This is a genomic window from Arthrobacter sp. P4_F10 (genome assembly GCF_056401435.1).
Genome location: NZ_JBFUJJ010000003.1, coordinates 1 through 56,576, shown reverse-complemented (window position 1 = coordinate 56,576; position 56,576 = coordinate 1). Strand labels below are relative to the sequence as shown.

The following is a 56,576-nucleotide window of genomic DNA, read 5'->3' as shown; positions in this document are numbered from 1 at the left end:
AAGACGCCCACCGGACGCGAGCACTGGACACTTGCGCCGAAGGAAACCACCGGCGACGGTATCACCATGGCCCAGGCCGTGGGCGCCCGCTTCGAGACCGATGTGGAGTCTCCGGCCGCCTGGTGCCCGGTCTCGCTGGTCCCGTACCGCAACGGACGTACCGGAACGTTCCCCCACATCATGGACCGCGCCAAGCCCGGCAGCATCGGCGTCCGCCGGGACGGCAAGCGGTTTGTCAACGAGGCCAACGGCTATTACGACTACGTCGAAGGCCTGATCAACGCCACACCCGAGGGTGAACCGGTGGAGGCCTGGCAGGTCGCTGACGCAGCGTTCGTGCGCAAGTTCCCGTTGGGTATGGCCAAGCCGCTGCCCGTGCCGCTGTTCCCCTACCTGCGATCCGGCTACCTCAAGAAGGGGAACACCCTCGAGGAACTCGCGGCAGCCTGCGGCATCGATCCGCAAGGGCTCGCCGCGACCGTCGCGGAATTCAATGACAACGCCCGCAAGGGCATTGACCCCGACTTCGATCGCGGCGCCAGTGAATTCAACCGCTATGGCGGGGACCCCAAGAACACCCCCAATGCCTCGCTGCGCCCCCTGGACAAGGGGCCGTTCTACGCCGTCAGGATTGTCCCGGGATCGTTCGGTACCTTCGCCGGACTCGCGGCCGATTCGCGTGCACGGGTTCTGGACAACCATGGCCAACCCATCGGCGGCCTTTACGTCGCGGGCAATGACCAGGCCTCAGTCATGGGCGGGCACTACCCGGCCGGGGGCATCAACCTCGGCCCAGCACTGACCTTCGGCTACATCGCCGGGCGCGACCTCGCCAACGCCACACACTACGAGGACGACGGAGTTGCAGCTCCGGAATCCATGAGCGGGGACGCCGTTACCGCGGATTGACTGGCGCAGCTTGCCGCCTCCGTCACCTTCCTGCCCAGCGACGACGGCACCAACATCAACGGCGCCATCCTCGCGTCCGACGGCGGCTGGTCCGCGCTTTGGGGGAGCGGCACCATAACGCCAGCGGACGACGGCGGGAAGTCCCGCCGTCGTCCGCTTAGGGGCCCGGATACACGCGTCAGGAGGGCAGCGCGGCACCGGATCGAGGCCGCCCTCCGGCCCTACCGGGATGACGCTGGACGGCCTATCGTGGTCCCTGCCACAGCCCGAGGGAAGGAACGACGATGTTCACGCTGCAGATTAGCTATCCGGTCCGGGACTACGAGGCTTTCAAGAAAGTGTTCGACACGGATCCCGCAGGCCGCGCCGCCTCCGGCGCCCGGTCTGTCCGCTTGTTCCGGGATACCGAGGACCAGAACAGCGTGGCCGTGCTCCTTGACTTCGACACCAAGGACGCCGCGACCGGCTTTCTGGAACGGCTGCGCAGCCAGGTATGGGACAAACCCGAGGTGATAGGGCAGCTCATGACGGCAGCGCCGACAGCCAGGATTCTGGAGGAGGTGGCCCGCGAGGGCCAGGGCGCGGGCTGACCGCTGAGAATCCGGTGGTCCTCGTCGGATGAGTCAGCCGCCACCACACAGCCGCCCCGGCCCACCATCACTGACAGGTTAGGCGCCCCGGTGAGGCGGACCGGTGGCCGCGCAGTGCCGATGAAGAGGCGCTTCCTATCGTGCCTGCATCCGTATCTTCGCCATCACGGTGCGGGCTGCTCGGCCGATCCCGAATCCGAGAGCACCTCGGGCGGCGACGTCTGCTCGGTCGCGGGGGCAGGCTCCGGGCTCTGGACGGTTTCGGGGGCGGGGTCCGCCGCGGGGGTGTCGCTTGATGTGTCGGCTGCCGGCTCTCCAGTCCCGGCCGAGCCGCTGTCCGCGCCACTGGGGCTACCGTCCGTCGTCAGGCCCGGTTCGTTGTTAGCGCCTTCCTCGACTTTCCCAGGTACTTCCTCGACTGGCCCAGGCACTTCCGCCACGTCCTTCGTCGAGGCGTCCGTCTCGTCCGGGACCGTCGGGTTGCCGCCCAATGCTGTGCCCAGCGTCGTCGTGGGCCCGGTCGCACCGCCGTCGATGCTCGACGTCGACGAGACAAGGCTGGAGATGGGCTTATTGGTTCCGAATTCGACTGCAGTGACACCGACCATCGCGATCACGAATGCGGCCGCACTGACCGCCCCGAGCTTGATCCAGGTCTTCGGTGTCAACTGCCACCTCGCGCGTTTGGCTCGAGGTCCGTCGCTCTCGGCCGGCGCGCTGGGGGCCAGCGCGTCGCCGTCGTCAGCGGGCAGACCGCCCCTGCGTCGCTGAGGGATTTTCGTCAATGCCACGGCGGCGGCCGAACTGAGTGTTCGGGCATAGAGAGCGGCGCCCACCGTGGCAACGATAGAGCCGAGTGCGGCGCCGATAAGGGTCCCGGCAACGCCTAGAAAGGACCCCACCAAGGCAGAGGTCACCGCTGCCAAAGCCGAGCCAATAGTCTGGGTGCCGCTTAGTCCGAGGAACTGTTTCGGCTTGTCTTCAGTAGTGGAGTCTGCAGGCATATTCAAACACATTTCAGTCAGATTATGTTACGAACAGATAACTTTACCTCACCGCGGCCGGCTCCCGGCTGCGCCCGTATTGGTTTGAGGCGGTTCTCACAGGCCAGAGGACGGCCTTCCTGCTCAGCGACGACGGGACCAACATCAACGGCGCGTCCTTGCCTCCGACGGCGGCTGGTCGGCGCTGTAGGGGAGCGGCAGCAGGTCAATACCGACTTATTCTGACTTGCGCGGCCACGGTCTCGCGCCGGGTGCCGTAACGCGAGGGCTTCGGACCCTTAAGCTGAAGCATGGATTTCACCGACGCACTCTGGATCATGGCCGGGGCAGGCCTGATTCTGCTGATGGTCACGGATGTCTTCCACACACTCCTGTATCCGCGCGGGACAGGCCCGGTCTGCAAGGCGATAATCCGGGGACTCTGGCTGTTAACTAATAAAGTCCGGGGACGGGCATCGACAATCGCAGCCCCTCTCGCCATGGCTGCCGTGATCGGTGCCTGGGCCGCCCTGGCTATTCTGGGCTGGGCTCTGGTGTATTTCCCGTTTCTGCCTGCAGGATTCGTGTACGGAGACGGGGTGGCGCAGCACGGCGATTTCACTGAAGCCCTCTACATCTCGATGGTCGCCCTCTCTACAGTCGGCTACGGTGACATCGTGCCGGCACTGCCTCTGCTTAGGCTGGTCGCGGCCGCCGAGGCCGTGGCCGGTTTTGGGCTTCTAACCGCTACGGTGTCCTGGATACTGCAGACCTACCCTGCCCTTAGCCGTCGCCGGGCTTTGGCCCACCGGCTGAGCCAGTTCAGGGAAGCGGCCGGGGCCGAAGGTCTCTCGTCGCTGACTCCGGCACATGCCGCGGTGTTGCTCGAATCCCTGGCCGGAAACGTGGCATCGGTGAGCATAGACCTGCTGTCCTTCCATGAAACCTACTACTTCCACGAAGCAGAGCGCAGGGGGTCGCTGCCGGCCACCGTGACGTATGCACAGCACCTGGCTACTGAAGCCCGGGACCATGACAACGCAGAACTCCGCTTCGCCGGACGGATGCTATACGCAGCGCTGGAGGATCTCGCCGAGGTTCTCCGCGGGAACTTCGGGCATGAGGGGAGTACCTCTTCTGCCGTGTTCCACAGCTATCAACTGCACCACCGGCACCGTAAGGCCGACCCTGAATAAGTTGGATTCCAAACGGCTCAGCGTGGCCGTTCACTGCTGTTTACCGGCCCTCCACCGCGTGGCCCTTCCCTGTTAGTGCGGATCGGGGAGCCTGTTTGAGGCATCGGCGCGCCTGATCGGTCGAGCTGAACCATGCCCCCTGAACCGCACCAAGGAGAACCCCGTGCTTATCAAAAGTGCTGTCGCCGCGCTCGTGGCCCTCACGTCCCTGACCGGAATCGCCGTCCCCTCGTCTGCCGCAACCTCATCCCGGGATGTTGTGCTGGACCAGCCGCTGCTGGAGGCCCATGCGCACAACGACTACGAGCACGGCCGTCCGCTGTTTGACGCCTTGGAGCATGGGTTCACCAGCGTCGAGGCGGACGTTTGGCTAGTTGACGGAGAACTTCTGGTCGCACACGACCGGGAGAACGCGCAGCCTGGAAAGACCCTGGCGAGCCTGTACCTGGATCCGTTGGACAACCTTGTCCAGCAGGAAGGCCACAGCGTCTATCCTGGCTGGGACGGCAGCCTGCAGCTGCTGATAGACATCAAGAGCGACGGCGAGAGCACCTACGCTGCGATCGAGCAGGAACTGAGCAAGCACCCGGCTCTCATGACCCGTTACAGCAAGGGCAAAGTCAGCACGGGCGCGGTGACCGCCGTGATCAGCGGCAACAGGCCGCTGATGACCATGCAGGCGGAAGACAAACGCTACGGGTTCTTCGACGGACGCTCAGCCGACCTTGCTTCCGGGATGCCGTCAACGCTCATGCCGCTGGTCAGTGACAACTGGACAAAGCTGTTCACGTGGCAGGGTGTTGGCCCGATGCCCGAGGCGGAACGCGCCAAACTCCACGCCTATGTCGCGGACGCACACGCCAAGGGACACCGGGTCCGCTTCTGGGCGACTCCGGACCAGCCGGGCGAGGCACGTGAAGCTCTTTGGACCGAGCTTCACCGGGCGGGTGTTGACCACGTCAACACTGACGACCTCGCAGCACTCGAAAGGTTCCTCAAAGCCCAGCAGCCGTAGGACCAAGGTCCACTAGGTCCAGCAGAGTTTCGGAATGTAGCAGCGGCTGCACCCGATTTCGCAAGTGTGTACGCCGCTGCCCCCGGCAGCCGAGAGCGGCCGACGGCGGGAGGTCCCGCCGTCGTCCGCTCACTGGGGCCGGAAACTGTTGGAGGCGGTTGGCCAGGGGCAGGGCGACGTAGACGCCGACGTGGATGCTTGTAAATCATCATTGTGGCGGCTGCCCAACCGCGCCACCATGTTCGTATGAACGCTGAAACGCCGAAGGTGGCGGAGCTGAACCTTCCCCAGGCCTTCCTCCTTCTCGCAACGAACGACCAAGACGGCAAACCTTCGGTGCCGATGTACGCACTCAGGACCACGATGGCAGGGGCGATATTGGCCGAGCTGGACCTGATCGGTGCAATCGGGCTGCAGGGGAAGCACGTCAGGGCTACCGGCACCTCCCCGCAAACGGACCTCCAGCACGAACTGGAACTCATCCGGGGCAAGTCTCGGCCCCACACTCCCAAGCGGTGGGTCTCCATGCTGGAGGGCCGCGCCGAAGTGCAGCGTGTGTACGAAGGGATGGCGGCACTGGGCATCGTGGAACACGTCGGCGAAAAACACCTGGGTCTGTTCCGGACCGTGCGGTACCCGGAGAAGGACCACGCTCCGGAGGCGGCGCTCCTGAAAAAGATCCAGGCCGCACTCGGCGGTGCGCCGGCTGATGCCGAGGCGCCTGATGCCACTGCTGAGGCTGAGGCGCCTGTTATCACGACTGAGGCTGGGGCGTCTGATTCCACCCCGACTGACGCCTCGGCGACCGAGGCCGCGAAGCCAGATGTCAAGGCACCCGATGCCAGGACCACAGCGCTGATCGCCCTGCTTCAGGCTGCCGGGCTGCTCGGCAAGCTCGTACCGGCAGCAGATAAAATCCGGGCAAGTGAGCTGGCGAAGGGCTATTGGCCTTCCCATGCGGTGGAGGACGAACTGCGCATGATCAGACTGGCGGAGGAAGAAGAACCAGGCATATGAGGCTGCCTGAAATCGCTGGGCACGGAGTCGGCGGTCTGCGTGGACTCCAGGAGCCCGCCGCCCGAACCTCACCATCACCAACATCGTGGCCGTGTCTCCGGCGTGTTCAGCCCGTTGCCCGCAACGATAAGCACGCGGACGATGGTTTCATGAGCGCAGATAACTTCGGACCTGGTCTTTTCACTATCGGGGAATGCTAGATGTCCACAGTGAAGTCCGGTGGGCGCAAGCGGGTCTGGGTCATCGCCGCGGCGGCGGTTGCCGTTGTTGTGCTGGCTATCGGACTGGCGGTGTTCAAACCCTGGCTTCTGTTTGTCGACGTCCGGGTGGATGAAGAGATCCCGTTCGTTGCCGCCTCCGCGGAGCAGGCAGAACCATCCGGGTCCAGTACTGCCGAGATGCCCTCCGGCCCGGTCCAGCTCGCTGAAGGTTCGTTCATCAGCCATGAACATACGACGACCGGAGCCGTTCGGATCATTGAACAGCCGGACGGCTCGCGCGTGCTTGCATTGGAGAGTCTGGACACCTCCAACGGGCCGGATGTGCACGTCTGGCTGAGCGCCGCAGACGTGGTGGAGGGACCGGGCGGGTGGTTCACCGCTGGCTCCGCCGACCACGTTGACCTCGGCTTAATCAAGGGAAACCAAGGCAACCAAGTGTACAAAATCTCCGATGACGTTGATCTGTCCAAGTACAAGTCCGTCGATCTATGGTGCGTTCAATTCGCGGTGTCATTCGGAGGGGCTCAACTCACATCCCGAGACAAATGAGGCAACGAATCCGGCCACGCGGACCTTCCCATGAGTCAACGACGGGGCCTTTTTCGATGGCGCCGGCCGCCGTAGGCTATGGGCATTCATCACACCGAGGAGGCACCGATGCGCACGGCAAAACCCACGGCCCAGGCCGATCAGGTCCGCCATCTTTCAGAGAACCTCATTTCTCAGCTCACCAAGGGGAAGGAGTGGGCCACTCCCGAGGTCGAGGCGGCATTGCAAAAAGTGGTCGAGGGGCTTGATGCCGGGATTGAATCCGCGTCCCCGAGGATCCAGGCCGGTCTGCGGCGGCTCGCTGACGAACTCGCCGGCGGAGTGGAAACTCTGGTTCCCCGTGTCCACGAAGGTCTGAAGCGGGTCGCACCTAATGTTGCCCCGGCGCCGGCTAAGTCAAGGCGGACAGCGTCCGGGAAAGCCTGGTTGATCGCCGGGGCGGTGGCCGTCGCGGTGACCGTGGGACTCGCGGCCTGGCACTTTTTTCGGCCGGCCCATGAGGAACCGGTCCCCGCCGTGAATGCGCAGCGTACCAGCGGCGCGAACCCCGAGGCGGACACCACCCCACCACCCGAGGACCGGACCTGAGGCGATCAAGACTCCGGGCCTGTTAGCCCAAGAGCATGAATATCGACCGGGTGTGATCTGTTAAGACGCCACGTACGGCGACGACGTCATCGCTTAGTAGTGATTTCATGTTCTTACTGTGCGTTGCGGAGTTGGCATTTCTAATGCCGCGCCGATAGTTGCGGACCTGGGTTTCCGCCGCCGGTCGGCGCTGTAAAAGTGCGGCACTAAACGCAAGCGGACGACGCCGGCGCGTGCCGCCGTCGTCCGCTCGGTAGGTATCTACTTCTCAAACGCCGGCGTGGCGGGCGAAGGAGATCGGGAGACGCCCGGTGGGGTCGACCAGGCCGAGGACAAGTTCGGCGATGGCCCGGCCGCCCTGCATGCCGGGGCTGAACGCTTCGATGATGGCGGCGGCTGACTGGCCCCGTTCCGCGCCGTAGAAACGCAGACGGACGACGGCGGGACGTCCCGCCGTCGACCGTCTGCAGGACTGGTTGTGTGTGCTGGAGCGCTTAAGCCGTGTGGCCAGCCGCTTAGCGTGAGTTCACCACCGGGACGCCGAGGATGCTGTCCAGCAGCCCGTTGCGGAATTTTCCCTCCGGATCGTGCGCCGATGCCAGCGCGCGGAAGTCCGCAAAGCGGGGGTAGAGGGACTCCCAGTCGTGACCGCCGGGCGTGAAAAGCTTGCCCCAGTGCGGCCTGGCCCCGAACGGCCGAAGCAGGTCCTCGAGCTGCGGCAGAACGGCTTCCACCTGCGGCTGCAGCGGCTTCCAGGTGAAGTGCAGGGCAACGCTCTGCTGCCGGTAGAAGGGGCTGAGCCAGAATTCATCTGCGGCGCCGGTCCGGATTTCCGAGACATAAAGCAGGGGTGCAAGTTTGTCCGCCAGACTCCGCACCACCTGGAGTGCAGCAGGGGCCTGCTCCAGCGGCAGGAGGAATTCGCTCTGCAGTTCCTCACCCTTGCTGGGCGTGAACTCGTGGCGGAAGTGCGGCAGCCGGTCCAGCCATTGCCCGGGCTCATCCATCTGGACTGTGCAGTTCTCGGCCGACATCCCCGGCAAAGGGTGCCGGGGGCAGATGGCGGCCGTGGCGCCGAACAGTTCACCGATGGGAGGCTCCGAGTCCACCGCCTTGAGCCAGACTTGGCTGATGCAATCGCCTGCGTAATCGGTGAATAGACTCACGCTGTAGGCGCTGGACACCAGCTGAGTGAAGTCCGCCAGTGCCCGTTCCCACGGCAGGTTCTCCAAAACACGCTGGCGCATGCTGAAGCTCGGCCGGACGGCAAGCTGGAGGCCGGTGACGATGCCAAGGGCGCCCAGACCCACCACGCTGCCCAAAAACTCCTCTCCGTCCGCGCGGGTCAGCGATACCTGCTCGCCGGAGGGCCGGACCAGCTCAATGCCCTCCACCGCCCCGGCCAAGGCGGGGTTGTTCACACCAGAGCCGTGGGTGCCCGTCTGGACTGCTCCTGCCACGGAAATGTGGGGCAGCGAAGCCAGATTGTGGATGGCGACGCCGGACTGTTGCAACGTGCGGCACAGGGCGCCGTAGCTCACGCCGCCGCTGACGCGGACCGTCTTCCGTTCTGAGTCCAGTTCGATGTGCTGCGGCAGGGCGTCCAGCAGCACGTGCACACCGTCGGTGTCCCCCATGCGGTTGAAGGAGTGCCGCGATCCCAGGGCCTTGACCCGGTCGGCGCGCTCCACCACGCGGGCGAGTTCAGCCACCGACGCCGGGCGCATAACGTCCGCTGATGAGTAGTTGAGGTTGCCTGCCCAGTTCTTCATTCATTCGGCTTTCCGGTGAAGGTACGTTTCGCTCTCACCACTGTGAGCGCTAACAATTTTCCTGTCAAGACGTTTCCGCCGCAACCCRCCGAGACGGGTAACATCGTCAGCAGGTCATCCGCAGCAGCAGCCATTGGCCGCTTGGCTTTGGCCCAGGATGCTTTGAAAGGGRAGCAGTGCGCGCAACGGTCAAGGACGTCGCGCGTCGTGCCGGCGTCTCACCCAAGACTGTCTCGAACGTGATGAACGGGATTGTTCCGGTCAGCGGAGCCACCAGGGTCAAGGTGGAGCAGGCCATTCTGGAACTCGATTATGTGCCCAACCTTTCCGCCCGCGGACTGCGCAACGGCAGGTCGGGTGTTATCGCCCTGGCCCTACCGGACCTGGCGACCCCTTACTCGGCCGAGATTGCGCACAACGTGGTGGAAGTTGCCCACGAGCAAGGCTGGAGCGTCCAGATCGAGGAAACCGGTTCCGATCCCCGGCGCGAATACGAACTGATGTCCCGCGCGCGGTCCAACCTCATTGATGGCCTGATCCTCAACCCGGTGGTGCTGGATGAGAGTGCCGTCAAGGTGGGAGTCTCACTGCCCCCGGTGGTCCTGCTGGGTGAGGTGTCCCAGAAGCTGGCCGACCGTGTGTGGGTGGACAGCGTTGCTGCCGCCCGTGACATGACCCTGGCGCTTGCCAGGACCGGCCGGCGTCGTATTGCCGTGCTCGGAACTGCGGAAGGCCGAGGCTCCGCCGCGGCAATCCTGCGGACCCGTGGCTACCGTGCCGCGCTCGAAGAGCTCGGCATTGACCGGGACGACTCACTGCTCATCCCGTGCGAAAAATGGACACCACACACGGCTGCCGTCGCGCTCGCCTCCTATCTGGACTCCCACCCGCTCCCCGAGGCGCTGTTCTGCTTCACCGACTCCATGGCCATTGGCGCGATGAGCGTGTTGTGGAAGAGGGGAATCAGCGTTCCGTCCGACGTTGCCGTGGCGGGCTTTGACGATATCGCCGACGGGCAGTATGCCGTGCCATCCCTCACCACCGTTTCCTTCGACAAGCGCCGGGTGGCCAGCGAAGCCCTCCGCCTGCTCACCGAGCGGATGGCTGACCGTGTCGGCGAGCAGAGGGTGGTCACCGTCGACTACAAAATCGTGGAGCGGGACAGCAGCGGCTAAACGCGCTCCCAAATGAGATGGCTGCATCAGATTGTTCACGCTAACAATTTTCTCTTGTGGTCCGTTTTACATCGATGTAATGTGAGTCCCGCGTCACATCGCACCTGCCGCTCCCGGGATTTCAGCGCACCGGAACGGCAGTGTTTTGTGCCATCAGGATTATTTTCAGCGGACCCATCCAAAGGAGTGACGGGTGAAGCAGATTGACTTTTTTGCCGGCAAGCAAGTGACCCGGCGGCAGTTACTGGCAGGTTCGGCGGCTCTCGGCAGCGTGTTCGCGGCGGCCGGTCTCACGGGCTGCGGCGGTACCGCCTCGGCGGCGGCCGTGCGGGACATTGCGTTCTGGCATCTGCTGTCCGGCGGTGACGGCATCAAGATGCAGGCAATGATCAGTAAGGCGAACGCCGGCAACCCCGGTTTCACCGTCCATCCGACCGTCCTGGCGTGGGGTCCGCCGTACTACACCAAGCTGGCGATGGCGTCAGCCGGAGGCCGCCCGCCGGAACTGGCCATCATGCATGCCAGCCGGGTCCCCGGCTACGCCCCAGGGGGACTCATTGACCCGTGGGACATGTCCTTGCTGGCAGAACACGGCGTGACTTCCCAGAGCTTCGCACCGAGGATCTGGGACAAGAGCCAGCAGAACGGCCAGGTTTTTTCCATCGCCCTGGACTCGCACCCGTTCGTCATGTTCTACAACACCGACGTCGCCGGCAAGGCCGGGGTGCTGGCCGCCGACGGGCAACTGCAGGCTGCAAGTTCCCCGCAGGAGTTCCTCTCGATGGCCCGCGAGATGCAGAAGGTGACACAGGCGCACGGCCTGTCCTTCGGCTACCTTGGCAGCGGGTCCCAGATGTGGCGTCTCTTCTACACCCTCTACAAGCAGCACGGTGTGGACATGGAACTCACCCCGGGGCAACCGATGAAGGCTGACAGGGATGCGGCGGTCGAGTCCCTGGAATTCATGGCATCACTGTTCGACGACACCATAGCCGCCAAGAGCGGGGACATCAGTACGGGCATCGCCGAATTTGCCCGTGGCGGTTCTGGCATGCTCTTCAGCGGCGTCTGGGAACTCCCCACCTTCAAGAAGGCCGGTCTGCCGGTCGACGCGGCAACTATCCCCACGCTCTACGGGACGCCGGCTGCCTATGCTGACTCTCATTCCTTTGTCCTGCCGCGGCAACTAAACGCCGACGACGGGAAGCGGCGCGACGTGTACAAGTTCGTGAGCGATGTCCTCAAGGGGTCGCTGTCCTGGGCGGAAGCCGGACACATTCCGGCCTATCAGCCGATTGTGCAGTCACATGCGTACCGGGAACTCACTCCCCAGATTCACTACGCCAACGCGGCGGACATTATCAATTACGATCCGGAATCCTGGTTCAGCGGCTCCGGCTCGGACTGGCAAACCTACTTTGCGGAAAACGTGCAGAACGTACTCCTCGGCCGCGACAAGGCCGCCGACGGTTGGGACGCATTCGTGCGCCGCACCAACACCCTTCTCTCCCGGCCCAACCCGGTCTGAGCCACCCGAGTGACAAAGGAGTCCCTGATGAGTTCCTTAGCAACATCCGGCCGGAGCGCAGAGCGTACGGCATCTTCCCGTCCAACCCGGACCCGTCCACAGCCCGGTCCGGCCCCGTCCCGTCAAGCCAGGGACAACCTGACCGGCTGGGGCTTCGCCGCCCCTTTCCTGGCGTTCTTCCTTGTCTTCCTGGTCTGGCCCATTCTTTACGGCCTTTTCATGAGCCTGACAGGCAAGTCCCTTACTGGCGCCAACGACAACCTGATTGGCCTGGCCAACTACGCCGAGGCCTTGGCCGATGCGGACATGTGGCGTTCCCTGGGCAACACGCTCTACTTCACGGTGATAAGCACGGTTCCCTTGGTGATCGTCGCCTTGATCATGGCCGCCCTGCTTAACGTCGGATTGCCCGCGCAATGGCTGTGGCGGCTCTCCTACTTTGCGCCGTACCTGCTCGCCTCGACCGTGGTCTCACTGTTCTTTACCTGGATGTACAACCCGCAGCTGGGGCTGATCAACGACTCCCTGGCGAAAATCGGGCTTCCGAAGGTGGCCTGGCTGAACGACCCGAACGTGGCGATGTGGGCGATCGTCATCGCCACGCTGTGGTGGACCGTCGGCTTCAACTTTCTCTTGTACCTGGCGGCCATGCAGAACATCCCCCACCAGCACTACGAGGCGGCATCCCTGGACGGGGCCGGAGCCTGGCGGCAGTTCTTCTCCATCACCCTGCCGCAGCTGGCTCCGACCACCGTGATGATCGTCCTCCTCCAGATTCTGGCATCACTGAAAATCTTTGATCAGGTGTACCAGATGACGGCTGGCGGCCCCAGCGGTTCCACCAGGCCAGTGGTGCAGTACATCTTCGAAACCGGGTTTACCGGCTACCGGCTGGGCTACTCCGCAGCCGTCTCCTACATTTTCTTCGGGCTGATCGTGATCGTCTCGGTCATGCAGTTCGTCATCACGCGCCGCAGGAGTGCATAACCATGGCAACCCAGACACTCACCCGCCCCGCCCCGCACACCGCCGGCGCAGCAGCGGCCCGAAAACCCCGCAGGAAGATCACGGCCGGCAAGGCCGCCGTCACCGCGGTCGCGGCGCTCCTGGCAGTCTTGTGGCTCGTTCCCTTCGCCTGGGCCACGGTTACCGCCTTCAAGTCCGAGACCGACGCCGCAGCGCCGAAGGTCAGCTGGATCCCGCCGTCGGGCTTTACCGCGGATGCTTTCGTCAAAGTGTTCCAAGACGGCAATATCCCGCTGTGGACGTGGAATTCCCTCTACACCTCGGCCGCCATCACCGCGATCACGCTGGTCATCTCCGCGCTGGTCGCCTACGCCTTGTCCCGCATCGATTTCCGGGGCAAAAAAGTCCTGATGACGGTGATCATCGCCTCGATCATCATCCCGCCGCCAGTGCTGATGATTCCGCTGTTCTATCAGATGGTGGCGCTCCACATGATCGACACGGCCTGGGCCGTCATCCTGCCGCAGGTCATCCACCCCGCCATGGTGTTCGTGCTCAAAAAGTTCTTTGATCAGATCCCGCGTGAACTCGAGGAAGCTGCGGTGATGGATGGTGCCAGCCGGATGCGGATCTTCATTCAGGTCATCCTGCCGCTCTCACGCCCCATTCTCGCCGCCGTCGCGATCTTCGTTTTCATCAGCGCGTGGAACAACTTCCTCTGGCCCTTCATCTCCACGAACGATGGGTCCATCCTGACCCTTCCGGTTGGACTGCAGACCATTAAGAGTGCCTATGGCATCCAGTACGCGCAAAACATGGCATCCGCACTGCTCGCGGCCTTGCCGCTCATCCTGGTCTTCCTGTTCTTCCAGCGCCAGATCATCAAGGGCGTTGCGACCACCGGGCTCGCCGGCACCTGAACCTGACCTCCGATTACTTCCAACGAACCTGTTCAACCAAAAGGAGATACGCCACATGTCCCGCGCACGAATCACCCTGGACCGAGACTTCACCATCGGGGAAGTGCCCCGCCGCCTTTTTGGCTCCTTCGTTGAGCACATGGGCCGCTGCGTTTACACCGGAATCTACGAACCGGGCCACCCGGAGGCCGACGAAAACGGTTTCCGCCAGGACGTGCTCAAGCTCGTCAAGGAACTCGGGGCCACTGTCATCCGCTACCCCGGCGGCAACTTCGTGTCCGGATATAACTGGGAAGACGGGGTAGGTCCCCGGGAAGGCCGCCCACGACGGCTCGACGGCGCCTGGCACACCCTGGAGACGAACGCCTTCGGACTGCACGAGTTCGTGGACTGGTCACGCCAGGCAGGGACCGAAATCATGGAAGCCATCAACCTGGGCACCCGGGGTGTGGATGCGGCGCGCGAGATCGTGGAGTACGCGAACCATCCCGGAGGGACCTATCTGTCGGACCTGCGCGCCAAGAACGGGCATAAGGACCCGTTCAACATCAAGCTGTGGTGCCTCGGCAATGAAATGGACGGGCCCTGGCAGATCGGCCACAAGACCGCGAATGAGTACGGCCGGCTGGCCCAGGAGGCGGCCAAAGCGATGCGGTTCGTGGATCCGGACATCGAACTGGTGGTCTGCGGAAGCTCCAGCTCCGGTATGCCCACGTTCGGAGCCTGGGAACAGACAGTACTGACCCACACCTACGAGGAAGTGGATTACATCTCGTTGCATGCCTACTACCAGGAGCATGAGGGCGACGTTGGCAGCTTCCTCGCCAGCGCAGTGGACACTGACTATTTCATCGAATCAGTCATCGCAACTGCCGATGCCGTCCGCGCGAAGGGAAAGCACAAGAAGACCATCAACCTGTCCTTCGACGAGTGGAACGTCTGGTACCAGCGCGGCCTCGACACCGAGGACCAGCCGCACCAGGTGGCCAAGGCCGGCTGGCGTGAGCACCCCAGGGTCATTGAGGACAAGTACAACGTGACAGATGCCGTGGTCGTCGGAACCCTGCTCAACTCGCTGCTCCGCCACGGCGACCGGGTCAAGATCGCCAACCAGGCACAGCTGGTCAACGTCATCGCCCCGATCCTCAGCGAGGAAAACGGCCCGGCCTGGCGGCAGACCATCTTCCACCCCTTCGCGCGCATGGCCGAACTGGCCAAGGGCCAGATCCTGCGCCTGTCCGTTGACTCGGACAAGTACGAAAATGCGCGGTTCGGCGGCACCGACCTCGTGGATGTCAGTGCGACGTGGAACGAGGAAACGGGCCGGGTGGCGCTGTTCTTCGCCAACCGCGGACTGGAGGAAGCGGCAGATATTGAAGTCGCCCTGCGCGGCTTTGACGCCCGCCAAGTTCTCCGCGCGGAGGTCCTGGAAATACCCGAAGGCGGGGACCGTTTCACGGTCAATACTCAGGGCAGCCCGGACCAGGTGGGGCTCCGGCCGCTGGCAGGGGCGAAGGCGAGCGGCTCCGAACTTCGGGCAACGCTGCCGGCGCTGTCCTGGGCTGTGATTGAGCTGGAGGTCATCAAGAACTGACCACATGCCCGCAGCAGCTTTGGGTGTACTGCCCAGGGAGGTTGGTCAAGCGGCTGATGGGCGGGTGGCCTCCGATTGCGGTGTGGGGCCTGTGGTGATTGTAGTGGTGCAACCATGCCGGGAGGGCGTTTCTGCGGGCTGATTCGCTGACGTAGAAGCGTTTGAATGCCCACCCGTCAGCGAGGGTGCGATGGAAGCGTTCGATTTTTCCGTTGGTCTGGGGCGGTAGGGCCTGGTCTTCTTCGGCTTGATGTTCAGCTCCCGGCAGGTGTCGCGCCAGAGGTGGGATTTGTAGGCTGAGCCGTTGTCGGAGAGAACCCGCTCGACGGTGACGCCGCGGGCGGCGAACCAGGACACGGGCCGCCTGAGCACTCCGACTGCGGTGGCTGCTGTTTCGTCGCTGTGGATTTCGGCGTAGGCGACCCGTGAGTGGTCATCGATGACGGTGTGCACGTAGGCGATGCCGATCAGCGGGCCGCGATGTCTGCTGCGCGGTTTGTCCGGGGTTCCTGCCCGGTTCGCGCCGCCATGTTGCCGGCCGACGTAGCGCCATCCACCGCCGTCGGGGATGTTGCCGAGCTTCTTCACATCCACATGGATCATCGCCCCCGGCGTCTCATGTTAAGCAACTCCACTGTGCAACCGGAGGTCCTCACCTCTGTGTCAACGACTCCAGCGAGTCATCACATTCACCGAACCAACGGCGGCTGGTCAGCGCCCTAGGGGAGCGGCCAAACGCAAGCGGACGACGGCGGGAGGTCCCGCCGTCGTCCGCACTACCTGCACGGCGGCTCAGTGTATTACCAGCGTGCCCTTTCGCACAGTAGCGCTGGCGTGGCTCCAGGTGGAGTGGTCGACGTTTTGTTCCTTTACGCCGAGCTGATTGGCATCGGCATGGCCGCGATTGCAATGAGAAGCAGGTCGAGGTCAGAAGCGGACGCAGTCACAGGTAGCTCTTTACGCTCGCGCGGAGTGCTGCCGTGTGCTCGTAGATCTCTTCCAGCGAGCCGATGGGCACCCGCGTCTCTTCCTTGTTGTCGTCGAAGATGCCGATGTACTTCTGGGTGCGGTTGAAGTGCAGGCGGGCGATCGGCTTGCGGTTGTTGTCGTCCAGCAACACCGCGAAATAGGACTTGGCATCCCTCTGCACTACCCGAGCGGGCTTGACTTCGCTGCAGACGATGGCCCGCACAATCTGGTAACCCTCGATTTCCTCCAGCGTTGTCTCCAGCCCGTCAGCCTCGGCCAGGTCCGCCTCGGCCACGGGTGCGCTAGTCACGCTGGCAGCCACTGCTGCGTCGTCATTCTGCGGGAAGGCCGGGGCGCCGAGAGCCTTCTTCAGCCGCTCGTTCACCTGGTCGTTCAGGAACTGCTTGGACGCTTTCGTCACCAAAGCGGTGAACTGCTCACGCACCTTCTGGGTGTAGGGACCCGAATACACACGACCGGTAAGGAACTTAACCCACTCGTCCTCCGGCTCCTTAAATTGTGCAGCCAAGGTCCTCTTGAGTTCACCGATGTATTTCAGCTCGCCTGCCGCGCTGATGATCGAGTCGAGATCAAAGACTTCCTTGGATAGTTTTTGCAACTCCGGAATGAGGGATTCGTCAATGTCGTTCAAATCGAGCACAAGGAACGGCTTGGCATCCATGCGGTTCGGTGCATCGAGGTCCGTGAAGAATTGGTACACCTCACCGTTGGTAAGGATGGCGATTCTGGCGTTGGTCACAGCAAAGTACCGGAAAAGCTGGGATGCGTGCTCGATTTTCACTGGTTCCGTGGACTTCTTGCACTCGATCAGGATCTGGACCTCGCCGTCCTTGACGATCGCATAGTCGATCTTCTCGCCCTTGTTGAGCCCTACATCCGCGATGAACTCCGGAACCACTTCCATGGGGTTGAAGACGTCATAGCCAAGAATTGTGGAAATGAAGGGCATGATAAAGGCATTCTTCGTTGCCTCTTCCGTTTGGATCACACCTCGCTGTTGGCGCACCTTTGCTGCCAAAGCTGAAAGTTTTTCTGCAAACTCCATTTGTCCCCCTAAAAATTGATAGTGCTGCCAACCGTAGCGCAGCCCTGTGCCAATTTGATGAAAATTGCCCTAGAGGGTGGGATTAGGTTGAGGATCGCAGCCCGCGGCCGAACGCCTCGGCCCGCTGATGCAGGCCACCGTCCCGACGCCTGCCGTCGCGGCGCAGCTCGCCGCCTCCATCACCTTCCTGCCCAGCGACGACGGCACCAACGTCAACGGCGCCATCCTCCCTCCGACGGCGGCTGGTCCGCGCTGTAAAGCCCCTCACCTAAACGCAAGCGGACGACGGCGGGAAGTCCCGCCGTCGTCCGCTGTGAAGATGAGCCCGGGCTCAGTCAGCCCGTCCCCGGTCTGCAGGCGACGAAGAGTCCGCCGTCTCCGGCGCGTCGGCAGCTGCCTGCGCATACGACGCCGAGACCCGGCGGTAGACCGGGGTCAGGAAGGCCAGCAACGCGGCTGCGATCATGATGATGCCGGCCACCAGGAAGATCAGGGCAATACCGCGGGAGGTGCCCTCGCCCAGCAGCGGGGCCAGCTGGGCGGCGCCCTCAGCGGACCGCGCATAGGGGATGAGCCAGAACTGGGCGATCGGGGCAATGAGGAAGGCGGTGATCGGCGCCGCCGCCGACTCGAAGGCCATGGCGAACCCGAACACCCGGCCCTGCCGGGGCAGCGGCACCACCTGTTGGATGACCGTCTGCTCGGCGGCCTCCACAAAAGGAATCAGCACCAGGTACAGCCAGATACCCGCGATGTACAGCCATGCCCACTCCCGCAGCGTGAACACAGCACCGAGGACCCCCATGGCCATAACCGCAATGAGCATGGTGCGCAGCGGATTGGACCCGAGCCCGAACTTGCCGATCAGGGCGCCGCCCACAATGAACCCGGTGGACCCCAGGGCGAACACGGCTCCCCACAGCTCCACGGGGAACATCTCCAGTCCATAGGGATCCATGAGCGCCATATAGACGCCGCCGATGAAGTTGTTGAACGTGGTGAAAAGGATCAGCGCGAACAGGCCTGCAACGGCCAGGACGGCGGCAAGGGACCCGCGCAAGTCGAACGCGCCGTGGGCGTCCGTGGTGGCCACCCGCACTTCCTCCGGCAGGCGCAGCGTGAGCAGGTGCGCGAAGGCAAGGGCAGTGAGCACCACTGCGACGACGACCGTCCAGCCCATGCCCAGCAGCCCGACCGACAGCCCGGAGAGCACCGAGGTGACGATAAACGCCAGCCCCTGCACCATGCCCACCAGCCCGTTGGCGTTAGCCCGCCGGTCCGGCTCGATGAGGATGGTGACTGTGGTGGAGAGGGCGACGTTGCGCATGTTCTCCACCACCGCGCCCACCAGGATGATCACGGCGAAGATCCAAAACCACGGCTGTGTCAGGTCCAGCAGGCTGGCAGCGGGTGTCAGCAGGAACATCACCCCGGCCAGCAGGAACATCACCAGGGTGAAACCAGCGGCGAATCGCATCACGGCCAGCTTGCGGTAGCGGTCCACAAACGTGCCGAAGCTGATGCTGGAAAGGGCAATCAACAGCATGTATGCACCGCCGATCACCCCGGTGGCGATCACGTTGCGCGTCTCCAGATAGACCCAGAACGTCAGGGCAAACCACAGATAACTGGTGGTGATGTTGGCCAGGGCAGTGTTTACCAGGATCCCGGCGAACGTGCGGGACCGCTGCGCCGGACTGCGCAAGGACGTGTCGATGGCGTCGGGATCGGCCGGGCCTGCAGACTCAGCGACCCCGGCAGGTGCCGGTTCGTGCTCGGTCATGCGTCCCAGTTTACTGACAAGCCATGGGCGCGGACCCGGCCACCGCGGGTATTTCGGCTACCTGCTTAGGTGGTGACAGCCGCGGCTGTCCGTTTTGTCTGCTCGGGATGTCGGGTCGGCCGCTCAGGGAAGCGCGTACACGCGGCGGGCGTTGTCGCGTGCGACGAGTTGCACGATCTTGCGGGCATCCGCCTCTGAACAGTCGTCGTCGTCGATCCATCCGCCGACTACCTTGGTGATCGCGTTGCGCCACAGTCTCGCTCCGAGGTAGTGAAGTTCCGCTGGGCCGAAGGCGTCGGAGGAGTAAAGGACTTTTGTGAAGGGGGCCAGCTCGAACGAGCGGGCCACCAGGTCAGGGCTCCGTGCCCCGGTGAAGTTCACGGCAAGGCCCACATCGAGGTAGACGTTTTCAAAGGCGTGGGCCAAATAGCCGGCTTCGCGCTCGAATGGATAGCAGTGGAGCAGCATGATGGGTGTGTCCCGGACGTCGGGGGACCGGAGAAAGTCCAAGAGGTACAGGGGATTGGTTTTGTGGAGGTCCAGGTCGCGGTCCCCGAATCCGACATGGAATTGCAGAGGAAGCTTCATCGACACCGCCGTATGAATCCCGTGGGCAATGAGTGTCACGTCGGTGAGCTTCGCATTGGTGCCGGTGCGGAGGTTCTCTTGCCAACGGCGGGCCGCTTCAGTGACCGCAGCCGGTGTTGGCCGGCTGAGATTCTGGTCGAATCCTGCGCGGTAGGCGAGAACCGTCTTGACGCCCACGGCGCTGCGGGTGAGCTCGTGAAGCCGGTGACCGAACTCTTCAACGTAATCTGCCGGGTTGGCAATCTCCTGGATCAGCGCCTCGGCGACCAGTTCCAGCCGAACGATCTCGTGGGTTCGCCCGCCGGAGACGTCGGCCATGCCGGCCGTGCCGAGGTAGTCAGCGGCATCCAATCCTGTATCGATCAGCCAGTCACTCACCCCGGCAGCGCGGGTCATGCGCCGGCTGACCTCGAGTTCCCCAAGCGCGGAGCGCCGGCTCCAGTAGTCCGCTGGGGAAGCGTGGCGTGGCAAATCAAGAATGCCGCTGCACCAGCGACGGAAGGCGAGCCCGATTTGTGTGTTGTAGGCGTCCTCCGGGTTGGCCAGCGGTTCGGTGTTCCCTTCATTGAGCGAGTTCTGAAAGCGTGCCTCATCGCCGGCGGCGTGAAACGCGCCATGCACGTGGTGATCAATAAGGCTGACTTGTTCGACAAAGTCCGCAAAAGAGCCGCCTGCCATTAGATCGACCAGGCAAGTCGAAAGCGTTCGGCAAGCTCGTCCGGCGAGAGTTCCGCGGAGATTCGCTGTTCGTAGCGCCGGACGGCCACCGTGGCATCGACGATGGCGTCTCCCAGAAGCCCGCGTGCAAGGCGCGACGTGTCCAGCGTGTCGATGATGGCGGCGGGGGAGTCTGCGAGCAGCCGGATATTGGCCCGGTGCCGCTCGTCTTCCGATAGCCGTCCGGGGTCACCCGGGATCTCTGCCGGAAGCCTGCGCCCGCCGCGGATGCCGTCAAGGGAGAGTGCCAGGATGGACGCGGAGGCCAGATACACGTTTGCCGACGGGTCGACGATTTTCACTTCGACGTTGGCTCCGTGCGGATTACTGTTTCCCTCGTTCAGAAAGCGCACCGAGGCTTCCCGGTTTTCCAGGCCCCAGCATAAGTAGGCGCCCGACCACGTGCCAGGTGCCAAGCGGCTTCCGGACAAGACTGATCCCGTGAGAAAACCCTGGACGTCGGGGAGTCCCGCAATGATGCCCCCAATGGCAGCGCCTCCCTCAGCGCAGATGCCGTGCGGTCCGCTGCCGCCGGAGAACAGCGGCATGCCGTCCTTGTGGAGCGAAAAGTGCTGGTGGGCACCGTTTCCGACGGTGCCGGAAAAGGGCAACGGGGAGAACGAGGCCTGCATGCTGTGGGCCCGGGCGACGATGCCAACGATGATCTTGGAAAGGACCACGGTGTCCGCGGCCTGAACCGGCGAAGCAGGGGGAAGGGAAAACTCGAACTGGTTTCTGCCGTACTCGGCGTGGATCTGCTCCATGGGAATGCCGGCATGGTTCAGAACTGACAGCAGATCATCGAGGAATTCCGATTGGTCCAGGAGCCCGGTTGCCCCGTACGGAACCCAGGGCGCGGTTTCCAGCGCTGAACCGTCCGGGGCGACGAGGAAGAATTCAAGTTCGTGGCCCACAAGTGCCTTGTATCCGGCCTCATCGAGGCTGCCGTCGACATCGGCCAGAAGGCCGCGGGCGCAGGCCGGAGACGCGGCTCCGTCCTGTTCGAAAAGGCTGCCTGGTGCCCATGCCCGGCCACCCCGCAGGACACGGAGTCCCGTGATATCGATCTTGAGGCGCATATCGCCAACGGTGGTGATGCTGTCCGTGAACGCTATCCCGCCGTCGATGGTGAAGACATGCCAGACGGGGGCAGCGCCCATCCCGGATTGGTGGAAGGCTTTGAGCCGGGCTAACGGAACGCTCTTGGCCAGCGTGATGCCCGCAGCATTCACCACCGTGCCGATCACGGTGCGGACGCCGGCCGCTTCGAGCTCGCGCTGAGCTTTCGCAACGGCGGATTCGTCGGCTGATGGGTTTAGGGTCATGCGCCTATCATGCGGCGACTCCCCGTCCAATGAAAGGTTCGAAAGATGTGCCCACTTTTGGCTTGCGCCGCTGCCTTCGACGGCGGCTGGCCGGCGCTGTAGGGGAGCGGCACCCCACGCCAGCGGACGACGTCGGGAAGTCCCGCCGTCGTCCGCGACGTCTCCCCTTACTCCGTGTCCGTGGCGGCCCTTTCTAAATGAGCACGCGTCGGGTTTACTGGGGCGCAAGGCTGACACGCAAGACATGGAGGGGGAACCATGAAGCCCAAGGGGACATGGCAAATTGCAGTGGGCTCAATAGCCCTGGCGGCCACGGTGTTCGTCCTGCCGATGCCGTTGTTTGACGTGTTCTCGGGCATCGCAGGACAGGGTGCGGTGGCGCTGTTCGTCCTCGGACTGGGTCTTCTGGTCGGTGGGCTCGGTTTTGTCGCGGTGGGTCTGCACAAACGATCCCGGAACCTGCGAACGGCGCGCAGCTACGACACCAGGGAGCCCTCCTCAGCCGACGAGGACCGGCCGGTCAATCCCCATGCGGTGCCAAATACCTATGGTGCCCTCCCTCCGCCGGGCTAGAAGCGACCCGTTGGATCAGGATCACGACAGGTGAGGATCCCGTGCCAGAGAGCCTGAGCTGTGTATGGCGCGGGATCCTCCCTGTGTAGGCGGTGAAGCCTAGCGGCTGCTCACCTGACCGAACAGCTTCGCGATTGGTGCGAGCACGAGCGGGCGGGCGGCGTACCACCCGGCCGCCGTGACGGCGATTGCGGCCGCGAAGAGCCAGAAGCCGACCCAGTTCACCACGTCGGTGCCGCCGAACATGTGGTTCAGGTTGCGCAGCGCACCGGTCGCGAACACCAGGAACACGTGGATGAGAATGAACAGCACGAAAAACAGCATCGTCGGGAAGTGAATCGCGCGCGCAACCTCCACCGGGTAGATCTTGTTCAGCGCCTTCGCGTCCTTCGGCCAGAACTCGCTCATGCGCACACCAGTGATCGCCGCGAGCGGGGCCGCGATGAACACCACGAGGAAGTACATGAGCTGCTGCAGGCTGTTGTAGTTCACCCAGCCGGTCTCAACGGGCCAGTCGAGTGTCATGTACTGCAGGAGCGCGGAGAGTGTGTTCGGGAACGCCTCCCAGCTGGTCGGTACGATTCGCATCCAGCGGCCCGAGGCAAACAGCAGCACCACAAAGATGAGTCCGTTGGCCAGCCACAGAATATCCAGCGACTGGTGCAGCCAAAGGTTGATGCTGATCTTCTTGCCACCGCGCTTCGGCGTCCAGAACGCGGGTGGCTTCTGCTCAGTGCGCACCTGGTAGCCGGAGCGAATGATGAGCACCATCAGGAAGATGTTGAAGAAGTGCGCCCACTGCGCCCACCACGGGAACCCGGGCTCGGCCGTATCGGGCAGGTCGTACGCGCCGGGGTACTTTTCGAGGAACTCCGACACGCCCGGCAGCGTCGTCACACCGCGCGCGGCGAGCACAAGAATTGCTGCGGCGGCCACGGCGCCGACGGCGAGGAGCACGACGAGCTTGATCCACTGACCCAGGGTGCGCGACCCGTAAAGCCTCGGCTCGGCTTTTGGCCTCACGGGCTTTTCAGTAACGGCAGCCGGTGCCGGTGCCGGCGCGGCGGGAGGGGCGGCGGGGACCGCGGGTGCACTCGCGACCGCCGGCGGCTCCGCCTCGGCAACGGTCTCCACCACACTGGCAGCCGGGGCCGAGGGATGGGCCGGAGCGATGAGTTCGGGCTCCGCCTGCACCGCAGGGGCGGCAGCGGGCGACGGCGCAAGTCCAGCCGGCGGCCACGGCTCGCCGCCCGGCACGCGGGGAAGCCCGCGGCGAAGCGACGTGGTTCCCATTGCCAGTGGGACGGGTGCGGTGGCCGGGGCAACTGCAGTCGACGCTGCTGCCGGCACTGCTTTCTCAGCAGCACCTGCGGCAGCAGCCGTAACAGCAGCTGCGGCCGGCGCGCCTGCGGCGGGAGCCCCGGACAGAGCCGCCACTGATACCGGAACCTCGCCTGCTGGCGGCCAAGGTTCGCCGCCCGGCAGGCGGGGCAGGCCGCGGCGAAGCTGCCGCGGCACCGCGGCGCCGGAGCTCACGGCCGGGACCGGAGCGGACACCGCCGTCGCACCCGGTGCCGTTTCCAAGGCAGCGGCGGCAGCCGCGGGCGCGGGGGGCGCGGCGGCCGCTGGCCCGGCGGTGACCGGTCCCGCCCCTGAATCAGACGCCGGCGCGGCGGCCGTTCCTGCCGTGACAATGCGGGCGGGCGCCTCGCCTGCTGGAGGCCAGGGGTCACCGCCTTCGACGCGCGGCAGGCCACGCCGGATGGACCGAGACTGAGTTGCCATCTTTACTTCTTCCGAGCCTCAAGGGCGCTAATCAGCTGGGGCACAACCTTGAAGAGGTCGCCGACCACACCATAGTCGGCGATCTCGAAGATCGGCGCGTCTGAATCCTTGTTGATGGCGACGATCGTCTTCGCGGTCTGCATGCCGGCCCGGTGCTGAATCGCGCCGGAAATGCCCAGCGCGATATACAGCTGTGACGACACGGAAACCCCGGTCTGGCCGACCTGATGCGACTGCGGGATGTAGCCCGCATCCACCGCGGCGCGCGAGGCACCAACGGCTGCACCGAGGGTATCGGCGAGCTGTCCGACGAGGGCGAACTGTTCCTCCGACCCGAGGCCGCGGCCACCCGCGACAACCTTGGCGGCACCACGCAGCTCCGGCCGCGAGGTGGCGGCAACTGCCTCCTCGAACGAGTCGATCCGGGCGGCCGGCTTCCCGGAGGGCGTCACGGCCAAGGTCTCCGACGCCTGCGGCTGAGCCGTGGCACGTGCATCGACGGAGCCTTGGCGGACCGTAATGACGGGCGCCCCGAACGTGGACGTTGACGTCACGTTGTAGGCACCGCCGTAGACGGAGTGGTGTGCCACGACGCCCTCGTCATCACGTGATACGCCGATCGCATCGGCAGAGATCGCCGCACGCGAACGTGCAGCGTAACGGCCGGCAAGGTCGCGCCCATTCAGGGAATGCGAAATCAGGATCGCGTCCGGCTGCACCTGCTCCACGGCGGCGGCAAGCGCGTCAACGCTCGGCACTCCGAGCGCTGACGGATCCGGCGTCTCGGCGATCAGTACGTGCGCGGCACCGAGGACCGCGGCCTCGGCGGCGCTCCCGGCACCGGGTGCGGCAAGTACCAAGGCAACTGGCGTGCCAACGGCAGCGGCAGCGCCGAAGAGTCCGGGGGCTGCCTTCTCGAGTTCACCCGAAGCCTGGGCTTCTACGACGACGAGGATTGCGTCACGAGGAAAATCAGTCATGTCGTTAGTCCTTAGGCCAGTCGGTTTTCGATGAGGAAGTCGGCGAGCTTCTCGCCGGCATCACCCTCGTCAATGATCTTGACGCCCGCCGCGTGCGGGGGCTTTTCTGCAACGGTCAGCATGATCGAACGCGCCGCGTCCGGGTTGTCGGCCGTGACCCCGAGGTCTGCGAGGGTCAGCACCTCAACGGGCTTCTTCTTCGCGGCCATAATTCCTTTGAAGTTCGGGAAGCGCGGCCCGGGAAGCGCCTCGGTAATGGAAATCACCGCCGGCAGGGTCGCCGATACCTGCTGCACGCCGGATTCAACGGGCCTGGAGCCGGACACCGCGCCGTCGCTGATCTGTACGGAGCTGAGGCCGGTAGCAAGCGGCACGTCAAGCAATTCTGCGAGCATCGCGGGAATCATGCCGCCGGATCCATCGGTGGAGACGTTGCCGGTGATCACAAGGTCAAACTCAACGCGACGGATCGCTGCCGCGAGGGTTTCGGCGGTAAGTCCAAGATCCGCACCCCGGAGCGCCTCGTCGGAGATGTGGGTGGCGCTGCCCGCTCCCATCGCCAGCCCCTTGCGTATCGTTGCCGTCGCACCCTCGGGGGCGAGGGAGAGGACTGCGACCTCAGTGCCCTCGTTCGCGTCGGCGTACGTCAATGCCAGCTCCAAGGCCCGCTCACCGATCTCATCAATGACTGTCTCGCTGGCTTCTCGATCGGCGAGGCCTGTTTCAAGGTTCAGTTTTCGGTCCCCGTACGTGTCGGGGACCTCCTTTACTAGGACGATAATCTTCATCGATGGTTCTTCCTGTGGCGGGCTTGTCTCTACAGAGGAGACGTGTCGGATCTCCATTGAGTCTACGAAAGTGGCGCCCTTCCTGTCGGACAGAGCCCGTGTCGCGAGTTGCGGTGTCTGCTCTTCGTCCTAGGCGGTGCTCATGCCGGAGGTGATCAGAGCCATGACGTTCGAGTCGGCGACGGCCATGGCATCAGGGACTTCGCGGTTCTCCGCCGCCGACGACATCCTCGCGTTTTTCCCGCACACGCAGGGAGAGGCGCCGAAGGAAGAAAAAAGAAACTCCGATTGGTGCGTAACCTTTCGGGGTTCCCCAGCGATTACGGCTTTGTAAGCGCCGCCGGAGCTTGGACCCCCACCAGGCATCCGGCCGGCCTTCCGCTGTAAGTGCTGGTCGGCGCCTGCCCCCAAGATGCGCCGGCCAGCCTTTACGCAACCAAAGGATGGAGGTTTCTTGTGAAGAGTGTTAGCAAGACCGCCGCGTGCTGACCATGCAGGGAAACCAGCTCCGTGCCACGCTCCGCATGGACGCCCCGTTCGGCACCGACCCGCTGGCCTACGCCCGGACGCCGGTCGGCTACGCCGACGAAAACAGCTCAAATATCCCGCGCTCCTACTCCGATCACGTCGCCGCACTGCGCACCGAACGGGCCACCGCAGGGATTCCGTTGCGGGACGCGTGGATGGTGACCGCCGAAGTCTGGATGAACTACCTCTGCACCAACCCGCTGTGCTGTTCTGAGCAGCCCCTGGACGCGATCACCGCCAGCACCGGAAACGCCGCCGTGATCTACGCCGGAAGCAACGTCAGCGGATTCACGGAACCGGCACCGTTCACCGGGGACGCGGGAACCCGCGAAGCCATCGCGGCCTACCGCCCCGATGGATGGCCTGAAGGGCTGGAGAACAGTCGCGACGCGTGGGCCCAGGTGCTGGGGAACCCCGCCACCCTGACCGCCCGGATCGCGCAGGAACTGGCAGGAGCATTCCAGCACCCCACCGCTCGAGACTGCCTGATGACTGACGTCATCACCAGTGCACCGGATCAGTTCACGGCCGTCATGCTTGGAGTGTTCCCTGCCCGCCCGGACTGGGCACGCGTGGATACCGCCCAGGAAGTCGCGTTCGAACTGATGAAGGCAACCCCCGAAGGACAGCGTGCCCCGATGCTGTGCCTGATCGGCTGGCTGGAATGGCTCAAAGGCAAGTCCAGCTTCGCCGCCCGGTACTTCAAGCTGGCACTGGACGACGCCACCGACTACCGCCTCGCCTTGCTGCTGGCCGAACTCGTGAACCGCGGACTCGTCGCTGACTGCGCGCGGAACCCGGAAAAGTCCTACGCCCGCCCAAGAACCGCTAACCGGAGGAACTGAGGCCGGGCCCACACATCAGGGTCCGGCCTTACTCGTCGGAATCCTCCCCAGGTGCGCGCCGGCCTCCGCCACGCCGCCACGCCGCTGCGCCGGCCGCCGGTAACGCTGGCGCAGCCCCAACACCGGCGAATGCGCAGGAACTCCCGCTAGGGTTAAGGACCCCGCCGTCCGACACCCCAGGCAAGGAATCCCAGCTGTGGCCGATGAGATCCGCATGACCGAGGAAGACACCGTCGCCCCTGGCGCCAGCCAGCTCGAGGACGTGCTGGAGCTGAGCCTGCTGACAGCAGGCCCGTCCGCCGGCCCGGCGGACTTTCGCGTAGAAGACCACCGGCTCGAGGAGCCGTAACCCCTGCAGCATCGACGCGGCACCCCAGATTTCCTTTTCCCAGGGTGAAGCGTGGCCGGCGTCCCCGCCCTGCTACCCGTCGCGCACGCCGGGTCAGTCGGCCGGGGCGCCGGACTTCGCAGGAACCAGGTTGATGGGGAGCATGAACGCTGCCACGAGCCCAACGAGTCCCAACACGGCGAGGGTGATCATCGCGAGACCGTACGACCACGTGATGAGGATCGTCCCCGCCACGGCAGTGCCGAGCGATGAGCCCAGGTTCGACACGCTGCGCGACAGGCCGGAGATCTCGCCCTGCAGCTCATCGGGGAAGCTCGACTGGACCAGGTTGACGGACGGGGTTAGCATCGCGCCCACTCCCAGCCCGATCAGCAGAAGCCCGGGGGCGAAGGCCCACGCGGTCGGATTCCCGTTCACCATGGCGACGAGCAAGGCGATCCCGCACAGCGTGACGATGAAGCCGACGATGACCAGGGTGCGTTGCTTGTGCCTCCTCGCGAGCCGCTCGGCAGCGATTGACGAGACCAGGATGCCGGCGGTGGCCGCCGTGAAGATCACCCCGGTCTCGATCGCGTTGTACCCTCGCACGACTTGGAGGTACGCCGACACGACGAATGAGGTCCCCAGCAGGAGGAGCCATTGCACGTTCTGCGTGATGAGACCGAGATTCGATGTTCGATTCCGGAAGAGCCCGGTGGACAGCAGCGGCTCCTCACCCTTGCGCTCCTTGGCGCGCACGTGGATGAAGAACCAGAGCAGCAGCAGCGCGCCGGCAGCCATGAAGACCGCCATCAGCAGCAGGTCGTTGTCCGCCAGCATGATGCCGGTGACGAGGACCACCAGCCCCGCGGCGGAGAGCACAGCCCCCATGGAGTCGAACGGCTTGCTCGGATCCGCGGGCACCGGGTCCTGAACCGCGCGGCGGCTGAGCAAGATGATGATCACGATGATCAGCGCCTGGAAGATGAAAGCCGCCCGCCAGCTGATCGCGGTGCTGATGAGCCCGCCGATCAGCGGCCCCGCGGCCGCCCCGATTCCGCCCATGCCGCTGATCACTCCGAATGCCTTAGCCCGGGAGGTCACGTCCGTGAACAGCATGGTCGTCAGAATGTAGACGGGTGGGATCAGCAGTGCCGTCCCGACACCTTCCAGGATCGAGTTGCCGATGATCAGCACGAACAAGTTCGGCGCCACCGCACTTGTCACCGCCCCGACCCCGTACAGCGAGAGTCCGATGATAAATAGTCTCTTGCGACCCCAGAGATCGGTCAGCTTGCCGCCCGGAATCATCAGCGCGGCCATGACCAGCAAGAAGATCGTGATGGCCGTCTGGATTCCCTCGACGGTTGTGTTCAGATCCTCGCTCATGTCATTGATCATCACGTTCATGTTCGAGCCCGCGAAGCTGCAGATGAACTGCGCCAGGGCGAGCGGCACCAGCACCCTGCCCAGCTCCTGTTTCGTCCGGCCTATGACGACGTTTCCGGCCATTTCGAGCTCCTTTCGAGGTGGCGCGATGCCCTCCGACGGCGGATCGCTGGAGTGCGGGGGTGACCGTCGTTCGTCTCGCCGGGACGGCACACGGCGGTCGCCCGGGGCCCCGTCAGTCGTGGTCAGCGTGTTCTGGCGATGGGTCGAGGCGGAGCAAATGCCATTGCCATGCGTCAAGTCCGACGAACAGCCCGTCGACGAGATCGTCGCCGGCGCGGTCGAAACTCATGTCTTGGGTCGGGTCGGTGAGCTGCCACCGGTTACCACGCAGGTCCGGCCACGGTACTCTCACGTGACCTGTTGCTGGCGCATCGCTCAGATTCACGACGATCAGCCACCGGGTGGCACCGTCCCAGCTCCAGGCGACCAGGTGTTCGAAGCTGTTCTCGCCTGGCCACCCCGACCGTTCACACGGTTGCCAGTGCCCGTGCCGAAAGGTCGGGTCGGCGGCAGCCGCTAAGAGCCGGCGGTAGAAGGCTGCGAGCTGGTCATCGGCCGGTTCGGTGGGGAAACGGCCGAGGAACACCGGAAGGCGTACCCTCCACCCCGACAGCTGGCCGTGGTGGATGAGCCGGGCCCCAGTCTGGGTCAGTGCCGTCACCGCCGCCGCCCGTGCGCGGCCGGCCCCGAACGCCGTCGCGGCCCGTGGCTCGTCGTGATTCTCCACGAACCGGACAAGGGCGTCCTGATACGTGCGCTCGGCCTGCAGGTGGAGCCGCACCTCGTCGGGATTATCGCCGAGAAGGCGGTCATACAAACGCTTGTCGTAGCAGTAATCGAAGCCCTGCTGCATCAGGGACCACTCAAGATTCCAATAGGCCTCGGCGAGGAACACGAAACCGGGATTGGTTTCACGGACGGCGGCGATCAGCGTTGGCCAGTACTCTGTGCTCGGCGCAGGACCGACCCGGGCACCCCAGGTGCGGGCGAAAACGTCGTTCATGACCAGCATTGCCATGTCGCACCGCACCCCGTCGCACTGATCGGCGATCGATTTCACCGTCTCCACCGCCGCCGACCGCAGGGCCGGGTCGAAGGCGTTGAGCTGAACGACATCCGGCCACGCCGGGAAGTAGGGGTCCCGCCCGTTGGCGAGCACCCGGCCGCCGACCTCGACGAAGGATGACGGATCCAGGTCCCGGTCCGCGGCAGTTCCCGGTACGAAGAGCTCGGGCGCCCCCGTGGTCCACGGATGATCCGGTGCGACATGGTTGGGCACGAAGTCCAGGATCAGCCGGAGGCCCCGCGCCGCCAGCGCCTCCCGGGCGGTGGAAAGCCCGGCAGGGCCACCCAGGCGGTCATCGACCACATAGTCCCTGACGCAGTACGGCGACCCGACGACGTCCTCGGCACGCCAATCGGGCAGAGCGGCCTGGAAATCGGACCGCAGGGCTGGATTTGCCAGTGCGATCCCGATGCCGGCGGGGCTGCGACGCCAGACCCCCATCAACCAGACCGCATCGAAGCCCAGTCCGGCAATCGCGTCCCAGTGCAGGTTCGGGACGGAGCCCAGATCGATTGGTTTGTCTTCTTCCACGCTGATGGATTCGAGCCATGCCCATGTGTTGATCTCGTAGATAAAGGGGTGGGCTACCGGTGGCGAGAGCCCCGGTGGTCGGGCCGCCGCCGTCTCGTCCATTACAGCGCCCTCGCCGAACATGGCTCTCCGGACACGGGCCGGGTCCTTAGTCTCGCTGGACATGGGTTCCCGGTTCCGTTTCCGGCGGTCCTGCCGCGGTGGTTGGGTCCGCGTTGTCCTGGAACACCATCCGGTCGCTATGGCGGGGTGGGTCGAGAAGAAGATCCGCGACCAGAGCCGTCCACCCGGTCTGGTGCATGGCGCCGAGTCCGGCCCCGTTGTCGCCGTGGAAGTACTCGTAGAACAGCAGGTTGTCCTTCCACGCGGGATCGCTCTGCAACAGATCGACGCCACCATAGACCGGCCTGCGTCCGTCCGGCCCGGGGAGCCAGATGCCCACCAGCCGATCGGCGAGGTCACCGGCAATCTCTCGTAGGGTCAGGTGGTGACCGGAGCGGGTGGGATATTCGACGGTGAAGTCGGGACCGAAGAACTGGTCGTACTGCAGCAAGGCACGGATGATGAGGTAGTTGACCGGCAACCACACCGGTCCTCGCCAGTTGGAATTGCCGCCGTACATCGCGGTCCGCGATTCGGCCGGTTCGTACTGGATTGCAGCGGTGGGCAGCCCTGGAACCGTGTATGGAGTGTTGTGCCGCTTGGAGATCGATCGCAGGCCGTGGGGAGAGAGGAAGGCCTCCTCGTCGAACAAGGTGCCGAACAGCCGGGCGAGTTTGTCCCTCGGGACGACCGACAGCAGCGTTCGCCGGGAGTTTCCGGTGCCACGGACCTGCCAGTCGAGGATCTCGTGCCGATCGGTCTGTTCCAACCGGAGGGCGAACCGCTTCCGGAGCCGGCGGTTCCGGTCCGTGTCCTGGGTGGGGAGCGCGACCGCGGGCAGCGCCGGGATCAACCCGACGAGGGTCTGTACCTTGATCGGGATGCTGACCCCGGAGGGGTCGGTGAGCCGGTCGTAGAAGAAACCGTCCTCGGTGTCATAGCAGCCTGAATCCTCCAGTGCGTCCATGATCAGCACGGTCTGTTCAAGGAATTTCACGACCATGTCCTCATAGGCGGCGTCGTGTTCGGCGAGTTTGGTGGCAAGGGTGAGCATAGCCACGGAGTAGTACGCCATCCACGCGGTGCCGTCGGCCTGGTCCAGCTTGAAGCCGGGCGGGAGGTGCGAGCGGTCGATCGGGCTGATGTTGTCCAAACCCAAAAAGCCGCCACCAAACAGGTTGTTTCCGTCCGGGTCCTGCCGGTTGAGCCACCAAGTGAAATTCAGCAGCAGCTTGTGGAACACCCGTTTCAGGAAGTCCAAGTCAGTGCCGCCGTCGATGACGAACACCCGGAGGGCGGCCAGCGCATGGACGGGTGGATTGACGTCGTCGAAGCTCCACTCATATGCCGGGAGCGCCCCGTTCGGATGCTGGAACCACTCCCGAAGGAGCACCAGCAGCTGGTATTTGGCGAACGCGGGATCCAGGTGGGCCCAGGTGACGGCGTGAAACGCCAGGTCCCAGGCCGCGAACCACGGGTACTCCCATGGGTCGGGCATGGCAAGCACGTCGAACGAGTCCAGGTGCCGCCACCCCGTGTTCCGGCCGTTACGATGCCCGGCCGGCGGGACCGGTTGGGCGGCGTCGCCGTCCAACCACCGGTTGACCCGATACGGGTACATTTGCTTGCTCCAGACGAGCCCCGCGCAGGACTGGCGCATCACCCGCATCGGCTCGGCGCCGATCTCAGCGGGGGCGATCGCCGCATAGAACTCGTCCGCTTCCCGCTCCCGGTCTGTCATGACGTCATCGAAGTAAGAGTCGAACCACCGGGTAGGGGGCGCGGTTTGGTCCGGGACCGGCCGGTGCAGCCGCAGTCGCAGCTCGACCCGCCCCCCGCCCGGCACAGTCACCTGATACCACCAGGCTGCCTTCGTACCCTGATGGTGCGGATTCACGGTGTCCGCGCCGGAGACCACGTGGTCGTTGATGCCGTCCTTCGGATAGGCGGTGACCGGAGGCGCCCCGAACAGTCGGGCCGTATTCGTCTCGTTGTCGCAGAACAACGCCGTCGGCCGCACTCCCTCCTTGGTGGGAGCGGCATCGAGCCGGTAGCCGGACAGCCGTGGGTGCTCGACCGCGACCCCGTCCCCGTCCAGGAACAACGACGGCGCCTCACCGCCCGAGACCCGCCACGTGTTGCGGAACCACATGGTAGGCAACACCGAAAGCGCTGCTTCCTCGGGAGAGTGGTTCTCGATGGTGATCCGGGCAAGTACCTCGGTCGGTGAGGCCTTCGCATACGCGACATCCACGGACCAGTACCGGCCGCCTTCGAAGACACCGGTATCCAGCAACTCGAACTCGGGTTCGTCCCGGGAACGACGGGCGTTCTCCTCGATAAGCTGCTGATAGGGAAACGCTGCCTGCGGGTAGTGATACCGCCACCGCAGCCATGCATGGCTGGGCAAAGCATCCGGGTACCACCAGTATTCCTTGACGTCCTCCCCGTGGTTGCCCTGCGGACCAGTCAGCCCGAACATCCGCTCCTTCAGGATCGGATCCGCCCCGTTCCACAGCGCCAACCCCAAGCACAGGTCATGGTGAACATCGGACAGCCCTGCCATGCCGTCCTCGTTCCAACGGAACGCACGGGACCGGGCATGATCATGCGGAAAATACTCCCACGCGTCACCACTGTCGCTGTAGTCCTCCCGAACCGTGCCCCAGGCCCGCTCCGACAGGTACGGCCCCCACTCGTACCAGGGATTTGCCGTGATCAGGTCATCCTCCGCCGCACCCGTGGCCTCGGCCAGCCGGGCATGTTCCGCGGTCACACCCCGAGGTTCCGCGGTCGGCGTCGTCGTGTCGTCGGTCATGGGGTCCTCCCAAGGAAGCGGTGCCGGCCGAACCTCTCAAGACATGCCCGGATGGCGGCCCACGACGTGGTCCACCGACCCTCTGCGACGTCATGCGCCGCGCCGGGTGTGCCCTCTGGCATGACGATAGCAGGCGGCGCACCGCCCTCGTTGCCCCGGAGCAAGAATTCACCTGCCGTTCACGTCGTCCCGTCTGGTCCGCCGGGAGGGGACTGTTTCGATGGCGCCGGCCGCCGTAGGCTATGGGCATCCATCACACCGAGGAGGCACTCATGCGCACGGCACATCCCACAGTGCAGGCCGATCAGGTACGGCATCTTTCAGAGAACCTCATTTCTCAGCTCACGAAGGGGAGAGAATGGGCCACTCCCGGGGTCGAGGCGGCATTGCAAAAGGCGATCGCGGGGCTCGATACCGGGATTGAATCCGCGTCCCCGAGGATCCAGGCCGGTCTGCGGCGGCTCGCTGACGAGCTCGCCGGCGGAGTGGAAACTCTGGCTCCCCGTGTCCACGAGGGTCTGAAGCGGGTCGCACCTAATGTTGCCCCGGCACCCGCCCAGGCTAAATCGCGGCGGACAGCGTCCGGGAAAGCCTGGTTGATCGCCGGGGCGGTGGCTGTCGCGGTGACCGCGGGACTCGCGGCCTGGCACTTTTTTGGGCCGGCCGATGAGGAGCCGGTGCCATCCGTGAATGCGCAGCGTACCAGCGGCGCGAACCCCGACGCGGATGCCGGTCCCGCAGAGACCCGGACCTGAAGCAATCAGGACTCCGGGCGGGCCACGGCTGGCAAGGGGGCCGACGCTCAGTCCAGGGGCAGCGTTATCGTCACACAGGTTCCTGCGGCGGCGGATGAATCGATGATCACCTCTCCGCCAGCAAGGCCCACGGCCACGCGCATGAGGCGCAGTCCCATGCCCGTGTGCCGGCCAATCATGGCTGCCGGCACGTCGAAACCACCGCCGTCGTCGGTCACTTTCAGCTGAACGCCGTGGCTCATGCCGTGGGTGACGCAACCGAGCCGGACCGTCACCGTTGATGCTTGCGCGAATTTATAGACATTGCTGAGGAGCTCCTGCGCCGCCCGGTACAGAAGAGTTGCGGACTGTCGGTCTACTTCCATCCGGTGGCGCGGAGTCTCCAGATGCACCACGATGCCGCGTTTGCGGAGGGGAAGGGTCAGGCGGTCAATTGCGCCGGTTAGCCCAAGAGCATGGAAATCGACCGGGTGTGTATCAGTAAGGACGCCACGTACAGCGACGACGTCATCGCTTAGTAGTGATTTCATGTTCTTACTGTGCGCCCGCGTCGTTGGCATTTTCCGGAGCCGCGCCGAGGGCAGCGTGAAGTCCCGCAGTCGTCAGCTTTGTGTGCGGTGATTCATCCGGGTGACTGACGATTTGATGGAAGCTGAAATCCGATCCTCCATTGCGCGAACGCCGCCTACCGCCGCCGGACCCATCTGTTGCCTGGCCCGGTTCACCGCGTCGCGGACTTCGCGACGCACTACCCGTTCATTCTGGCTCGACGACTTTTCTCTCGTTTCCCTTGCTAGATCGAGCAGAGCGTGCGGAGCGTAGTGATTGACGCTCATGTCCGTGAGGAGGGGTAACTGCACTCGCAGATCCTGCTCGATGGCAGTGCGAAGGGGACCCAGTCGAAGCAATTGAGTGAGGAAATCCGGACTCAATACCGGCGACGGCGGCGCCTGGGGGCCAAGGCGTTCCCGTAGGTGGTCCTTCATTTTCATTGCTGTTCCATCGAACGTCAGCCACCATGCAAGGTAGCCCATGGGTGATGGTCCAATCGTCCGTCGATACTCGATGACGCCGACTGAGTTTTCAACGTCGTGGGCAACCAGGCGGGACCGCGTCCCTCGGTCGGCTCCGTAGTCACCTCGTTGACGCCTTCTCTCGTGAGTCTCATTCCATAGTTCCTGGACTACGCCCCTAAGTTCCATCGATGCGGCATCAGAGTACTCCAGGAGATTTTTGGTCTCGATAGAGAATTCGTCGGCAAGGTAGTCGCTGACGTCCTGCAACGGCTGTTCGCGTCCACAGATGTCCCTTTGCCAGTCCAAGAATTCATTCTCTGGCCGGCCCGAGAGCACGAAGGCCGAGTAGAGGAAGGGGACTCTTCCGGTCCAAGTCGTCGTTCTGTTGTGGCCATACGCAACGGCCAGGTTGAGGTGTCTTTCAACTTCTTCCACGACTCCTTCCGTTACGAATAGGAGCAACCCGGCGTCTACCGCTGCTCGCATCAGAACCGTAAAGTGGCGCTCCTCCGGATCGTCTACCAGGCTCTCTCCGATAAGCGGCAGGATCGCGGTGGTGTCCATCCATATGTCGCCTTCACTGAAGACGTTAAGCATGACTTTCTGGACGTCCGGGGTCTGTTTCAGGAACGCGAAAAGAGTGTATGCATCAGCCAGCCGCCGAAGATGGGACTGCGTTTGAGGCGAAGGTTGCTCCAATACATGCATAATGGCCGCGGCCGCGGCATCAGAACTGAGCCCGCTGATGCCGCCATTTGCTGTAATTCTGTCTGCTATGGCGACAGGGCTGAGTTGGAACGGTTCTCCTGTTTCCACGGCTTCGGCAAAAGACTCACCTCGTTCCAAAAGTGTTTCTTCCAACACCGTTCGTAGTTGCCGGGAAATCTCCGTCAACTGTGTTTCGTTCAGTGCCTTCGGTGCTTCGAGGGCTCGAACCGCCACAGTGAGTTTCGCATCCAGAACAGCTTCATCAAGAAGGAACGTGGCTGTCTGATCATTTATCCTCTTGGCCTCCTCAAAACTGAGATGGTAAGTGTCCTCAGATCCGGAAGCTGATTTGTGCTGTTTGACGGGCCCCTTCCGGGACAGGCGGTTCAATGCGCTCAGGGTCAGGGCATCGACCTGCCCTCGCTTCCCCACGGGCATGCGCAGGGCGACGCCGTCCTGGATTTCGCTCAGGCTGAGCCTGCTATCTGTGCTCGAATCGTGAAGCGCCGCCAAGACCAATGAATCGAAGCAGCTCTTGGTAAGACTCTGATCGGTTGCCTGATCCACGCCGTCGAGTGCCAAGTGCAGCACCGCGACCTTGCTCTCATCCGCGGTCAAGGTCGATATTCTGTCGATGACCCCTCGTTTGGACAGAAGCGGATCGACAAATCTCTTGGCCAGCTCTTCACTTGCCACTCGTCGTTGAGGATAGGACTCCTCACGCTCCACAAACCACGACCGGTCCCGGATATCTACGGTTATGTTCCGGTCACGGCGAGACTCTTCCCTGAGTTCATCAGCAGCCGGACCAATCACCTGGTTGGTCACGTAGATCATGGTACTGACCGAAGGGAGATTCCTCTTGAGCGTGTCCAACGTGCTCGCAATTTTCGTCTTCCAACTCGCAGTGACAGAGTACTGAAATGCGACTTTTGGCACACCGTCAACCGTGAATATTTCGGCGTCTCTGCCCTTGTCTCCGTTCGGTGCTGCCATCGTCCGCAGGGCGGGATATTCGACGGCTAAGAACTCCGACGCGAACTGTTCAAATACCTCCCAATCTCCAGGGCCAATACGTTCCAGGGCGAGGGACAATCGCGGGTTCGGCATGATCGAATCATAACCACCACAATCATTCCTTGAGCAGAGCGGCTGGGTTCGAAGACGACAACTCTTCCGCTCCGCGCTCCGCAATGAGCCGAGTCAGAATCCCCGTGGCGGTTTTGCGCTGCTTCCGCGGCGCCGTCGTGTCCTCGATGACTATTGCCTCTAACGCCGCCAGGCGCGTGGTGCTACCCGCTGGTTCGGCTACAGGAAGCCGCCGAAATAGATAATCCCTGCTTACGTAAACGCGCACCCCCGGTTGGCTGTTTTGGTCAAAACTTCCCCTCGGAATCACCTGTCACAGGCGTCGTTGACTTTCATGTCTCCTGCGAGGACGATGTCGAGTGTAAGTCGATGATGGGGGGAATAACTCCGAGTCTGACCTGCCGAGAATACGCATGTTTGTCGATTATTCCCGCGCTAGATTTTGACTCTGCAGTGGAATATCGCTATTCGCGAAGCTCATGCTTCTGCATCTGTTTAATCAACTCCGAATCTGGGGATCAACGGAGAGAAAAATGTCTAAAATTACTTTTAAGCCGGTTGCAGACGCACCCGGGGTTTTTATATCTGAACCTACAGAATCCTGCCAGGGATATCGATTTCGTGCAATGGTGCACGGTCAAACAGCACTATTAACAGCAGACGGAAAGACGCCGGATCTCGTGGTCTCAAGGACGAAGAACCCTGGGTTTGACGTACTTGCGTTCAGTCTGTCAGGCATATGGGACGCGGCCGAGGACCTGGCCAGCCGCGCTTGGGACAAAATTAGCGATGTTCTGACTGATGACGGCGGCGGCGGTGCTCGCATACCAGTGAGCTCGGACGAAGCCGAAATCGTCACGACGACCCGGGCACCGGCACCGTTTAGTCCGCAAATCTAGACGCTCCGATTCAGTCACGTTTGGACCTGAGAAAAAGGACCGGGTGCAGGCCGCTAGCCGTGGCCTGCACTTGGCCAAACTGGGACCTGGAAAATCACCCAGGCGCGGGCATCGCTGGCAAAGTACACGCAGAACCGCACGGTCCATCGCTTCGAAACCCAGCCGCCTCACCGAACCAATGACACCACGATGCCTTGACGTGACACCACTATGGTGTCACTATGGTGGCATGGAACTTGGACAGTACGTCAGCGACCTGCAGCGCCAGCTAGTGGATACCGCGGAGAACGGCACGGAGGACACTCGCGCCGTCGCGGAGCGGCTCGCCGCCGGACTGGATGCCGCGGTGCGGCTCGTGCTACTCGACGTCCTGTCGGCCGCGGCCGGCGAGATCACCCGCGACCTCGCACCCGGATCGGTTGACATGCGGCTGCGCGGACGCGACATCGAGTTCGTAGTTACCCCGCCGAACGCCGAGCCCGACAGTGACGAGCGGCCCGCCGCAACCGTCGACCTCGAGGACGCGAGCACCTCGCGCACCACGCTCCGCCTGCCGGATGCCCTCAAGGCGCGGGTGGACGAGGCGGCGGCGGCTGACGGCATGTCCGTCAACACCTGGCTGGTCCGTGCGATTGCGGCCGCTATCCAACCGAAGCAACGACGATCCACGCAGCGCACGCTGCGCACCGGCGACAACTTTGCGGGCTGGGCGCGCTAACCCGCTCAACCACCCACCTTCACCATTTCCCGGCCACGCGGACCCGCGGGGCCATATCAACACGCGTAGAGAAAGGGAGGCGTCAGTATGCCCACCTACAACACCCCCGGCCCAATCGACCTCGCCATCAACCTGCAGGTCGGCGCAATCGATGTCTTCGCCAGCGACCGCGCCGACACGGTGGTGACCGTGTTGCCGACGAACCCCGAGAAGGCGGTCGACCGCCGAGGCGCGGAGGAGACCAGGGTCGACGTCGATGGCCAGCGGCTCACCATCACGGGCCCGCGGCCCCGCCTCAGCTGGATCGGCCCATCCGAGTCGGTCGATGTGAAAGTCGAGCTGCCGACGGGGTCGCGGCTCGCCGCCGAGATCGCGGTCGGCGGCCTGCGTACCGTCGGCCGCCTCGGCGCCACCCGGATCAAGAGCTCGCTTGGCCCCGTGGATGTCGACACCACCGGCGACCTGTGGCTGCGCGCCTCGCACGGCAACGCGACCGTGGGCACCGCAGAAGGCGGGGTCGAGATCACGGCCGACCACGGTCAGATCCGGATCGGCACGGTCACCGGCGACGCGATCCTCAAGGCCTCGCATGGCACCATCCAGGTCGGGGATTCCGGCGGCGACCTCGACGCGAAGCTCTCCTACGGCGACCTCGAGATCCCAAGGGCACGCGGCTCCGTTACGGCGAAGACCGCTTACGGCAGCATCCAGCTGGGAGAGGTCTCAAGCGGTTCCATCCAAGTCGAAAGCGGCTTCGGCCAGGTCACCATCGGCGTGCGGCCCGGCGTTCCCGCCTGGCTCGACCTGTCCTCGAAGGCAGGGCACGTGCGCAACGAGCTCGACGGCGACGGCGCCCCCGACGCGTCGGAACAGACGGTCGAAATACGTGCACGCACGCAGCACGGCAACATCAGCATCCATCGCGCGCGGTGAATCCGGGCACCCAACAGAAGGGAACGACACTCATGAACACGCCAGCGATCGCAGTCCACGGGCTGCGGAAGTCCTACGGCGGAAAGGTGGTGCTCGACAACGTCGACCTCACCGTCAACGCCGGCACCGTCACCGCGCTGCTCGGCCCGAACGGCGCCGGGAAGACGACCACTGTGCACATCCTGTCCACGCTCGTGCGGCCCGACGGCGGCACAGCGTTCGTCAACGGATGCGACGTCGTGCGCGACCACGACGGCGTGCGCGCCGCGATCGGCCTCACCGGCCAGTTCTCCGCGGTGGACAAACTGCTCACCGGCGAGGAGAACCTCCTGCTGATGGCGCGGCTGCGCCACCTTGGGGCGAAGCGCTCGAAGACCCGGGTGGTCGAGCTGCTCGAGCAGTTCGACCTCGTCGACGCCGCCCGCAAGCCGCTCGCCACCTACTCCGGCGGGATGCAGCGCCGCCTCGACCTCGCGATGACCCTCGTCGCGACACCGAGCGTGATCTTCCTCGACGAGCCCACCACCGGCCTGGACCCGCGCAGCCGCCACACCATGTGGGACATCGTGCGCAGCCTCGTCGCGGACGGCACCACCGTCCTACTCACCACCCAGTACCTCGACGAAGCGGACGAACTCGCGGACCGCATTGCGGTGCTCGACGGCGGCCGCATCGTCGCCGAGGGGACGCCGGACGAGCTCAAGCGCCTGGTGCCCGGCGGGCACATCCGGCTCCGGTTCGCGGATGCCGCGGCGCTCGACACCGCCTCCCGCCTGCTTGACGAGTCCGATCGCGACGACGCCGGGCTCGCGCTCACCGTGCCGAGCGACGGCGGGGTCGGCGCGCTGCGCACCGTGCTGGACCGCCTCGATGCGGCCGACGTCGAGGTCGACGACCTCAGCATCCACACCCCGGACCTCGATGACGTGTTCTTCGCGCTCACCGGCCGGGCCGACCTGAAGGGAACAGCATCATGACCACCATCACCGCCCAGCGCAAGACGGCCCCGGGCACCAGCCGACAATCGCACGTCGTCGCCGACTCGATCACGATGCTGCACCGCAACCTGCTGCACATGGTGCGCTACCCGGGCCTGTCGGTGTTCACCATCGTGGGGCCGGTCGTGATCCTGCTGTTCTTCGTGTTCGTGTTCGGCGGCACACTCGGTGCCGGCCTGCCCGGGGCGGATCCGGCCGGCGGGCGGGAAGCGTACGTCGCGTACATCATGCCGGGCATCCTGCTGCTGACCATCGCGGGCAGCGCCGGCGGCACCGCGACGACGGTCGCGATGGACATGACCGAGGGCATCACGGCGCGGTTCCGCACGATGGCGATCTCGCGGGCTGCGGTGCTCGCCGGGCACGTGCTCGGCAACACCATCCAGGCGATCATCGCCGTCGCGCTCGTGCTCGGCGTCGGACTGCTGATCGGCTTCCGCCCGACGGCCGGAGCGGTCGAGTGGTTCGCCGCCGCCGGTCTGCTGGTGCTGATCGCGTACGCGATCAGCTGGCTCGGCGTCGCCATGGGCATGCAGGCGAAGTCGGTCGAGACAGCCAGCAATTGGCCCCTCGTGCTGACCTTCCTGCCGTTCCTCAGCAGCGGTTTCGTGCCGACCGAGTCGATGCCGGAGTGGCTGCAGTGGTTCGCGCAGTACCAGCCGTTCACGCCGTTCATCGAGGCCATCCGCGGGCTGCTGCTCGGCACCCCGCTCGGTTGGAGCCCGGCGCTCGCGGTCGGATGGTGCGTGGTGATCGTGGTCGCCGGGTACGCCTGGTCGATGGCGATCTACGAGCGGAAGTCGGTGCGCTGAGCCCAGGTCCCACCGGATTACAGCCGGCGGCCGCGAGTCCATCGCGGCCGCCGGTTCTGTTCACACGTGGAGGCCGGCAGCTTGTTGCGGCGTCAAGGGAGCTGATGGAAGCTATGCCTTTGTGGTCTGATGCTTTGCCCGTTCGTCGAGAACGGCAGTGGCCATGACTAGGCGCCCGGGTAGCGGAACCAATGCCTCACGGAGCCAGAGCGCGTCCATGTAGGCATGGAACCGGTCTGGATTGACATGTAGTTCCTCGGCTACGGCCAACACCTGATTGTGAGCCGTAAGGTAACGTGCCGACGACATGCGGTTCCGTCGCCGGTGCAGCTCCAAGCGCACGTCCATATTGGCCAGATCGAGGGCCGCCTCGGCTTGGGCTCCTTTGTCAAGATCCAGCAATCCGAGCGGGGACCGGCCGTCGACTGCGATGATCTGCTTGCCGTGCAGGTCTCCATGGGACCACACCAGCGGATCCGGGGCCGACCGAAGCAAATTCGTCGTCACATCCTCTGCCGCGGCCCGCAGGGCACTTCCTTGAGGCGACATTTCCGGCACGCTTTCGAAGTGGCGCAGCCAGCGGTTCACGGATCGCCACAGATCCGCTGCTTTCACCTCTGCTGAGCGGAGCGGCAGGCTGTTCAGAACGCTGCGTGCGGCGCTGCCGTGCGGGGCGCTCAGCTGAGCGACCCACGAGCGCGACCATTTCTCCCATGCCCACGCGAACGATTCGTCGCTGGCCGTGGAGTCGTTCTCGCCCAGCTCGTTCAGGGTCGGTCCCGGGACGGTGCTGAAAACGATGACATCCTCGGAGCTGCGAAGGATCCTGGGGGTCGTGAAGGTACCGGCGGCGTCCAGGAGAATGTCCACGTGTGCGCAGCGTTCGGCGGATGCGATGGCCTGCCCTGGCCGGAAGATCTTGATGTAACGGCCCTCCGCCCGGACTACCGCCCGTCTGTGGGGCCGATACGCAATGAGTTCGCCTTGCTGCGCTTCTGCCCGCAATGCGGGCAGTTCAGGATCGTCCAGCGGCACGAGTTCAAAGCGCCCGTGGCGCAGATAGGCTCCACGGAGGGCGGGGGTCCGGCCCTGGCTGAGGACCTCCAGCACGTAGTCGCCTGGTCTCTTATCGAACCAGGCCCGGCAGACGCACCAGGTTGTGCCTGTAGCTTCGTCGGCGTATTGCGGGGCGGGCAGGTACCAACTCATGGGATCAGCTCCAGCGGTGGAAGTGCCACTTGAGATTGTCAGCTTGAACTAAGACCATGAAGTCCAGATGAAGGGCGCATTAAGGAACCCTCATGTAGGGCCGCCGTCGGGTCGCCCTGGCCGCGCCGCAGCCCTGCCCGACCTCGCGGCCCTCGCCGCTGCGACGTTTGCGCTGGTCCGGCCTTGTGGAATCTCCTCAGAGTCGATCGCGGACCTCGCTGCGGTGCACCTCAGCAATGTCTTACGTGCGGCCGGCTGATACCGGCGGGTCACTGGGGACGAAGGCGGGAATCGTCAGCCTCCCATTCATCTCGGGTGATCGCGTACTCGACGTAGCCGTGCTCTTCTCCCGGAACGGACCCCGGCCAGTCGCCGACGAAAGCCCGCACGAGGCGCATCCCGGATTTCTCCATCACCCTTCGGGAGGCCGTGTTGGCTGCCATGGCCGAGGCTACAACCCGTTGCACCCTGAACTCGGTGAAGCCTTTAGCGATCAGCGCCCGCGATCCCTCTGTCGCGTGGCCCTTTCCCCAGGCCGCGCGGCGCAGCCGGTAGCCCAGTTCCGGCTGATCTTGTGGATCGTCGGGGCTTGGCCGGAAGTGGAACCAGCCAAGGAATTCCCCGGTCGTCTTCTCGAGCGCGGCCCAGAACCCGTAGCCGGGAAAGCGCCGGTAGTAGTCGAGGAAGGCCGGGAGGAAGTCGCCTTCTATTTCGCCCCGGGAGGTGGGGATACCGCCGGTGATGTACCGCATCACGCCCGGATCGCTGTCCAGTTCCACGAGTAGCTCCGCATCGTCGGCGGTGAACTGCCGGAGCAGAAGGCGTTCAGTCTCCAGGAAGGTGAGCATGCAGACATTCTCGCACCGTGGGGAAGACCCGCCACACCGGTCGGGGCGGTCGGGGCAGTTCTTCTCTGGGACATCACCACCGATACCGGGAACTACACCGTCTGGGATTCCTGGCAGTGCGGTCAAGAGCCTTCTAGCGCCACCGGTAGGATTCCAACGTGCGCAGCAGAGGGGCGCGGCTGTTCTTCAGCAGGTCGACCGGGCGGGAGCCGGCAAGGTCCCGGGACGGAGTGACCATCCAGACCGTGAAGTAGTTGTGCGGGATCTGCAGCTCCAGCGCACGCTGAAAGAGCTCAACGACCGGCGGGCGGAGTTGTCCACCGGGGAGGAACTGGAATCCGGGGCAGAAGGTGCCGTCGTCGATGAAGACCCGGACCAGCTGCTGCATCACCGGCTCCGGGTCTTCCATGAGCTCGGAGAGGCGGCGGCGGACCTGGTCCAGGGCCGGCAGCGTGAATTCTTTTCTGATCCCCTCCCATGTTTGATCGCTGATTCGTTGACAGTTAGTTGGCACTGTTGCCTAGCTGCCGTCACTGACGTGTTCCAGGAACCACCCGGGGGAGGGCTGTTCACGGCGCAGAGTGACGGTCCGCAGCGGGGAGTTGGAGCCGAGGCGGACCTGCACGCGCCAGTATTCGACGCTGACCAGGCCGCCGCTGCCCACGGCGGCAGTGCGCCCGGTGTCCTGCCGGGAGTCGCTTTCGAACCAGTGCTGGGACTCCGTGCCGGGATCGACAACCCAGATCCGTCCGTCGTGCCGGATGGCAAGGGGTTTGCCCGCCGGGTCGGTGCGGACCTGCAGGTCGTGGGTCTGGGTGGGGGCAACGGGCGCGAGGGTCATGGGTGTTCTTTCGTGGTGCGGCGGTGCGGGCGTGTGTTGGGTTTAGGCGGCTTTGACGAGGGGGAGTTCGTCCCAGTGGGTGGTGTAGCGGGGGGAGAGCATGTCCCGCTTCATGGTCCAGTCCGGCCCGCCCCGGATGCCGGCGTGGCCCAGGCCGATGGAGCCGCGCCCATACCGGCGGGTCACATCTTCCATGAGGGCTCCGACGCGGCGTTCCTCGTGCGGGTTTTCGAACAGGGCCAGGGGTGCCTGGTTGCCGGTGGGCCGCAGATCGGTGACCATGATGCCGGCCCTGGCGTACCTGATGCCCTCGTTGATGTGGGGGAGGAGTGCGTGGGCAGCCCCTGTGAGCAGGACCGGGTCCGCGGTGGGCATCGGCAGCGGCACGCAGACCGAGGGGTAGGAGGTGTCTTTCGGGTTGAAGTGTGAGGTGCCGGCGAACGCGGTGAGGACCTTGGCCTGCAGTCCGTGTTTGGCCAGCCGCGCTGAGGCCTGTTGGCCGTAAACGCTCAGGACCTGCCGCATCCCTGCCGCGGTGGTGATGGGGGTGGCGAAGGAGCGGGAGAAGATGAGCTGGTCCCGCCCGATCCGTTCTTCCTCCATTGGGATGCACGGGGTTCCCTGCAGTTCAAGGACGGTGCGCATCATGACCACGGAGAATCGGTCCCGGATCATGACCGGATCGGCCCGGGACAGATCCAGGATGGACTGGATGCCGAGGCCGTTGAGGCGTTTGGTCAGCCGCGTGGCGACACCCCAGATCTCAATCACGGACAGGCGGCGCATCAGTGATTCCCTGTCTGCGGCGGCCACGGAGTCCCAGTGGCAGACGCCGGCGAAGGCCGGGTTGTTCTTGGCCCATTTGTTGGCCAGTTTCGCCAGGGTCTTGGTCCCGGCGATCCCGACGCAGACCGGTACCCCGACGTTGCGGCGCACGGCGGTCTTCATGGTCCGGCCGAGAGCCAGGAGTTCCTCCGGGGTGCCTTTGACGCCGAGGAAGGCCTCGTCGATGCTGTAGACCTCCAGCCAGGCCGAGTAGCGGCCGAGCAGTTCCATCACGCGGGCGCTGATGTCGCCGTAGAGCTCGTAGTTGCTGGAGAGGGCAACGAGTCCCCACTCCTTGGCCCGCGGGGCGAGTTTGAACCATGGCTCGCCCAGGGGGATGCCGAGGGCCTTGGCTTCCGGGGACCGGGTGACGGCGCAGCCGTCGTTGTTGGAGAGGACGACGACGGGCCGGCCCTCCAGGGACGGGTCGAACGCCCGCTCGGCCGACGCATAGAAGCAGTTCACATCCACGTGCGCGATCTGCGGCATCCGCCGCATCGTGGCCGGTTTAGACATGGCTGGCCTCAGACATGGTGCAGGCACCGGGTCGCGACGCCCCAGATGACCAGATCCGAGACCGACGGGACCCGGATATCCGGGTACGCCGGGTTCTCCGCCTGCAGCACGACGCCGGTGGCCGTGATCCGCAGCCGCTTGATGGTCAGCTCCCCGTCCAGGACAGCGATGACCACGGACCCGTCTTTGGGTTCCAGGGCCCGGTTCACGATCAGTTCATCGCCGTCGCTGATGCCGGCGCCCTCCATCGAGTCCCCGGACACCCGCACGACGTACGTGCTGGTGATGTCCTTGATCAGGTGCTCGTTCAGGTCAATCCGGCCATCAAAGTAGTCCTGCGCCGGCGACGGATACCCGGCCGCAACAGGGACCGGAGAGATCAGCACCGACAACAACGACATGCCCGCATCTATCACACGGGGACCGACAACAACGCCCACAACACACCTTTATTCGAATATATGTTCGATACATTCAGTGTAGCCGGACGGGCCGACAAAAGACCGATCGACTGTTCTGGCCGGCTTATTGAGGTGCCGAATCGAAGAGGCATTTCTACTATCGTTGGTCCCAGCACATCTGACCTGGAGGGCGCATGCCGTACATCGCTGACTTCGAGAGCGTTTCTACTGTCGGCTTGGAATGCTCTCCGGTCGCCGAGGCGCTGGCCGGGTTGCGCGCCAACGGGCGCTATCCGCGGCTCCTACTTCGTGATTAAGGGTGAGTACTGACCAGTTGACGTTCCGTGCCGGCGTCGGGCTCAGGCCGGCATCGCCGTGCTTGTCGGCTTGGAGAGGTGGGGATTGTGATCGTTGATGTGATCGTTGCCGGAGGCGGTCCGACTGGGATGATGCTGGCCGGTGAGCTGACGCTGGCGGGGGTGGATGCGGCCATTGTGGAGCGCCGCTCGACGCCGGAGCTGGTGGGCTCGCGTGCGGGCGGGTTCCACTCGCGGACGATCGAAATCCTCGATCAGCGCGGGATTGCCGACCGGTTCCTCGCCGAGGGCAAGCCCGTCCAGGCGGCGTTCTTCGGGAAAACAACCCTGGACGTGAGCGACTTTCCTACACGGCACCCTTACACGCTCGGCCTGTGGCAGAACCATATTGAGCGGATCCTGGCTGGCTGGATCGAGGAGCTGGGTGTGCCGGTCCAACGGGGGCTCGAGGTCGCCGGCTTTACCCAGGACGACAGCGGGGTCGACGTGCATCTCGCCGACGGCGGGCCGATGCGCGCGCTGTACCTGGTGGGTGCCGACGGCGGGCGAAGTGCTGTCCGCAAGGCAGCCGGCATCGAGTTCCCCGGCTGGGATGCGACGAGGAGCAGCCTGATCGCCGAAGTGGAGGTGACAGAGGAGACGCCGGCAGGCATCCGCATCGACGAGGTGGGGATCCACGGGCTGCACCTGATGGAGGACGGACGAACCACGCGGGTGGTGGTGACCGAGAAGCAGCTTGGACCGGCTGCCGAGCCCACCCTGGCTGACCTCCGCAAGGCGCTGACCGAGGTCTATGACACGGATTTCGGGGTGCACACTCCGACGTGGATCTCGCGGTTCACCGACGCCACGCGGCAGGCCGCGGCCTACCGCAGCGGCCGCGTGCTGCTGGCCGGGGATGCCGCGCACATCCATGCTCCTTCGGGCGGGCAGGGGATCGGGCTCGGCATCCAGGACGCCGTGAACCTCGGCTGGAAACTCGCCCAGGTGGTCAAGGGTATTGCGCCGGACCGTCTGCTGGACACCTATCACGCCGAGCGGCACCCCGCCGGGGCCCGTGCGCTGAAGCACACGATGGCGCAGTCAATCATGCAGAGGGCCGACCCGCGCATCGGTGCGTTGGCCGACACGGTGGCCGGCCTGCTGACGATCGATGAGGCCCGGAAGCGGCTGGGCGGCCTCATCTCCGGCCTGGACGTCCGCTACGACCTCGGTGAGGGGCACCCGCTGCTCGGGCGCCGCATGCCCGATCTCGACGTCGTCACCGCCAACGGCCCGCGGCGCGTGTTCACCTTCCTGCACGATGCCCGTGCGGTGCTGCTCAACCTCGGCGCGCCGGGCAGCATCGACCCGGGGCCGTGGATGGATCGGGTGCAGTTGGTGGACGCCACGTACGACGGCGGGTGGGAGCTTCCGGTGATCGGTTCAGTCAATGCTCCTGCGGCCGTGTTGATCCGGCCGGACGGGCATGTGGCGTGGACGGGAGACGGGACTCGGCGGGGGCTGGAGGATGCGCTGGCCAGCTGGTTCGGGCCTGCGCGGCATTAACGTCCCAACGGTGGCCGTGACCGACGCGTATTTCCGTGCCGGTCCCCTTAGCAGGAGAGGTAGCCCGGCCTCTGCGGGTCTACAGTGCGTTTTCTCGTAGCGCCCTGCTGTAGTGCTCAGGGGTATTCCTGGTTGCGGCCGACACAACGAGGTGCCGCCGGCTCAGCCGGTGTGCGAAGTACCCCTCGTACGGCAGCACGATGACAGTGTCGATTCCGCTTTCCCATGCCGGGATGAGTTCTTGGAGACTTCGGGGTTCGGCATCGTGGGGAAATTTCGGGATCAGGCTTCGGTCCCAGGCTTGATAAGCCTCGCGGTCCAGACCTTCCCATTCATACCGTTGAGTCCAAAAGGGTGGGATCAAAGGATTCAACCCCTGACTGGCGTCCCCGGACTCGCGCAATTCCGCGGGCGTGGGATGGTGCGTTGGATCTTCGATCTGGTACCAGCTCCAGGCCTGGTCCCATGACGTTTTCCAGCGCTTCTCCCACGTGGAGGCATCAGCCGATTCCGGCATCCGGGAATGACCACAGTCTGGTACGGGGCTTAGGGGCGGGATGTTGAGGTCGCCGGCCAGGGACCATGCCTGCCGGACAAACAGAAGGAGAGTCAGGTGGTGTGGATCGTCATTGACGCTGATCACCATGTCATGCGGCCACGGACTTTCCGGTTGCGGCGTGCCCCATTGCATTTTCGTTACCCCCAGTCCGAAGACAGCCCGCGCGGGCCGAATTGCGTTCAGCGTCGCACCGACTTCACGCTCTGTAAACGGAGATCAGTTCGTTCGGGGCGTGCCCGGTCAGACGGTGTCGACCCAGTAGCGGCGTTTGCCGTTGCGGGTGTCCTCGTAGGCGCCGCCGTTCTTTTCGATGGTCGCTCGTGAGCCTGCATTATCCTCATCGCATGTGAGAAGAACCCGGGGGATTCCCAGTTCACGGGCAATCGGCAAGGCATCAGCCAGCGCCCTCGCTGCGTGGCCGCGACGCCTGGCGGAGGGCCTCACGCTGTAGCCGATGTGCCCGCCTTCGTTGAAAAGGAAGTCGTTCAGTTCGTGCCTGATGGCCAGTGAGCCAAGGAACGTGTCACCCTCCATGATCCACAAGTACGTGCAGGGCACATATCCTGGCTTCCGCGGGCTCTCCGGCCGAGCGTCATTGATGAGGGCGTCGACAAAGCGGCGGAACGACTGGGCATCTTTGAGTTCTTCCAGGGACCAGTCCTCCGCGCCCCCGCCGTCCCGGTGGGCGCCGTCAAATTCTGCGGATCCTTCCAGCCAGGAGGAGTGGTAGCTTGCGTCCGGAGCGATAAGGAGAGGCATCACGCGATCATATTCGAAGGGTTCGCGTTTCCCGTGGTCTCGGTCCGGGTGTGTAGGGTGCTGCCAGCGTCAGCGGACGGCAGGTCGTAGTAGCCCAACGGCCCCGGGGGATGGACTTGTTCCTTGGCTGGCATTCGACGGCGGGGAGGCACCCCCGTGGTGCAGGAAACAGCGACTCAATTGAAATTAATTTTGCATCCTGCCCGGGAACCAGATAAATTGTGAGCTGTGTCACCGACCAGTGGCACGGCTTATGATCTGCGGCGGGAGAGTCCTGCCGGTACGTTCAGCAGGCGCCGTAGGAGCAAATCCTCCCCAGGAATCTCTCAGGCCCACGTACCGCCGCGGCAAGGCAACTCTGGAAAGCAGTCCGGGCAACCGGGCTCACCGACGGTGCAAGTGGCGCGCTGCAATCAGCAGGGCAAAACGGAAACTCTCAGGTCCAATACAGAGCGGGGAGGAACCCGAATCATCGTGGCGTTTTGATGCCACCTGAATTATGGAGTTCCTCTCATGACGGTTCAATCGTCCCCGTCCACCTTCGCAGATCGCCACATCGGCGCCCGCCGCCAGGCCGACATCGACACCATGCTCAAGGCCGTCGGCTACGACAGCGTTGATGGCCTCGTTGACAACGCGGTCCCCGATTCCATTCGCCAGGAAAAGCCCCTCACGCTGGACAGCGCCCTCAGCGAAGTCCAGGTGCTGGCCGAGCTGCGCAAGCTCGCCTCCAAGAACAAGACGGCCGTGCAGATGATCGGCCAGGGCTACTACGACACCGTCACCCCGCCGGTGATCCGCCGCAACATCCTCGAAGCCCCGGCCTGGTACACCGCGTACACGCCCTACCAGCCGGAGATCTCCCAGGGCCGCCTCGAGGCGCTGCTGAACTTCCAGACCATGGTCCAGGACCTCACCGCGCTCCCGGTCGCCAACGCGTCGCTCCTCGACGAGGCCACCGCCGTCGCCGAGGCCGTGCTCCTCATGCGCCGCGCCAACAAGAACAAGTCCGCGGCCGGGGCCAAGACCGTCCTCGACGCCGACTGCCTCCCGCAGACCATCGCCATTGTGCTGGGCCGCGCCGAAGCCCTGGGCTTCGAGGTGGAGGTCGCCGACCTCTCCAAGGGCCTGCCCGAGGGCGTCATCAACGGCGTCGTCCTGCAGCAGCCCGGCGTCTCCGGCCGGGTGTGGGACCAGTCCGCCGTGATCGCCGAGGCCAAGGAACGCGGCGCGCTGGTCACCGTGGCAGCGGACCTCCTGGCCCTGACCCTGATCACCCCTCCGGGCGAGCAGGGTGCGGATATCGCCGTCGGCTCCACCCAGCGCCTGGGCGTGCCGCTGTTCTTCGGCGGCCCGCACGCCGCCTACATGGCGGTGCGCGAGGGCATGGAACGCACGCTCCCCGGCCGCATCGTCGGCGTCTCCAAAGACAACGCCGGCGTCCCGGCGTACCGCCTGGCCCTGCAGACCCGCGAGCAGCACATCCGCCGCGAAAAGGCCACGTCCAACATCTGCACCGCGCAGGCACTGCTGGCCATCGTGTCCTCGTTCTACGCCGTCTACCACGGCCCCGACGGGCTGAAAGCCATCGCCGAGACCGTCCACAACAACACCCGCGCCCTCGCCGCCACGCTGAAGATCGCCGGCCGCGAACTGGCGAGCGACTCCTTCTTCGACACCCTCACGGTCCGCGTGCCCGGCAAGGCCGCCAAGGTCATCGCCGCCGCCGGGGCCCGGGGCATCAACCTGCGGCTCATCGACGCGGACACAGTTGGCGTGTCCGTCGATGAAACCACGACGCCGGAGGTCCTCGCCGCGGTCGTCGTCGCCTTTGGCGCCGGTCCGGTCCTGGAGGCCAAGGGCTTCGAGCTGCCCGAGACGGTGCTGCGCACCTCCGACTTCCTACAGCACCCGGTCTTCAACACGCACCGTTCCGAGACCCAGCTGCTGCGCTACATCCGCCGCCTCTCGGACCGCGACCTCGCCCTGGACCGCACCATGATCCCGCTGGGCTCGTGCACCATGAAGCTGAACGCCACGGCCGAGATGGAAGCCATCTCCTGGCCGGAGTTCGCCTCCATCCACCCCTTCGCCCCGGACTCCCAGACCGAGGGCTGGCGCGAGCTCATCAGCGGCCTCGAAGCTGACCTCGCCGAGATCACGGGCTACGACCAGGTCTCCATCCAGCCCAACGCCGGATCCCAGGGTGAGCTCGCCGGCCTGCTGGCCATCCGCGGCTACCACCACTCCCGCGGTGACGAGCAGCGCAACGTCTGCCTCATTCCGGCCTCGGCCCACGGCACCAACGCCGCCTCCGCCGTGCTCGCCGGCATGAAGGTGGTCGTCGTGGCCACGGCTTCCGACGGCACGATCGACCACACGGACCTCGCCGCCAAGATCGAGGCCAACAAGGACGTCCTCTCGGCGATCATGATCACCTACCCGTCCACCCACGGGGTCTACGACGCCGACGTCCGCGAGGTCTGCGACGCGATCCACGCCGCCGGCGGGCAGGTCTACGTCGACGGCGCCAACCTCAACGCCCTCGTGGGCCTCGCCCAGCCGGGCAAGTTCGGCGGCGACGTCTCGCACCTGAACCTGCACAAGACCTTCTGCATCCCGCACGGCGGCGGCGGACCCGGCGTCGGCCCGGTTGCTGCCAAGGCACACCTTGCACCGTTCATGCCAGGGGACGCGAACAAGGCGGCGCACGAGGCCGGCGGTACCGAACCAGGAACTGGTGTTGCGATCTCCGCTTCACGCTACGGATCCGCCGGTGTGCTGCCGATCTCCTGGGCGTACGTGAAGCTGATGGGCGGCCAGGGCCTCACCGAAGCGACCAAGTCGGCCCTGCTCGCGGCGAATTACATTGCCGCACGGTTGGATGAGCACTTCCCGGTTCTCTACACGGGGGAGAGCGGGCTGGTGGCGCACGAGTGCATCCTGGATTTGCGTGAACTCACGGCCAGGACCGGCGTGACCGCCGAGGACGTGGCCAAGCGCCTGATCGACTACGGCTTCCACGCCCCCACGCTGTCCTTCCCCGTGGCGGGCACCCTGATGGTGGAGCCCACCGAGTCCGAGGACCTTGCGGAGATCGACCGCTTCATCGAGGCGATGATCACCATCCGCCAGGAGATCGACCAGGTCTCCAACGGAGATTTCACGGTGGAGAACTCCCCGCTGCGCAACGCACCCCACACGGCAGCCGCCGTCGTATCTTCCGACTGGGAGCGGGCGTACCCGCGTGAGCAGGCCGCATTCCCCGTCCACACACTCAGGCAGGACAAGTACTTCCCGCCGGTCGGGCGCATCGACGGCGCCGCCGGAGACCGCAACCTGGTCTGCTCCTGCCCGCCGCTTTCCGACTTCGAGAACTAAGGATCCCTGATGAGTGAGAACTACACCGCTCTCTACGAGCAGCACAAAAAAGCCGGCGCCTCCTTCACGGACTTCGGCGGCTGGCAGATGCCCCTCAAGTACGAATCGGAACTGGCAGAGCACCACGCCGTCCGCAACGCCGCGGGCCTGTTCGACCTCTCCCACATGGGTGAAGTCTGGGTCACCGGTCCGGACGCCGCAGCGTTCCTCGACTACGCCCTGGCCGGGAAGCTCTCGGCGGTCGCCGTCGGCAAAGCGAAGTACTCGCTGATCTGCCAGGAAGACGGCGGCATCATCGATGACCTCATCTCTTACCGCCGTGGCGAGGACAAGTACCTCGTGGTCCCCAACGCCGGCAACGCTGCGGTGGTTGCCGCGGCACTGGCCGAAAGGGCTGTTTCCGGCAAGGAAGGCGGGTTCGACGTGACGGTGGAGGACGTTTCCGCCGAAACCTCGCTGATCGCCGTCCAGGGACCGAACGCAGAGGCCATCCTGCTGACGCTGGTCCCGGCCGAGCAGCATGTCCTGGTCACCGAGCTGAAGTACTACGCAGCGGTTGAGGTACGTATCACCGTCAACGGTACTGACCACGATCTGCTCCTCGCCCGCACCGGCTACACCGGCGAGGACGGCTTCGAAATCTACGTTCCCAACGAGGACGCCGCCGGCCTCTGGGAAGCGCTGCTGGAAACCGGCGCCGGCCACGGGCTCATCCCCGCCGGCCTGGCCTGCCGTGACTCGCTGCGTCTGGAAGCCGGCATGCCGCTCTATGGCAACGAACTCTCCCGCGAAGGCAACCCGTACGCCGCAGGCCTGGGACCGGTCGTCTCGCTCGCCAAGGAGTCGGACTTCATCGGCAAGGTTGCCCTGAGCGAACTCAAGGCAGCCGGCGCAGGCTCCACAACCGGCCGCAAGCTCGTGGGGCTCAAGGGCCCGGGCCGCCGGGCCGGCCGCGGCCACTACCCGGTCCTCAAGGACGGCAACGTGGTGGGCGAAGTGACCTCCGGACAGCCGAGCCCCACCCTGGGGTACCCCGTCGCCATGGCCTATGTCGATATCGAATTCACCGAGCCCGGCACAGCCCTGGACATTGACCTGCGTGGCAAGGCGGAGCCGTTCGAAGTTGTCGCACTGCCGTTCTACAAGCGCCAAAAGTAGCCAGCCGCCGCTGGCTGAGCCTGTCGAAACCACATACGAACTTAAGGATTGAGATAAATGAGCAAAGTTGTAGCCGAACTGAAGTACTCCGCTGAACACGAGTGGGTTGCTGCCGACGGATCGGGCCCTGCGGGGATTGGGATTTCGGCTGTGGCCGCCGACGCCCTGGGCGACATCGTCTACGTGGACCTGCCGGAAGTTGGGTCGACGGTGACCGCGGGGGAGACCTGCGGCGAGGTCGAGTCAACCAAGTCCGTCTCGGACCTCTACGCCCCGGTGACGGGCGAGGTGGTGGAGATCAATGACGACGTCGTTTCGGATCCCGCGCTGATCAACAGCGATCCGTACGGTGCCGGCTGGCTCTTCAAGGTGGCCGTGACCGAAGAAGGCCCGCTGATGTCGGCTGAAGAGTACGCGTCCAAGAACGGCGGCGAACTGTGAGCGSCGCCGCKGCCGCCGGCACCGTGACCGTCGCGTTTGAGCAGGTCGTCTCCGCGTCGCTGGACGCGGACCTGTCCGYGCTGGATCCGGAGATCGCYGTAAGGATCGACGCCGAACTGACCCGCCAGCGGGACGGGCTGGAGATGATCGCCTCGGAGAACCACACCGCSRKGGCYGTGATGCAGGCGCAGGGTTCGGTGCTGACCAACAAGTACGCCGAGGGCTACCCGGGCAAGCGCTACTACGGCGGCTGCGAGCACGTCGACGTTGTGGAGCAGCTCGCGATCGACCGGGTCAAGGCCCTGTTCGGTGCGGAATTCGCGAACGTGCAGCCGCACTCCGGSGCGCAGGCCAACGCCTCGGTGATGCATGCGCTGATCCGTCCGGGGGACACCATCATGGGCCTGAACCTGGCGCACGGCGGGCACCTGACKCACGGCATGCGGATCAACTTCTCCGGCCGGCTCTACAACGTCATCCCGTACCAGGTCCGCGAACAGGACCACCGGATCGACATGGCCGAGGTCGAGCGCCTTGCCCTCGAGCACAAGCCGGCGCTGATCGTGGCGGGCTGGTCCGCGTACGCCCGCCAGCTCGACTTCGCCGAGTTCCGCCGGATCGCCGACTCGGTGGGTGCCTACCTGATGGTGGACATGGCGCACTTCGCCGGGCTGGTCGCGGCCGGGCTGCACCCGTCCCCGGTCCCGCACGCCCACGTCACCACCTCCACGACGCACAAGACCCTGGCCGGTCCGCGCGGCGGGATCATCCTGTCCAACGACGCGGAGATCGCCAAGAAGATCAACTCGGCGGTGTTCCCGGGCCAGCAGGGCGGGCCGCTGGAGCACGTGATCGCGGGCAAGGCCGTGGCGTTCAAGATCGCCGCGTCCGAGGAGTTCCGGGAGCGCCAGGAGCGGGTGCTGGCCGGTGCCAGGATCCTCGCGGACCGGCTGGTCCAGCCGGATGTGACCGCGAAGGGGATCAGCGTGATCTCCGGCGGCACCGATGTGCACCTGGTCCTGGTGGACCTGCGCGACTGCGAGCTGAACGGGCAGGAAGCCGAGGACCGCCTCGCGGCCATCGACATCACGGTCAACCGCAACGCCGTCCCGTTCGACCCGCGTCCGCCGATGGTGACCTCCGGGCTGCGGATCGGCACCCCGGCGCTGGCGACCCGCGGCTTCGGCGAGGCGGCCTTCGCCGAGGTCGCGGACATCATCGCCGAGGCCCTGACCGCCGACGCCGGCGCGGACCTCTCCGGCCTGCGCACCCGGGTGGAGGCCCTCGCCGCCGCCCACCCGCTCTACCCCTCGGTTGATAACCTCGCCTAAGCGACGTATGACTGAAGTAGTAGCAATACAGAACTAACCGCAGTACAGATCACGACGCCGGGTTGCCGCCACAAGCCGCCGCCCGGCGTCGTGCATCCGGCAAGCTGCCGCCAACCGGCCGGCCGCAGTGCCTTCCGGCAGGACCATCTGCCGGACCACAGTAAGACCTAGTTAGGAACCGACAATGGCTGTTGGAGTCTTTGACCTGTTTTCCATCGGAATAGGACCATCCAGTTCCCACACGGTGGGTCCGATGCGGGCCGCCGCCGTGTTTGCCGAAGAACTCAAGTCCCTCGGCAAGCTGGCAGAGGTGGCGTCGCTGCGGGTGGACCTCTACGGCTCGCTCGCCGCCACGGGCCACGGCCACGGCACCATGACCGCCATCCTGCTCGGGCTCGAGGGCTTCCATCCCGAGCAGATCCTCCCCGAGGAAGTGGAGGACCGGCTGGCCGCCATCGCCGGGACCGGCACCCTGCAGCTGGCCGGATCCGTGCCCCTGCCCTACGGGGTGAAGGACATGGTCCTGCGGCCGCTGACCATCCTGCCCCGGCACACCAACGGGATGACGTTCACCGTCTCCGACGCCGGGGGCGAAACCCTGCACCAGGCCACGTTCTTCTCCGTCGGCGGCGGCTTCATTGTCCGCGAGGGCGAGGAGGACGCGGCCCTGAAGGAACTCGACGAATCCAAGAAGGAACTCCCGCTGCCGTTCCGCACGGCGGCCGAACTGCTGGAACACTGCCGGTCGAAGGGCCTCTCGATCGGCGAGATCATGCTGGTCAACGAGCGCGCCTCCCGCACCGAGGCGGAGATCCGGGAGGGCCTGCTGCACATCTACTCGGTGATGGAAGGCTGCGTCGAGGTCAGCCTCAAACGCACCGGGCTGCTGCCCGGCGGGCTCAAGGTCCGCCGCCGCGCGCCCGACTGGCACGAGCGGCTTCTGAAGGAGGACAAGGACCGGGACCCGAAGTACTGGCAGGAATGGGTCAACCTGATCGCGCTGGCCGTGAATGAGGAAAACGCCTCGGGCGGCCGGGTGGTCACCGCCCCCACCAACGGCGCCGCCGGCATCATCCCGGCCGTGCTCTACTACGCGCTGCACTTCGCCCCCGGCATGGACCAGGCCACCCAGGGCGACCTGGACGATGTGGTTGTTAAGTTACTGGTGACCGCGGCCGCGATCGGGGTGCTCTACATGGAGCAGGCCTCTATCTCCGGCGCGGTGGTCGGCTGCCAGGGCGAGGAGG

The 56,576-nt window shown here is 64.8% G+C and carries 48 protein-coding genes, 4 pseudogenes and 2 riboswitches (1 of these 54 running past the window's edge); of the genes and pseudogenes, 28 read left to right on the top strand and 24 right to left on the bottom strand.

Going from position 1 to position 56,576, the window contains the following annotated elements:
• From AC1DR1_RS05145 to AC1DR1_RS05135, 3 genes and pseudogenes are all read left to right on the top strand, one after another.
• A protein-coding gene (locus AC1DR1_RS05145) for an FAD-dependent oxidoreductase (RefSeq protein ID WP_476967032.1) crosses the window boundary here: on the top strand, nt 1-909 show its 3' portion. 885 nt of this gene lie to the left of the window's left edge; only the last 909 of its 1,794 coding nucleotides appear in the window; its start codon lies beyond the left edge, outside the window; it ends in the stop codon at nt 907-909.
• Between the two features lie 6 nt (nt 910-915).
• Nucleotides 916-1,002, top strand: a pseudogene (locus tag AC1DR1_RS05140) (short-chain dehydrogenase); the annotation flags it as partial.
• 191 nt (nt 1,003-1,193) lie between these two features.
• Complete coding sequence (locus tag AC1DR1_RS05135; protein WP_364744404.1) at nt 1,194-1,499, top strand: hypothetical protein; 306 nt, start codon at nt 1,194-1,196, stop codon at nt 1,497-1,499.
• Nucleotides 1,500-1,663: 164 nt separating this feature from the next.
• Here AC1DR1_RS05135 and AC1DR1_RS05130 read toward each other — a convergent pair whose 3' ends face one another.
• Nucleotides 1,664-2,503: a hypothetical protein gene (locus tag AC1DR1_RS05130; protein ID WP_229992042.1), complete on the bottom strand. Its 840-nt coding sequence runs from the start codon at nt 2,501-2,503 to the stop codon at nt 1,664-1,666.
• A gap of 290 nt (nt 2,504-2,793) precedes the next feature.
• Between AC1DR1_RS05130 and AC1DR1_RS05125 the strand changes: the two genes are divergently transcribed.
• The 5 genes from AC1DR1_RS05125 (at nt 2,794) to AC1DR1_RS05105 (ending at nt 7,068) form a co-directional block, all read left to right on the top strand.
• On the top strand, nt 2,794-3,678 hold the full coding sequence (locus AC1DR1_RS05125; protein WP_229992041.1) for a potassium channel family protein: 885 nt from the start codon (nt 2,794-2,796) through the stop codon (nt 3,676-3,678).
• Between the two features lie 163 nt (nt 3,679-3,841).
• On the top strand, nt 3,842-4,693 hold the full coding sequence (locus tag AC1DR1_RS05120) for a phosphatidylinositol-specific phospholipase C/glycerophosphodiester phosphodiesterase family protein (RefSeq protein ID WP_229992040.1): 852 nt from the start codon (nt 3,842-3,844) through the stop codon (nt 4,691-4,693).
• A gap of 246 nt (nt 4,694-4,939) precedes the next feature.
• Nucleotides 4,940-5,710: a GOLPH3/VPS74 family protein gene (locus AC1DR1_RS05115; RefSeq protein WP_476992259.1), complete on the top strand. Its 771-nt coding sequence runs from the start codon at nt 4,940-4,942 to the stop codon at nt 5,708-5,710.
• 200 nt (nt 5,711-5,910) lie between these two features.
• Nucleotides 5,911-6,480 (top strand): DM13 domain-containing protein, encoded by a 570-nt coding sequence (locus tag AC1DR1_RS05110; protein WP_476992258.1) that lies wholly within the window; start codon nt 5,911-5,913, stop codon nt 6,478-6,480.
• A gap of 108 nt (nt 6,481-6,588) precedes the next feature.
• Nucleotides 6,589-7,068 carry a hypothetical protein gene (locus AC1DR1_RS05105; RefSeq protein WP_229992037.1) on the top strand — a complete coding sequence of 160 codons (480 nt, stop codon included), beginning with the start codon at nt 6,589-6,591 and terminating at the stop codon, nt 7,066-7,068.
• Nucleotides 7,069-7,342: 274 nt separating this feature from the next.
• Here the strand turns inward: AC1DR1_RS05105 and AC1DR1_RS05100 are convergent.
• Nucleotides 7,343-7,465: pseudogene (locus tag AC1DR1_RS05100) on the bottom strand (glycoside hydrolase family 3 C-terminal domain-containing protein); the annotation flags it as partial.
• A gap of 118 nt (nt 7,466-7,583) precedes the next feature.
• Nucleotides 7,584-8,840 carry an FAD-binding protein gene (locus AC1DR1_RS05095; RefSeq protein WP_229992036.1) on the bottom strand — a complete coding sequence of 419 codons (1,257 nt, stop codon included), beginning with the start codon at nt 8,838-8,840 and terminating at the stop codon, nt 7,584-7,586.
• Between the two features lie 176 nt (nt 8,841-9,016).
• On the opposite strand from AC1DR1_RS05095, the gene AC1DR1_RS05090 reads away from it, so the two are divergent.
• The 5 genes from AC1DR1_RS05090 (at nt 9,017) to arfA (ending at nt 15,023) form a co-directional block, all read left to right on the top strand.
• A complete protein-coding gene (locus tag AC1DR1_RS05090; RefSeq protein WP_229992035.1) occupies nt 9,017-10,015 on the top strand; it encodes a LacI family DNA-binding transcriptional regulator in 999 nt (332 codons plus the stop codon).
• A gap of 193 nt (nt 10,016-10,208) precedes the next feature.
• A complete protein-coding gene (locus AC1DR1_RS05085) occupies nt 10,209-11,543 on the top strand; it encodes an ABC transporter substrate-binding protein (protein WP_229992034.1) in 1,335 nt (444 codons plus the stop codon).
• A 27-nt stretch (nt 11,544-11,570) separates the two neighbouring features.
• A complete protein-coding gene (locus AC1DR1_RS05080; protein WP_364746345.1) occupies nt 11,571-12,530 on the top strand; it encodes a carbohydrate ABC transporter permease in 960 nt (319 codons plus the stop codon).
• A 2-nt stretch (nt 12,531-12,532) separates the two neighbouring features.
• On the top strand, nt 12,533-13,429 hold the full coding sequence (locus tag AC1DR1_RS05075) for a carbohydrate ABC transporter permease (protein ID WP_229992027.1): 897 nt from the start codon (nt 12,533-12,535) through the stop codon (nt 13,427-13,429).
• A 55-nt stretch (nt 13,430-13,484) separates the two neighbouring features.
• Nucleotides 13,485-15,023, top strand: coding sequence for an arabinosylfuranosidase ArfA (arfA, locus tag AC1DR1_RS05070; protein WP_476967026.1), 1,539 nt, complete (start codon nt 13,485-13,487; stop codon nt 15,021-15,023).
• On the opposite strand, the pseudogene AC1DR1_RS05065 reads toward arfA, so the two are convergent.
• The 5 genes and pseudogenes from AC1DR1_RS05065 to AC1DR1_RS05045 all read right to left on the bottom strand — a co-directional run.
• Nucleotides 15,013-15,644: pseudogene (locus tag AC1DR1_RS05065) on the bottom strand (integrase core domain-containing protein); the annotation flags it as partial. The gene arfA and the pseudogene AC1DR1_RS05065 overlap by 11 nt on opposite strands.
• A gap of 322 nt (nt 15,645-15,966) precedes the next feature.
• Nucleotides 15,967-17,058: a type I restriction endonuclease gene (locus tag AC1DR1_RS05060; RefSeq protein WP_364746339.1), complete on the bottom strand. Its 1,092-nt coding sequence runs from the start codon at nt 17,056-17,058 to the stop codon at nt 15,967-15,969.
• A 331-nt stretch (nt 17,059-17,389) separates the two neighbouring features.
• Nucleotides 17,390-18,841 (bottom strand): MFS transporter, encoded by a 1,452-nt coding sequence (locus AC1DR1_RS05055; RefSeq protein WP_476992257.1) that lies wholly within the window; start codon nt 18,839-18,841, stop codon nt 17,390-17,392.
• Nucleotides 18,842-18,964: 123 nt separating this feature from the next.
• On the bottom strand, nt 18,965-20,050 hold the full coding sequence (locus tag AC1DR1_RS05050; protein WP_364746333.1) for an amidohydrolase family protein: 1,086 nt from the start codon (nt 20,048-20,050) through the stop codon (nt 18,965-18,967).
• Between the two features lie 56 nt (nt 20,051-20,106).
• Nucleotides 20,107-21,471, bottom strand: a complete 1,365-nt coding sequence (locus tag AC1DR1_RS05045; RefSeq protein WP_476992256.1) for a type I glutamate--ammonia ligase — start codon at nt 21,469-21,471, stop codon at nt 20,107-20,109.
• Between the two features lie 258 nt (nt 21,472-21,729).
• Between AC1DR1_RS05045 and AC1DR1_RS05040 the strand changes: the two genes are divergently transcribed.
• The gene (locus tag AC1DR1_RS05040; protein ID WP_364746327.1) at nt 21,730-22,044 is read left to right on the top strand and encodes a hypothetical protein; all 315 of its coding nucleotides are present in this window, start codon (nt 21,730-21,732) and stop codon (nt 22,042-22,044) included.
• A gap of 99 nt (nt 22,045-22,143) precedes the next feature.
• Here the strand turns inward: AC1DR1_RS05040 and AC1DR1_RS05035 are convergent, their stop codons facing one another.
• The 3 genes from AC1DR1_RS05035 to AC1DR1_RS05025 are packed head-to-tail and all read right to left on the bottom strand — an operon-like array spanning nt 22,144 to nt 25,597.
• A complete protein-coding gene (locus AC1DR1_RS05035) occupies nt 22,144-23,829 on the bottom strand; it encodes a cytochrome b/b6 domain-containing protein (RefSeq protein WP_229992019.1) in 1,686 nt (561 codons plus the stop codon).
• A 2-nt stretch (nt 23,830-23,831) separates the two neighbouring features.
• On the bottom strand, nt 23,832-24,809 hold the full coding sequence (locus AC1DR1_RS05030; RefSeq protein WP_229992017.1) for an electron transfer flavoprotein subunit alpha/FixB family protein: 978 nt from the start codon (nt 24,807-24,809) through the stop codon (nt 23,832-23,834).
• An 11-nt stretch (nt 24,810-24,820) separates the two neighbouring features.
• Entirely contained in the window at nt 24,821-25,597 is a 777-nt protein-coding gene (locus AC1DR1_RS05025; RefSeq protein ID WP_229992107.1) for an electron transfer flavoprotein subunit beta/FixA family protein, read from the bottom strand.
• Nucleotides 25,598-26,088: 491 nt separating this feature from the next.
• Here AC1DR1_RS05025 and AC1DR1_RS05020 point away from each other — a divergent pair, with 491 nt between their 5' ends.
• Complete coding sequence (locus AC1DR1_RS05020; protein WP_229992106.1) at nt 26,089-26,970, top strand: DUF4192 family protein; 882 nt, start codon at nt 26,089-26,091, stop codon at nt 26,968-26,970.
• 196 nt (nt 26,971-27,166) lie between these two features.
• Nucleotides 27,167-27,319 carry a hypothetical protein gene (locus AC1DR1_RS05015; protein ID WP_229992015.1) on the top strand — a complete coding sequence of 51 codons (153 nt, stop codon included), beginning with the start codon at nt 27,167-27,169 and terminating at the stop codon, nt 27,317-27,319.
• A 93-nt stretch (nt 27,320-27,412) separates the two neighbouring features.
• Here AC1DR1_RS05015 and AC1DR1_RS05010 read toward each other — a convergent pair whose 3' ends face one another.
• The 3 genes from AC1DR1_RS05010 to AC1DR1_RS05000 form a co-directional block, all read right to left on the bottom strand.
• The gene (locus tag AC1DR1_RS05010) at nt 27,413-28,810 is read right to left on the bottom strand and encodes an MFS transporter (protein ID WP_229992014.1); all 1,398 of its coding nucleotides are present in this window, start codon (nt 28,808-28,810) and stop codon (nt 27,413-27,415) included.
• 112 nt (nt 28,811-28,922) lie between these two features.
• Nucleotides 28,923-30,512 (bottom strand): alpha-amylase family glycosyl hydrolase, encoded by a 1,590-nt coding sequence (locus AC1DR1_RS05005; protein ID WP_229992013.1) that lies wholly within the window; start codon nt 30,510-30,512, stop codon nt 28,923-28,925.
• Nucleotides 30,496-33,267, bottom strand: coding sequence for an MGH1-like glycoside hydrolase domain-containing protein (locus tag AC1DR1_RS05000; RefSeq protein ID WP_476992255.1), 2,772 nt, complete (start codon nt 33,265-33,267; stop codon nt 30,496-30,498). The genes AC1DR1_RS05005 and AC1DR1_RS05000 overlap by 17 nt, the downstream gene beginning before the upstream one ends.
• 272 nt (nt 33,268-33,539) lie before the next feature.
• Here AC1DR1_RS05000 and AC1DR1_RS04995 point away from each other — a divergent pair, with 272 nt between their 5' ends.
• On the top strand, nt 33,540-34,022 hold the full coding sequence (locus AC1DR1_RS04995; RefSeq protein ID WP_229992010.1) for a hypothetical protein: 483 nt from the start codon (nt 33,540-33,542) through the stop codon (nt 34,020-34,022).
• Between the two features lie 47 nt (nt 34,023-34,069).
• On the opposite strand, the gene AC1DR1_RS04990 is transcribed toward AC1DR1_RS04995, so the two are convergent.
• Both AC1DR1_RS04990 and AC1DR1_RS04985 read right to left on the bottom strand, forming a co-directional pair.
• Nucleotides 34,070-34,552 carry a sensor histidine kinase gene (locus tag AC1DR1_RS04990; RefSeq protein WP_229992009.1) on the bottom strand — a complete coding sequence of 161 codons (483 nt, stop codon included), beginning with the start codon at nt 34,550-34,552 and terminating at the stop codon, nt 34,070-34,072.
• A gap of 72 nt (nt 34,553-34,624) precedes the next feature.
• On the bottom strand, nt 34,625-36,856 hold the full coding sequence (locus tag AC1DR1_RS04985; protein WP_229992008.1) for a hypothetical protein: 2,232 nt from the start codon (nt 36,854-36,856) through the stop codon (nt 34,625-34,627).
• Between the two features lie 1,107 nt (nt 36,857-37,963).
• Between AC1DR1_RS04985 and AC1DR1_RS04980 the strand changes: the two genes are divergently transcribed.
• The 4 genes from AC1DR1_RS04980 to AC1DR1_RS04965 all read left to right on the top strand — a co-directional run bounded on the left by AC1DR1_RS04980 (nt 37,964) and on the right by AC1DR1_RS04965 (nt 41,195).
• The gene (locus AC1DR1_RS04980) at nt 37,964-38,452 is read left to right on the top strand and encodes a type II toxin-antitoxin system HicB family antitoxin (protein WP_229992005.1); all 489 of its coding nucleotides are present in this window, start codon (nt 37,964-37,966) and stop codon (nt 38,450-38,452) included.
• 87 nt (nt 38,453-38,539) lie between these two features.
• Entirely contained in the window at nt 38,540-39,385 is an 846-nt protein-coding gene (locus AC1DR1_RS04975) for a DUF4097 family beta strand repeat-containing protein (RefSeq protein ID WP_229992003.1), read from the top strand.
• Nucleotides 39,386-39,417: 32 nt separating this feature from the next.
• On the top strand, nt 39,418-40,362 hold the full coding sequence (locus AC1DR1_RS04970) for an ATP-binding cassette domain-containing protein (RefSeq protein WP_229992002.1): 945 nt from the start codon (nt 39,418-39,420) through the stop codon (nt 40,360-40,362).
• A complete protein-coding gene (locus AC1DR1_RS04965; protein WP_229992001.1) occupies nt 40,359-41,195 on the top strand; it encodes an ABC transporter permease in 837 nt (278 codons plus the stop codon). The genes AC1DR1_RS04970 and AC1DR1_RS04965 overlap by 4 nt, the downstream gene beginning before the upstream one ends.
• A gap of 111 nt (nt 41,196-41,306) precedes the next feature.
• Here AC1DR1_RS04965 and AC1DR1_RS04960 read toward each other — a convergent pair whose 3' ends face one another.
• From AC1DR1_RS04960 to AC1DR1_RS04935, 6 genes are all read right to left on the bottom strand, one after another.
• Entirely contained in the window at nt 41,307-42,404 is a 1,098-nt protein-coding gene (locus AC1DR1_RS04960) for a hypothetical protein (RefSeq protein WP_229992000.1), read from the bottom strand.
• 269 nt (nt 42,405-42,673) lie between these two features.
• On the bottom strand, nt 42,674-43,252 hold the full coding sequence (locus AC1DR1_RS04955; RefSeq protein ID WP_229991999.1) for a GNAT family N-acetyltransferase: 579 nt from the start codon (nt 43,250-43,252) through the stop codon (nt 42,674-42,676).
• Between the two features lie 133 nt (nt 43,253-43,385).
• The gene (locus AC1DR1_RS04950) at nt 43,386-43,766 is read right to left on the bottom strand and encodes a hypothetical protein (RefSeq protein ID WP_229991998.1); all 381 of its coding nucleotides are present in this window, start codon (nt 43,764-43,766) and stop codon (nt 43,386-43,388) included.
• A 6-nt stretch (nt 43,767-43,772) separates the two neighbouring features.
• Entirely contained in the window at nt 43,773-44,093 is a 321-nt protein-coding gene (locus AC1DR1_RS04945; protein WP_229991997.1) for a hypothetical protein, read from the bottom strand.
• A 42-nt stretch (nt 44,094-44,135) separates the two neighbouring features.
• Nucleotides 44,136-45,434 carry a Y-family DNA polymerase gene (locus AC1DR1_RS04940; protein ID WP_229991996.1) on the bottom strand — a complete coding sequence of 433 codons (1,299 nt, stop codon included), beginning with the start codon at nt 45,432-45,434 and terminating at the stop codon, nt 44,136-44,138.
• Nucleotides 45,435-45,442: 8 nt separating this feature from the next.
• Complete coding sequence (locus tag AC1DR1_RS04935) at nt 45,443-45,874, bottom strand: LexA family protein (protein ID WP_229991995.1); 432 nt, start codon at nt 45,872-45,874, stop codon at nt 45,443-45,445.
• Nucleotides 45,875-46,029: 155 nt separating this feature from the next.
• Here AC1DR1_RS04935 and AC1DR1_RS04930 point away from each other — a divergent pair.
• Both AC1DR1_RS04930 and AC1DR1_RS04925 read left to right on the top strand, forming a co-directional pair.
• Nucleotides 46,030-46,119, top strand: a pseudogene (locus tag AC1DR1_RS04930) (phage tail protein); the annotation flags it as partial.
• 120 nt (nt 46,120-46,239) lie between these two features.
• The gene (locus AC1DR1_RS04925) at nt 46,240-47,700 is read left to right on the top strand and encodes an FAD-dependent monooxygenase (RefSeq protein WP_476992254.1); all 1,461 of its coding nucleotides are present in this window, start codon (nt 46,240-46,242) and stop codon (nt 47,698-47,700) included.
• A 79-nt stretch (nt 47,701-47,779) separates the two neighbouring features.
• Here the strand turns inward: AC1DR1_RS04925 and AC1DR1_RS04920 are convergent, their stop codons facing one another.
• Entirely contained in the window at nt 47,780-48,346 is a 567-nt protein-coding gene (locus AC1DR1_RS04920; RefSeq protein WP_229996022.1) for a hypothetical protein, read from the bottom strand.
• 153 nt (nt 48,347-48,499) lie between these two features.
• On the bottom strand, nt 48,500-49,018 hold the full coding sequence (locus AC1DR1_RS04915; RefSeq protein ID WP_229996023.1) for a GNAT family N-acetyltransferase: 519 nt from the start codon (nt 49,016-49,018) through the stop codon (nt 48,500-48,502).
• A 254-nt stretch (nt 49,019-49,272) separates the two neighbouring features.
• A riboswitch (glycine riboswitch) is annotated at nt 49,273-49,370 on the top strand.
• 1 nt (nt 49,371) lies between these two features.
• A riboswitch (glycine riboswitch) is annotated at nt 49,372-49,479 on the top strand.
• A 52-nt stretch (nt 49,480-49,531) separates the two neighbouring features.
• On the opposite strand from AC1DR1_RS04915, the gene gcvP reads away from it, so the two are divergent.
• The 5 genes from gcvP to AC1DR1_RS04890 form a co-directional block, all read left to right on the top strand.
• A complete protein-coding gene (gcvP, locus tag AC1DR1_RS04910; protein ID WP_229996024.1) occupies nt 49,532-52,399 on the top strand; it encodes an aminomethyl-transferring glycine dehydrogenase in 2,868 nt (955 codons plus the stop codon).
• A 9-nt stretch (nt 52,400-52,408) separates the two neighbouring features.
• On the top strand, nt 52,409-53,557 hold the full coding sequence (gcvT, locus tag AC1DR1_RS04905) for a glycine cleavage system aminomethyltransferase GcvT (RefSeq protein ID WP_229996025.1): 1,149 nt from the start codon (nt 52,409-52,411) through the stop codon (nt 53,555-53,557).
• A gap of 57 nt (nt 53,558-53,614) precedes the next feature.
• Nucleotides 53,615-53,998, top strand: a complete 384-nt coding sequence (gcvH, locus tag AC1DR1_RS04900; protein ID WP_229996026.1) for a glycine cleavage system protein GcvH — start codon at nt 53,615-53,617, stop codon at nt 53,996-53,998.
• Complete coding sequence (gene glyA, locus AC1DR1_RS04895) at nt 53,995-55,329, top strand: serine hydroxymethyltransferase (RefSeq protein WP_476992253.1); 1,335 nt, start codon at nt 53,995-53,997, stop codon at nt 55,327-55,329. Before gcvH ends, glyA begins: the two co-directional genes overlap by 4 nt.
• Before the next feature lie 184 nt (nt 55,330-55,513).
• On the top strand, nt 55,514-56,576 hold a 1,063-nt coding region (locus tag AC1DR1_RS04890; RefSeq protein ID WP_476992252.1), incomplete at its 3' end, for an L-serine ammonia-lyase.

What these genes read in the sequence shown, in the direction of transcription:
- AC1DR1_RS05135 (WP_364744404.1), top strand. Translation starts at nt 1,194, where the DNA reads ATGTTCACGCTGCAGATTAGCTATCCGGTCCGGGACTACGAGGCTTTC.
- AC1DR1_RS05130 (WP_229992042.1), bottom strand. Translation starts at nt 2,503, where the DNA reads ATGCCTGCAGACTCCACTACTGAAGACAAGCCGAAACAGTTCCTCGGA.
- AC1DR1_RS05125 (WP_229992041.1), top strand. Translation starts at nt 2,794, where the DNA reads ATGGATTTCACCGACGCACTCTGGATCATGGCCGGGGCAGGCCTGATT.
- AC1DR1_RS05115 (WP_476992259.1), top strand. Translation starts at nt 4,940, where the DNA reads ATGAACGCTGAAACGCCGAAGGTGGCGGAGCTGAACCTTCCCCAGGCC.
- AC1DR1_RS05110 (WP_476992258.1), top strand. Translation starts at nt 5,911, where the DNA reads ATGTCCACAGTGAAGTCCGGTGGGCGCAAGCGGGTCTGGGTCATCGCC.
- AC1DR1_RS05105 (WP_229992037.1), top strand. Translation starts at nt 6,589, where the DNA reads ATGCGCACGGCAAAACCCACGGCCCAGGCCGATCAGGTCCGCCATCTT.
- AC1DR1_RS05095 (WP_229992036.1), bottom strand. Translation starts at nt 8,840, where the DNA reads ATGAAGAACTGGGCAGGCAACCTCAACTACTCATCAGCGGACGTTATG.
- AC1DR1_RS05080 (WP_364746345.1), top strand. Translation starts at nt 11,571, where the DNA reads ATGAGTTCCTTAGCAACATCCGGCCGGAGCGCAGAGCGTACGGCATCT.
- AC1DR1_RS05075 (WP_229992027.1), top strand. Translation starts at nt 12,533, where the DNA reads ATGGCAACCCAGACACTCACCCGCCCCGCCCCGCACACCGCCGGCGCA.
- arfA (WP_476967026.1), top strand. Translation starts at nt 13,485, where the DNA reads ATGTCCCGCGCACGAATCACCCTGGACCGAGACTTCACCATCGGGGAA.
- AC1DR1_RS05060 (WP_364746339.1), bottom strand. Translation starts at nt 17,058, where the DNA reads ATGGAGTTTGCAGAAAAACTTTCAGCTTTGGCAGCAAAGGTGCGCCAA.
- AC1DR1_RS05055 (WP_476992257.1), bottom strand. Translation starts at nt 18,841, where the DNA reads ATGACCGAGCACGAACCGGCACCTGCCGGGGTCGCTGAGTCTGCAGGC.
- AC1DR1_RS05045 (WP_476992256.1), bottom strand. Translation starts at nt 21,471, where the DNA reads ATGACCCTAAACCCATCAGCCGACGAATCCGCCGTTGCGAAAGCTCAG.
- AC1DR1_RS05040 (WP_364746327.1), top strand. Translation starts at nt 21,730, where the DNA reads ATGAAGCCCAAGGGGACATGGCAAATTGCAGTGGGCTCAATAGCCCTG.
- AC1DR1_RS05035 (WP_229992019.1), bottom strand. Translation starts at nt 23,829, where the DNA reads ATGGCAACTCAGTCTCGGTCCATCCGGCGTGGCCTGCCGCGCGTCGAA.
- AC1DR1_RS05030 (WP_229992017.1), bottom strand. Translation starts at nt 24,809, where the DNA reads ATGACTGATTTTCCTCGTGACGCAATCCTCGTCGTCGTAGAAGCCCAG.
- AC1DR1_RS05025 (WP_229992107.1), bottom strand. Translation starts at nt 25,597, where the DNA reads ATGAAGATTATCGTCCTAGTAAAGGAGGTCCCCGACACGTACGGGGAC.
- AC1DR1_RS05020 (WP_229992106.1), top strand. Translation starts at nt 26,089, where the DNA reads ATGCAGGGAAACCAGCTCCGTGCCACGCTCCGCATGGACGCCCCGTTC.
- AC1DR1_RS05010 (WP_229992014.1), bottom strand. Translation starts at nt 28,810, where the DNA reads ATGGCCGGAAACGTCGTCATAGGCCGGACGAAACAGGAGCTGGGCAGG.
- AC1DR1_RS05005 (WP_229992013.1), bottom strand. Translation starts at nt 30,512, where the DNA reads ATGTCCAGCGAGACTAAGGACCCGGCCCGTGTCCGGAGAGCCATGTTC.
- AC1DR1_RS05000 (WP_476992255.1), bottom strand. Translation starts at nt 33,267, where the DNA reads ATGACCGACGACACGACGACGCCGACCGCGGAACCTCGGGGTGTGACC.
- AC1DR1_RS04995 (WP_229992010.1), top strand. Translation starts at nt 33,540, where the DNA reads ATGCGCACGGCACATCCCACAGTGCAGGCCGATCAGGTACGGCATCTT.
- AC1DR1_RS04990 (WP_229992009.1), bottom strand. Translation starts at nt 34,552, where the DNA reads ATGAAATCACTACTAAGCGATGACGTCGTCGCTGTACGTGGCGTCCTT.
- AC1DR1_RS04985 (WP_229992008.1), bottom strand. Translation starts at nt 36,856, where the DNA reads ATGCCGAACCCGCGATTGTCCCTCGCCCTGGAACGTATTGGCCCTGGA.
- AC1DR1_RS04980 (WP_229992005.1), top strand. Translation starts at nt 37,964, where the DNA reads ATGGAACTTGGACAGTACGTCAGCGACCTGCAGCGCCAGCTAGTGGAT.
- AC1DR1_RS04975 (WP_229992003.1), top strand. Translation starts at nt 38,540, where the DNA reads ATGCCCACCTACAACACCCCCGGCCCAATCGACCTCGCCATCAACCTG.
- AC1DR1_RS04970 (WP_229992002.1), top strand. Translation starts at nt 39,418, where the DNA reads ATGAACACGCCAGCGATCGCAGTCCACGGGCTGCGGAAGTCCTACGGC.
- AC1DR1_RS04965 (WP_229992001.1), top strand. Translation starts at nt 40,359, where the DNA reads ATGACCACCATCACCGCCCAGCGCAAGACGGCCCCGGGCACCAGCCGA.
- AC1DR1_RS04960 (WP_229992000.1), bottom strand. Translation starts at nt 42,404, where the DNA reads ATGAGTTGGTACCTGCCCGCCCCGCAATACGCCGACGAAGCTACAGGC.
- AC1DR1_RS04955 (WP_229991999.1), bottom strand. Translation starts at nt 43,252, where the DNA reads ATGCTCACCTTCCTGGAGACTGAACGCCTTCTGCTCCGGCAGTTCACC.
- AC1DR1_RS04945 (WP_229991997.1), bottom strand. Translation starts at nt 44,093, where the DNA reads ATGACCCTCGCGCCCGTTGCCCCCACCCAGACCCACGACCTGCAGGTC.
- AC1DR1_RS04940 (WP_229991996.1), bottom strand. Translation starts at nt 45,434, where the DNA reads ATGTCTAAACCGGCCACGATGCGGCGGATGCCGCAGATCGCGCACGTG.
- AC1DR1_RS04920 (WP_229996022.1), bottom strand. Translation starts at nt 48,346, where the DNA reads ATGGTGATCAGCGTCAATGACGATCCACACCACCTGACTCTCCTTCTG.
- AC1DR1_RS04915 (WP_229996023.1), bottom strand. Translation starts at nt 49,018, where the DNA reads ATGCCTCTCCTTATCGCTCCGGACGCAAGCTACCACTCCTCCTGGCTG.
- gcvP (WP_229996024.1), top strand. Translation starts at nt 49,532, where the DNA reads ATGACGGTTCAATCGTCCCCGTCCACCTTCGCAGATCGCCACATCGGC.
- gcvT (WP_229996025.1), top strand. Translation starts at nt 52,409, where the DNA reads ATGAGTGAGAACTACACCGCTCTCTACGAGCAGCACAAAAAAGCCGGC.
- gcvH (WP_229996026.1), top strand. Translation starts at nt 53,615, where the DNA reads ATGAGCAAAGTTGTAGCCGAACTGAAGTACTCCGCTGAACACGAGTGG.